The 57,671-nt window shown below is 65.9% G+C and carries 43 protein-coding genes (2 of these 43 cut by a window edge); 24 read left to right on the top strand and 19 right to left on the bottom strand.

Features of this window, described 5'->3' with window-relative positions:
• A protein-coding gene (gene aceB / locus ASF61_RS10665; protein ID WP_056155075.1) for a malate synthase A crosses the window boundary here: on the bottom strand, nt 1–1,572 show its 5' portion. It extends 24 nt beyond the left edge of the window; only the first 1,572 of its 1,596 coding nucleotides appear in the window; it begins with the start codon at nt 1,570–1,572; the stop codon falls past the left edge of the window.
• 177 nt (nt 1,573–1,749) lie between these two features.
• Between aceB and ASF61_RS10660 the strand changes: the two genes are divergently transcribed.
• Nucleotides 1,750–2,661, top strand: a complete 912-nt coding sequence (locus tag ASF61_RS10660) for a LysR family transcriptional regulator (RefSeq protein ID WP_056155072.1) — start codon at nt 1,750–1,752, stop codon at nt 2,659–2,661.
• Between the two features lie 112 nt (nt 2,662–2,773).
• Here the strand turns inward: ASF61_RS10660 and ASF61_RS10655 are convergent, their stop codons facing one another.
• The 3 genes from ASF61_RS10655 to upp all read right to left on the bottom strand — a co-directional run bounded on the left by ASF61_RS10655 (nt 2,774) and on the right by upp (nt 4,328).
• Nucleotides 2,774–2,977 carry a cold-shock protein gene (locus ASF61_RS10655; RefSeq protein WP_008448165.1) on the bottom strand — a complete coding sequence of 68 codons (204 nt, stop codon included), beginning with the start codon at nt 2,975–2,977 and terminating at the stop codon, nt 2,774–2,776.
• Nucleotides 2,978–3,306: 329 nt separating this feature from the next.
• Nucleotides 3,307–3,675, bottom strand: a complete 369-nt coding sequence (locus ASF61_RS10650) for an Hpt domain-containing protein (protein WP_056155071.1) — start codon at nt 3,673–3,675, stop codon at nt 3,307–3,309.
• Between the two features lie 2 nt (nt 3,676–3,677).
• Entirely contained in the window at nt 3,678–4,328 is a 651-nt protein-coding gene (gene upp, locus ASF61_RS10645) for a uracil phosphoribosyltransferase (protein ID WP_056155068.1), read from the bottom strand.
• Between the two features lie 257 nt (nt 4,329–4,585).
• Here upp and ASF61_RS10640 point away from each other — a divergent pair, with 257 nt between their 5' ends.
• Nucleotides 4,586–6,346, top strand: a complete 1,761-nt coding sequence (locus ASF61_RS10640; RefSeq protein WP_229205791.1) for a bifunctional diguanylate cyclase/phosphodiesterase — start codon at nt 4,586–4,588, stop codon at nt 6,344–6,346.
• Nucleotides 6,343–7,920, top strand: coding sequence for an HDOD domain-containing protein (locus ASF61_RS10635; protein WP_082491437.1), 1,578 nt, complete (start codon nt 6,343–6,345; stop codon nt 7,918–7,920). Before ASF61_RS10640 ends, ASF61_RS10635 begins: the two co-directional genes overlap by 4 nt.
• A gap of 39 nt (nt 7,921–7,959) precedes the next feature.
• On the opposite strand, the gene aroC is transcribed toward ASF61_RS10635, so the two are convergent.
• Nucleotides 7,960–9,057, bottom strand: coding sequence for a chorismate synthase (aroC, locus tag ASF61_RS10630; protein WP_056155062.1), 1,098 nt, complete (start codon nt 9,055–9,057; stop codon nt 7,960–7,962).
• 209 nt (nt 9,058–9,266) lie between these two features.
• On the opposite strand from aroC, the gene ASF61_RS10625 reads away from it, so the two are divergent.
• A complete protein-coding gene (locus ASF61_RS10625) occupies nt 9,267–11,552 on the top strand; it encodes a bifunctional diguanylate cyclase/phosphodiesterase (protein WP_056155060.1) in 2,286 nt (761 codons plus the stop codon).
• Nucleotides 11,553–11,708: 156 nt separating this feature from the next.
• Here ASF61_RS10625 and ASF61_RS10620 read toward each other — a convergent pair whose 3' ends face one another.
• Both ASF61_RS10620 and ASF61_RS10615 read right to left on the bottom strand, forming a co-directional pair.
• Nucleotides 11,709–12,167: a CBS domain-containing protein gene (locus tag ASF61_RS10620; RefSeq protein ID WP_056155057.1), complete on the bottom strand. Its 459-nt coding sequence runs from the start codon at nt 12,165–12,167 to the stop codon at nt 11,709–11,711.
• 195 nt (nt 12,168–12,362) lie between these two features.
• Nucleotides 12,363–13,748, bottom strand: coding sequence for a YihY family inner membrane protein (locus ASF61_RS10615; protein WP_056155054.1), 1,386 nt, complete (start codon nt 13,746–13,748; stop codon nt 12,363–12,365).
• Nucleotides 13,749–13,860: 112 nt separating this feature from the next.
• Here ASF61_RS10615 and wrbA point away from each other — a divergent pair, with 112 nt between their 5' ends.
• From wrbA to ASF61_RS10560, 11 genes are all read left to right on the top strand, one after another.
• Nucleotides 13,861–14,484, top strand: a complete 624-nt coding sequence (wrbA, locus tag ASF61_RS10610) for an NAD(P)H:quinone oxidoreductase (RefSeq protein ID WP_156369522.1) — start codon at nt 13,861–13,863, stop codon at nt 14,482–14,484.
• Nucleotides 14,485–14,507: 23 nt separating this feature from the next.
• Nucleotides 14,508–14,915, top strand: coding sequence for a DUF2069 domain-containing protein (locus tag ASF61_RS10605; protein ID WP_056155048.1), 408 nt, complete (start codon nt 14,508–14,510; stop codon nt 14,913–14,915).
• Nucleotides 14,912–16,330, top strand: coding sequence for an FAD-binding oxidoreductase (locus ASF61_RS10600; protein WP_056155046.1), 1,419 nt, complete (start codon nt 14,912–14,914; stop codon nt 16,328–16,330). Before ASF61_RS10605 ends, ASF61_RS10600 begins: the two co-directional genes overlap by 4 nt.
• A 23-nt stretch (nt 16,331–16,353) precedes the next feature.
• Nucleotides 16,354–16,857, top strand: coding sequence for a DUF4124 domain-containing protein (locus ASF61_RS10595; protein ID WP_156369521.1), 504 nt, complete (start codon nt 16,354–16,356; stop codon nt 16,855–16,857).
• Nucleotides 16,857–19,430, top strand: coding sequence for an FtsX-like permease family protein (locus ASF61_RS10590; RefSeq protein ID WP_056155043.1), 2,574 nt, complete (start codon nt 16,857–16,859; stop codon nt 19,428–19,430). Before ASF61_RS10595 ends, ASF61_RS10590 begins: the two co-directional genes overlap by 1 nt.
• On the top strand, nt 19,430–20,521 hold the full coding sequence (locus ASF61_RS10585; protein ID WP_056155040.1) for a lipocalin-like domain-containing protein: 1,092 nt from the start codon (nt 19,430–19,432) through the stop codon (nt 20,519–20,521). Before ASF61_RS10590 ends, ASF61_RS10585 begins: the two co-directional genes overlap by 1 nt.
• Nucleotides 20,522–20,547: 26 nt before the next feature.
• Nucleotides 20,548–22,470 (top strand): ABC transporter transmembrane domain-containing protein, encoded by a 1,923-nt coding sequence (locus ASF61_RS10580; RefSeq protein WP_082491434.1) that lies wholly within the window; start codon nt 20,548–20,550, stop codon nt 22,468–22,470.
• A 24-nt stretch (nt 22,471–22,494) separates the two neighbouring features.
• On the top strand, nt 22,495–23,583 hold the full coding sequence (locus ASF61_RS10575; protein ID WP_056155039.1) for a low specificity L-threonine aldolase: 1,089 nt from the start codon (nt 22,495–22,497) through the stop codon (nt 23,581–23,583).
• A gap of 98 nt (nt 23,584–23,681) precedes the next feature.
• Complete coding sequence (locus ASF61_RS10570; RefSeq protein ID WP_056155485.1) at nt 23,682–25,235, top strand: DEAD/DEAH box helicase; 1,554 nt, start codon at nt 23,682–23,684, stop codon at nt 25,233–25,235.
• Between the two features lie 65 nt (nt 25,236–25,300).
• On the top strand, nt 25,301–26,272 hold the full coding sequence (locus ASF61_RS10565) for a thymidylate synthase (RefSeq protein ID WP_056155036.1): 972 nt from the start codon (nt 25,301–25,303) through the stop codon (nt 26,270–26,272).
• Nucleotides 26,269–26,985, top strand: a complete 717-nt coding sequence (locus tag ASF61_RS10560) for an alpha/beta fold hydrolase (protein WP_056155033.1) — start codon at nt 26,269–26,271, stop codon at nt 26,983–26,985. The genes ASF61_RS10565 and ASF61_RS10560 overlap by 4 nt, the downstream gene beginning before the upstream one ends.
• Nucleotides 26,986–27,031: 46 nt before the next feature.
• On the opposite strand, the gene ASF61_RS10555 is transcribed toward ASF61_RS10560, so the two are convergent.
• Nucleotides 27,032–29,923: an insulinase family protein gene (locus ASF61_RS10555; RefSeq protein ID WP_056155030.1), complete on the bottom strand. Its 2,892-nt coding sequence runs from the start codon at nt 29,921–29,923 to the stop codon at nt 27,032–27,034.
• A gap of 281 nt (nt 29,924–30,204) precedes the next feature.
• On the opposite strand from ASF61_RS10555, the gene ASF61_RS10550 reads away from it, so the two are divergent.
• The 4 genes from ASF61_RS10550 to ASF61_RS10535 all read left to right on the top strand — a co-directional run bounded on the left by ASF61_RS10550 (nt 30,205) and on the right by ASF61_RS10535 (nt 35,504).
• The gene (locus ASF61_RS10550; RefSeq protein WP_056155025.1) at nt 30,205–30,690 is read left to right on the top strand and encodes a dihydrofolate reductase; all 486 of its coding nucleotides are present in this window, start codon (nt 30,205–30,207) and stop codon (nt 30,688–30,690) included.
• A gap of 236 nt (nt 30,691–30,926) precedes the next feature.
• A complete protein-coding gene (locus ASF61_RS10545) occupies nt 30,927–33,179 on the top strand; it encodes an arginine/lysine/ornithine decarboxylase (RefSeq protein ID WP_056155022.1) in 2,253 nt (750 codons plus the stop codon).
• Between the two features lie 170 nt (nt 33,180–33,349).
• Complete coding sequence (locus ASF61_RS10540) at nt 33,350–35,224, top strand: P-loop NTPase fold protein (protein ID WP_056155017.1); 1,875 nt, start codon at nt 33,350–33,352, stop codon at nt 35,222–35,224.
• A gap of 91 nt (nt 35,225–35,315) precedes the next feature.
• On the top strand, nt 35,316–35,504 hold the full coding sequence (locus ASF61_RS10535; protein ID WP_056155014.1) for a YqaE/Pmp3 family membrane protein: 189 nt from the start codon (nt 35,316–35,318) through the stop codon (nt 35,502–35,504).
• 21 nt (nt 35,505–35,525) lie between these two features.
• Here the strand turns inward: ASF61_RS10535 and ASF61_RS10530 are convergent, their stop codons facing one another.
• Nucleotides 35,526–36,167 carry an intradiol ring-cleavage dioxygenase gene (locus ASF61_RS10530; protein WP_229205790.1) on the bottom strand — a complete coding sequence of 214 codons (642 nt, stop codon included), beginning with the start codon at nt 36,165–36,167 and terminating at the stop codon, nt 35,526–35,528.
• A 79-nt stretch (nt 36,168–36,246) separates the two neighbouring features.
• Here ASF61_RS10530 and ASF61_RS10525 point away from each other — a divergent pair, with 79 nt between their 5' ends.
• Genes ASF61_RS10525 through ASF61_RS10515 form a run of 3 tightly spaced genes read left to right on the top strand, consistent with a single transcriptional unit; the run spans nt 36,247 to nt 39,708 of the window.
• Nucleotides 36,247–36,939, top strand: a complete 693-nt coding sequence (locus ASF61_RS10525; RefSeq protein ID WP_056155011.1) for a response regulator transcription factor — start codon at nt 36,247–36,249, stop codon at nt 36,937–36,939.
• A gap of 3 nt (nt 36,940–36,942) precedes the next feature.
• A complete protein-coding gene (locus tag ASF61_RS10520; RefSeq protein WP_056155007.1) occupies nt 36,943–38,469 on the top strand; it encodes a cell wall metabolism sensor histidine kinase WalK in 1,527 nt (508 codons plus the stop codon).
• A 3-nt stretch (nt 38,470–38,472) separates the two neighbouring features.
• Nucleotides 38,473–39,708: a PrpF domain-containing protein gene (locus ASF61_RS10515; protein WP_056155004.1), complete on the top strand. Its 1,236-nt coding sequence runs from the start codon at nt 38,473–38,475 to the stop codon at nt 39,706–39,708.
• Here ASF61_RS10515 and ASF61_RS10510 read toward each other — a convergent pair.
• The 10 genes from ASF61_RS10510 to ASF61_RS10460 form a co-directional block, all read right to left on the bottom strand.
• A complete protein-coding gene (locus ASF61_RS10510; protein ID WP_056155001.1) occupies nt 39,669–40,043 on the bottom strand; it encodes a FlxA-like family protein in 375 nt (124 codons plus the stop codon). The genes ASF61_RS10515 and ASF61_RS10510 overlap by 40 nt on opposite strands.
• A gap of 108 nt (nt 40,044–40,151) precedes the next feature.
• A complete protein-coding gene (gene dcd / locus ASF61_RS10505; protein ID WP_056155482.1) occupies nt 40,152–40,718 on the bottom strand; it encodes a dCTP deaminase in 567 nt (188 codons plus the stop codon).
• A 54-nt stretch (nt 40,719–40,772) separates the two neighbouring features.
• On the bottom strand, nt 40,773–41,591 hold the full coding sequence (locus tag ASF61_RS10500) for an alpha/beta fold hydrolase (RefSeq protein WP_056154998.1): 819 nt from the start codon (nt 41,589–41,591) through the stop codon (nt 40,773–40,775).
• 77 nt (nt 41,592–41,668) lie between these two features.
• Nucleotides 41,669–44,824 (bottom strand): DNA internalization-related competence protein ComEC/Rec2, encoded by a 3,156-nt coding sequence (locus ASF61_RS23995; RefSeq protein WP_229205789.1) that lies wholly within the window; start codon nt 44,822–44,824, stop codon nt 41,669–41,671.
• A gap of 251 nt (nt 44,825–45,075) precedes the next feature.
• Nucleotides 45,076–45,876, bottom strand: coding sequence for a TatD family hydrolase (locus ASF61_RS10485; protein ID WP_056154994.1), 801 nt, complete (start codon nt 45,874–45,876; stop codon nt 45,076–45,078).
• A 23-nt stretch (nt 45,877–45,899) separates the two neighbouring features.
• Nucleotides 45,900–46,607, bottom strand: a complete 708-nt coding sequence (gene lolD, locus ASF61_RS10480) for a lipoprotein-releasing ABC transporter ATP-binding protein LolD (RefSeq protein WP_056154991.1) — start codon at nt 46,605–46,607, stop codon at nt 45,900–45,902.
• Nucleotides 46,600–47,865: a lipoprotein-releasing ABC transporter permease subunit gene (locus ASF61_RS10475; RefSeq protein WP_056154989.1), complete on the bottom strand. Its 1,266-nt coding sequence runs from the start codon at nt 47,863–47,865 to the stop codon at nt 46,600–46,602. The genes lolD and ASF61_RS10475 overlap by 8 nt, the downstream gene beginning before the upstream one ends.
• A 15-nt stretch (nt 47,866–47,880) precedes the next feature.
• Nucleotides 47,881–49,155: a lipoprotein-releasing ABC transporter permease subunit gene (locus ASF61_RS10470; protein ID WP_373994538.1), complete on the bottom strand. Its 1,275-nt coding sequence runs from the start codon at nt 49,153–49,155 to the stop codon at nt 47,881–47,883.
• Between the two features lie 76 nt (nt 49,156–49,231).
• A complete protein-coding gene (locus tag ASF61_RS10465) occupies nt 49,232–49,978 on the bottom strand; it encodes a PEP-CTERM sorting domain-containing protein (RefSeq protein ID WP_056154986.1) in 747 nt (248 codons plus the stop codon).
• Between the two features lie 65 nt (nt 49,979–50,043).
• Nucleotides 50,044–54,855, bottom strand: a complete 4,812-nt coding sequence (locus ASF61_RS10460) for an SdrD B-like domain-containing protein (RefSeq protein WP_056154983.1) — start codon at nt 54,853–54,855, stop codon at nt 50,044–50,046.
• Between the two features lie 345 nt (nt 54,856–55,200).
• Between ASF61_RS10460 and ASF61_RS10455 the strand changes: the two genes are divergently transcribed.
• Nucleotides 55,201–56,271 (top strand): hypothetical protein, encoded by a 1,071-nt coding sequence (locus tag ASF61_RS10455; RefSeq protein ID WP_056154980.1) that lies wholly within the window; start codon nt 55,201–55,203, stop codon nt 56,269–56,271.
• 1 nt (nt 56,272) lies between these two features.
• On the top strand, nt 56,273–57,671 hold the 5' portion of the coding sequence (recJ, locus tag ASF61_RS10450; protein ID WP_056154976.1) for a single-stranded-DNA-specific exonuclease RecJ. The gene runs 296 nt beyond the window's last position; only the first 1,399 of its 1,695 coding nucleotides appear in the window; the start codon lies at nt 56,273–56,275; its stop codon lies beyond the right edge, outside the window.

The raw sequence follows: 57,671 nt of genomic DNA, 5'->3' as shown, positions 1-57,671 counted from the left end.
GGTCAGGAATTCGGCGAAGTCGGTCGAGGTCGACATCTGCTCGAAGATCTGTGCAGCACGCGGATAGGTCGGGCCATCGCCGCCCGGTGCATCGCGCTGGACCTTGGCCAGCTCTTCCGGAATCATTGCCCGCACCATGTCGGCCGTGACCTTGCGGCCATCTTCCAGCACGCCCTTGTCCGACCGTATCCACTGCCACACCTGCGAACGGCTGATTTCCGCCGTGGCGGCATCTTCCATCAGGTTGTGGATCGGCACACAGCCGTTGCCGGCCAGCCAGCTGCCCAGGTAGTGGATGCCGACATTGATGTTGTAGCGCAGGCCAGCTTCGGTAATCGGCGCTTCCGGCTTGAAGTCGAGCAGTTGATCGCGCGTGACCTCGACATCGGGGCGCTGCTTGTCGATCTGGTTCGGTTTGTCGCCCAGCACCTTGGTGAATTCCGTCATGGCCAGCGCCACCAGGCCCGGGTGGGCCACCCAGCCGCCGTCGTAGCCGTCGGTGGCGTCGCGCGCCTTGTCGTTGCGCACGCCGCCCATGGCGACTTCGTTCTTCTCCGGGTCGTTCTTGATCGGAATCAGCGCAGCCATGCCACCGATGGCCGGGGCCTGGCGCTTGTGGCAGGTTTTCAGCAGCAGCAGCGCATAGGCGCGCATGAACGGAGCGGTCATCGTCACCTTGGCGCGGTCGGCCAGGCAGAACTCCTTGTCCAGCTTGAACTTCTTGATGCACGAGAAGATGTAATCCCAGCGCCCGGCGTTCAGTCCCGCGCTGTGGTCGCGCAATTCGTACAGGATCTCGTCCATCTCGAACGCGGCCAGGATGGTCTCGATCAGCACGGTGGCCTTGATCGTGCCTTGCGGCAGTCCCAGCGCGGTTTGCGTCATCACGAAGATGTCGTTCCACAGGCGCGCTTCCAGGTGCGACTCCATTTTCGGCAAATAAAAATACGGACCGGCGCCACGCGCCAATTGCTCCTTGGCGTTGTGGACCATGAACAGCGCAAAGTCGAAGATGCCGCCCGAGATGCGCTTGCCATCGACCAGCACATGTTTTTCATCGAGATGCCAGCCCCGTGGCCGTACCACCAGGGTCGCGATCTTGTCGTTGAGCTTGTAGGACTTGCCGTTCTGCTCAAGCGCTATCGTGCGGCGCACCGCGTCCTTCATGTTGATCTGGCCGGTGATCTGGTTATCCCAGTTCGGCGTGTTGGAATCCTCGAAGTCGGTCATATAGCTGTCGGCGCCCGAATTGAGGGCGTTGATCACCATCTTGCGCTCGACCGGACCGGTGATTTCCACCCGGCGGCAGGCCAGCGCGGGCGGTATCGGTGCGATGGTCCAGTCGCCATTACGAATGTGCGCGGTTTCCGGCAGAAAGTCGGGACGCTCGCCGGCGTCGAGCCGCTGTGCGCGTTCCACCCGCACTGCCAGCAGTTGCTGACGGCGCGCCTCGAACTCGCGGCTGAGCTTGACCACGAGGTCCAATGCCTCGGTGGTGAGAATGGTCCCGTAACCGGGCTTGATGTCACCGGTAATTTCCATGCCCTGGGGCAGACTGATGGACAGCGTCATATGCAGATCTCCGAAAGTTGATTTATGTGCCAGATTATAAGCATCTCCTCCCGGCGCACGCGCTGCCAACTTCAGCGCACGCCGCAGGATTTTTTCCAGTATATTCACTATTTTTTATGCAAACCGCACTAAATATCATTTCATCCATGCGTTTTTGTCACAGATAGAAGGATCACGATGGGGCAGTTCAGACAAATCTCGACCTTCGTCGAGGTCGTGGCGAAAGGCAGCCTGTCGGCCGCCGCCCGGGCAGAAGGCATTGCGCCGGCCATGATCGGCCGCCGGCTCGATGCGCTCGAGGCAAGGCTTGGTGTCAAGCTGCTGCAGCGGACCACGCGCAAGCTCGCGCTCACCGACGAGGGTGCGGCATTCCTGGAAGACTGCCAGCGCATCCTGGCCGAGCTCGAAGCGGCGGAAGCGGCTGTGACCGAGCGCAGCGCACATGCCACCGGTCACCTGATGATTTCGGCGCCTGCCGGCTTCGGCCGCCAGCACGTGGCGCCCTTGTTACCGTCGTTTCTGGCCGAGCACCGGGACTTGACGGCTACCCTGAATATGACCGATCGCGTCACCGACCTGATCGGCGAAGGCATCGATGTGGCGATCCGCATCGCCAGCCTGGCCGATTCCAACCTGGTCAGCGTCAAGCTGGCCGACAACGAACGGGTGGTGGTGGCCGCGCCCGCCTACCTCAAGCGTCACGGCACGCCGGAAACGCTGGCCGACCTGGCGCGCCACAACTGCCTGGCCATCAGCAGCGAGGGCAGCCAGCGCGGCTGGACCTTCCGCGAGCATGGCAAGAACGTGGTGGTGAAAGTGTCAGGCAATATGGGCTGCAACGACGGCCAGGTATTGCACGACTGGGCGCTCGCCGGCAAGGGACTGGCATGGCGCTCGATGTGGGAGGTGGGCAGCGAGATCGAGTCAGGCAAACTATGCACGGTGCTGTCGGCCTTTGCCGCGCCAGGTAACGATATCCACGCCGTATTTGCCCAGCGCCGCCACCTGCCGCTGCGCGTGCGGGCGTTCGTGGATTTCCTGCGGCGGGCGTACGCCCAGCCCGATTACTGGCGCCGCAAGCCGGCGTAAGCACGCAGGACTCCGCTTACGGCACGGCCCCGCCTGGACGGATCCGCAAAGCTGCAGACGAAAAAAAATCCTCGGAAGCCGAGGATTTCTTTATGTCGTTAGATCCAGCGTATTACAGAGGCTGAATGTTCGAAGCTTGCTTGCCCTTAGGACCAGCGGTCACTTCAAAAGAAACGCGTTGGTTCTCTTGCAGCGACTTGAAGCCTGCCGACTGAATCGCCGAGAAGTGAGCGAACAGATCTTCGCCGCCTTCGTCAGGGGTGATAAAGCCGAAACCCTTCGAATCATTGAACCATTTTACGATACCAGTTGCCATTACAATTCCTATTTCAGTTAAGTTGGGCTTGCGCCCGTGATATCGTTTGAGGCAAGAAAGACATACAAACTGCAGTACTCTTGAATCTAAACGATTCCGTATTATACCCATTTACTAGAGAAAAGCACGTGTTCACAAAAATAAATGCAAACCTGCGGATTTTTTGGTAGGAAAAACTGAAAACGCGGAAATCATGCTTCCGTTGCCTCAGCTTACACCCCAATCTGCCGCCGGTTTGATCAATCGCATGAAGCGCAACTGCCCCGGTCAATGTGTACATGTCATTATAGACAACAAGATCATAACCTATTTGAGGTAAATCAAGCGCGCTAATTGCTCGTATCGAATTCGATGGCGCCAGGGTCGCGCGCGGCCCAGGCCAACAGCCGTTCCACCTGCGCCGGCACCGGCGCCCAGCCGCTACCTTGCTTCATCACGGCGCGCACCTGCTGCTCGATGCGGCGCGCCTCCTGGCCCAGGGTCGCGTAACCGAACGTGCCGGCCGAGCCGGCCACACCGTGCAGCAGTTCGTGCAACTGGTGCAGCGGTTCTGCGCCTGGCTGTCCATCCTCGATGCTGGCGTTGCAGGCGGCCAGCGCTTGCGCAATCTTGTCCATCGTGGAGGGCACGGTGGCAGCAAACTTGGCGTTCAGCGCTGCCAGCCGCGCGCGGAAATCGGGATCGGTCGAGGCAGTCATCGTTACTTGGTGCCGAAGATACGGTCGCCGGCATCGCCGAGGCCCGGCACGATGTAGGCGTGATCGTCGAGGTGCGAGTCGAGCGCGGCGCAGTACACTTTCACGCCCGGATGCGACCGCTGGAATACGTCGATGCCTTCCGGCGCTGCCACCAGGGCCAGGAAGATGATCTGCTCATCGGTTACGCCGCGTTTTTTGAGTACATCGACGGCGTGGACTGCCGAGTTACCAGTAGCCACCATCGGATCGCACAGGATGAATGTGCGCTCCACGGTATCGGGCAGGCGCACCATGTATTCGACCGGCTGATGCGTGGCCGGATCGCGGAACACGCCAATGTGCCCTACCCGCGCCGACGGCACCAGGTCCAGCAGCCCGTCGCTCATCCCGATGCCGGCGCGCAGGATCGGCACGATGGCCAGCTTGCGGCCGGCGATCACCGGCGCATCGATGGTCATCAGCGGCGTTTCGACGGTGCGGGTCGTGAGCGGCAGGTCGCGCGTGATCTCGTAGCCCATCAGCAGCGTGATTTCCTTGAGCAGGTCGCGGAAGGTGCGGGTGGACGTGTCCTTGGCGCGCATGTGGCTGAGCTTATGCTGGATCAGCGGATGGTCGGTGATGAACAGGTTCGGGAAGCGCGGATCTTGTTTCATTGAGGTGTCGGATAAATGTTCGTCGTGCGCGTGATTATACGTGCCGCACTGGGGCCACGGCGATGCGCGACGCAGCGCCGGCAGAAAACATTGTTTGTGTTATTTTGGATATTTCTCAATAGAAATTACCAGAACTCCATAGAATGTTGCTTATTTTCATGCCTATCGCCGTGCAGAAATGTTAGAGTGCCCCCTGGATTGCAAGATCAGCATATCCGAATGTCACACCTCAACCTTCGACAGCACAGATTTTCGCAATGCAACAGCATCCTTCCTCTCAGCCGCCGCACGATATGCTCCAGGAGCTGGACCATCTCATGGAGGAAGCGGGGGACGTCGTGTTCCGGCTTAACGGCGCCGGCACCCTCACCTTCGCCAGCAGGCGGGCGACCGCGTTGATCGGTCGCCTGGCGCCGTTGCCCGGCTTGCCGCTGGCGCGCCTGGTGTGCGACGACGACCAGGCGGCGCTGTCCGCAGCGCTGTCTGCGACGCTGGCCACGCGCCTGCCGCAGACGGTGCAGGTGCGCATCAGGGCGCCGGAAACCGACGTCTGGCACGCCTTGCGCATCACCTGCCTGACGCCGTCCGCTCTGGCGCAAGCGCCGGCGATGCTGGTGGTGGGCCGCGACCTGTCGGAGCAGCAGGCAACCGAAGAACGCTTGCGCCATCTGGCCACGCACGACGCCCTCACCGGCCTGCCCAACCGCCTGCTGCTGTCGGACCGTATCCGCATGGTGATCGCCAATGCGCGCCGCTCGGGCCAGGGCTTCGCGGTCGCCACCATCGGCCTTGACGGATTCAAGAAAGTCAACGACGGCCTCGGTCACCCGGCTGGCGACGCGCTGCTGCAGATGGCCGCCGCCCGCTTGCGCAAGACCCTGCGCGACAGCGACACGCTGGCGCGCGTGGGCGGCGACGAGTTTGTCGCCATCCTGACCGGCACCCACGCCGAAGCCCAGATCAAGCTGGTTGCCGGACGGCTGATCGCCGCCCTGCAGTCGCCGTTCGAGATCGACAAGCACACCATTTATGTCGGCGCGTCGGTGGGCGTATCGGTCTACCCGGAGCACGCGGAAGACGAAGTGCGGCTGGTGGCGCTGGCCGACGCTGCCATGTCGCGCGCCAAGCAAACCGGCAAGGCCCGCTGCGTGATCTACAGCCCGACGCAGGCCGGACCGCAGCAGCACGACATCTCGCTCGAGGCGGCAATGTTCCAGGCCGTGCGCGAAGGCGAGTTCCTGCTGTACTACCAGCCCATCGTCGACGCCCCCGGCTGCGAGATCCAGGGGTTCGAGACGCTGATGCGCTGGAAGCACCCCACGCTGGGCATGGTGCCGCCGGTGCGCTTCATTCCGATCGCCGAAGCCAATGGCCTGATCAACCTGCTGGGCGCCTGGGCGCTGAAGGCGGCCTGCGTGCAGCTGCGCCAGTTCGAGGAAGTGGCAAAACGCAGCCTCTACATCTCGGTCAACATCAGCCCGCGCCAGTTCCGCAACGATAAGTTTCTTGGCGTGCTGGACGAAGCCCTGGCCTTTTCCGGCCTGCCCGGCGAACGGCTGATACTCGAAATCACGGAAGGTACGCTGATGGTCGATCCCGTGCATGCGGAAACGATACTGTCGAGGATGGCCGAGCGCGGCGCCCGCATCGCCATCGACGATTTCGGCACCGGCTACTCGTCGCTGGCCTACCTCAAGCGCTTTCCGATTTCCGTGCTCAAGATCGACCGCGCCTTCATCCGCGACCTGCCGGCGTCGCAGAAGGATGGCGCCATCTGCAGCACGGTACTCGACCTGGCGCGTCACCTCGACCTGTCGGTGGTGGCCGAAGGCGTGGAAACTGCCGAGCAGCTGGGCTGGCTCGAACAGCGCGGCTGCCAGTACATCCAGGGTTACCTGACCGGCAAGCCGATGCCGGCCAATGTCGCCCTGGCCGCGCTGCGCGACAGCATGCACGCCAAGCTGGTGCCGCACGATATCCCGACTGTCAGCACGGCGTCGCAGCAGGTGGCGCCATGAGCATGGCGCCAATCATCGCCGCCATCGGTGACCAGGGCGAGCAGACGCTGGCGCAGCTGTGGGAATGCACGCGCCGGCGCGGTGACATGCCCGGCTTTGCCAAGGCCATCACGGCCATCCTCGGCGCCATGCGCGGCGAGGACGACCAGGCCTTCAATATGACCAACACGGTGCTGTCCGACCCGGTCCTGACCAACAAGGTGCTGCGGCTGGCCAACAGCAGCATGTATTCGGCCTTCGGCCAGCACGTCGATACGGTGTCCAAGGCCGTGGTGGTGCTCGGGACCGACGCCATCGGTCACCTGGCGCTGGGCCTCAAGCTGATCGAGGAAATCGCCGCCGACACGGCAGCCGGCGACGCCTCGGTCGCCCATATCGAGATGGAAAAGGCGGTCCTGGCAGGCATGGTCGCGCAGCAGATTGCCGCCGCAGCGCACAACCCGCGCGGCGAGGAAGCGGTGGTGTGCGCGATGCTGCACACGCTGGGACGCATGATGCTCACCTTTTACATGCCCGAGCGCTGGCTGGCGCTGCAGCGCCGCGCCGACGACGAAGGCTCGAGCATCGAAGCGGTGGCGCCGGCCATGCTGGGCCTGAGCATCGAGCAGCTCGGCCATGCCGCCGCGCTGCACTGGCGGCTGCCCGCGCGCCTGGTGAACGGCATGCGCCGCATCGAGCCGGCTGCGCACGCCGATCAGGCCGGGATGGCCGACGTGGCAGAGATGGCCGACGTTGCGGAGATGTCCGAGGTGGCCGAGCCGGCCGACTGGGTAGCGGGCATGTCGACCATGGCCGCCCGGTGCGCCGAATCGCTGTGGCACGACGACGCGGCCGGCGCGGCGCAGGTGCAAACACTGATCGCGCAGTACGCGCCGATGCTGGGCATGGCGCCGGACAGCCTGACGGCCGCCGTCGAACAGGCGCGCACGCTGGCGGCCATCGATCTGACCATCGCTCCGCTCTCGCGTCCGGAAGAGCGGCAGGCGCGCGCGCAGGCGCAAAGTCGCCAGCGCGCAGCCGGCAACAAGATCCTGCTGGCCGGGCTGGCCGACATGCGCGACATGCTGGAGACGGCCAGTCCCGGCCAGATGGTGCAGGTCGCGCTGGAGACCTTGTACAAGGGGCTGGAATTTTCGCGCGCCATCGCCTTCGTGCGCAACCGCCGCGATAACCGGTACGCGGCGCGCATCTGCTTTGGCGACGACAGCGGCGAGCTGCTGGCGGCAATGAGTTTCGACGACGCCTACGAACCGAACGTCTTCCACGCCGCCCTCAATAGCGACCGCGTGATCTTCATCGAAAATGCGCGCGACGCCAAGTTTGCCGCCAAGCTGCCGCTGTGGTGGAAAACCTCGCTGGCGCAAGCCCACAGCTTCGTCATCATCCCGCTCTCTTACAACGGCCAGGCCACCGGCTTCCTGTACGGCGACTGGGACGACACCTTCCCGCCGATCCAGCTCAGTCCCACCGAGTTCGCGCTGCTCAACGACCTGCGCATGATGGTGGTGCGGGCGGCCGAGCGCCGCCACCGGCAGGAGAGCGCCACCACGGTCGCCGGCGCTGCGCGCAGCTGACAGCCGCCGCGCTGCCCGCGCCGGGCAAGACGAAACGCGTCAGCGCGCGATATCGGGGGTGGATACCTTGACGTCGCCGCACTGGGCGCGGTGCATCAGCGCGTGGTCGATCAGCACCAGCGCCAGCATGGCTTCGGCGATCGGCGTGGCGCGGATGCCCACGCACGGATCGTGGCGGCCGAAGGTCTCCACCAGCTGCGGCTGCCCTGCCTTGTCGATCGACTGGCGCGGCGTCCGGATCGACGACGTCGGCTTGATGGCGATCGATACCGTGATGTCCTGGCCGGTCGAGATGCCGCCCAGCACGCCGCCCGCGTTATTGCCGATAAACCCCTGCGGCGTCAGCTCGTCGCCGTGCTGCGTGCCCTTCTGCGCCACCGAGGCGAAGCCGGCGCCGATTTCCACACCCTTGACGGCGTTAATTCCCATCATCGCGTACGCGATGTCGGCGTCGAGCTTGTCGTAAATCGGCTGGCCCAGGCCCACCGGCACATTGCGCGCCACCACGTCGATGCGGGCGCCGATCGAGTCGCCAGCCTTGCGCAGCGCGTCCATGGTCGCTTCCATCTGCGCGATCAGGGCGGCGTCCGCGCTGGCGGCAAAAAACGGGTTGTCGTGCACATGGGCCCAGTCCTGGAACGGAACCACAATATCACCCAGCTGGCTCATGCAACCGGCGAACGTGGTGCCGTACTGCTGCTGCAACCACTTCTTGGCCACGGCGGCTGCACCGACGATGGGCGCGGTCAGGCGCGCAGACGAGCGGCCGCCGCCGCGCGGATCGCGCACGCCATACTTGTGCCAGTAGGTGTAGTCGGCATGACCGGGACGGAAGCTCTCGGCGATATTGCCGTAGTCCTTGCTGCGCTGGTCTTCGTTACGGATCAGCAGCGCGATCGGCGTGCCGGTCGTCACGCCCTGGTACACGCCCGACAGGATTTCCACCGTATCCGATTCCTGACGCTGCGTAACGTGGCGCGACGTGCCCGGTTTGCGGCGGTCCAGTTCGGGCTGGATATCGGCTTCCGACAAGGCCAGGCCCGGCGGACAGCCATCGATGACGCAACCGATCGCCGGCCCGTGCGATTCGCCGAAGGTCGTTACAGAAAACAATTTGCCAAATGTATTACCGGACATAGGAAGAGAATCTTTGGAAATAGTAAGAAAGTTCCACATTCTAACAGCCCGGCAAGGCGCTGCGTGGCCGCAGTCATTGTTGCAATGATGCCGCTCGCGGGTCCCCGCAGGCGCAGTGCCGGGTCGATAATGGGGAAATTCGAGTTGTTTTAAACAATAGGCTATATACTTACTCAAGAGAAAACCGAGCAATCCTGGAGACGCGACACATGCCCCAACCGATCACCCCTCCTGGCCAGCGCGACATCGCGGCAACGGCCAAGGATGATCAAGACGACCTGGTATTCCTCGACGAGCAGCCTGCGGAACCGACCGATGCCAGCGCCACCGGCGTCTGGCGGGTGATGATCGTCGATGATGACGAAGATGTCCATTCGACCACCACTTTTGCTCTCGGCAATCTCGACATGCAGGGCCGGCCGCTGGAATTCCTGCACGCGTATTCGGCCGCCCAGGCCCGCGACCTGCTGCGCAGCGAAGACGACATCGCCGTCATCCTGCTCGACGTGGTGATGGAGCAGGACGACGCCGGCCTGCACCTGGTGCGCCACATCCGCGAAACGCTCAAGCTGGCCGACGTGCGCATCATCCTGCGCACCGGCCAGCCCGGCTACGCGCCCGAGATCGACGCCATCCGCGATTTCGACATCAACGACTACAAGACCAAGTCCGAGCTCACCCGCATCAAGCTGTACACGACCGTGACGTCGGCCATCCGCTCTTACGAACAGATCCGCAAGATCGACGACAGCCGGCGCGGCCTGAACCAGATCGTGCACGCCAGCACCGAGCTGATGGCGCTGCACGGCGTGCAGGACTTCGCCACCGGCGTGCTGGCCCAGATCGGCGACCTGCTCGGCATTGCCGCCAGCGGCGTCTTGTGCGTCAAGGACTGCCCCGGCGACGGCGACTGCGACGAGCTGATGGTGATGGCCGCCTGCGGCCGGTACGCCCATCTTGGCCGCAACGCGCTGCAGCAGCACGCGCCGCTGGCCGACAGCCGCCTGCGCGCGCTGATGGAACAGGCGATGGCGCAGCAGCGCAATGTCTATGCGGCGGACGCCATCACGCTCTACTTTGCCGGCAAGGCCAGCCGCGATTTCGTGGCCTGCCTCGATGTCGCGCAAGCGCCCACCGACATCGACGAACGCCTGCTCGACGTCTTTTGCGGCAACGTGGCTGTCGGACTGGACAACGTGGAACTGGTCAGCCACCTGCACGACGCGGCGTTCTACGACCAGTTGTCGAAACTACCCAACCGAACCCGGTTGCTGGAAATGCTCGAGGAACGGCTGGCCGCTGCAGCCCAGCCGGGGCACGACCAGGCCACGCTGGCGCTGGTCGATCTCGACCACTTCGCCGAGACCAATGACGCGCTGGGCCATCAGTTCGGCGATCTGCTGCTGGTATCGGTGGCCAACCGGCTGCAGGCCGAACTGGGACGACAGGTAACGGCGGCGCGCATCGGCGGCGATATCTTCGCGCTGCTGGGCGACTCCAGCGTGGTGACGCCGGCCGTGCTGCTGGCGATGTTCCAGCGGCCGTTCCGCATCGACGGCCAGGACGTGCAGATCTCGGCCACGCTGGGCCTGGTGCGCCTGGACGACCACGAAGGCACCGGCGGCGATGCGCTGAAGGACGCCGACATCGCCCTGAAACGCGCCAAGTCGCAGCAGCGCGCCGGCTACTGCTATTTTTCTCGCGCGATGGGCGTGGAAATCCGCGAACGGGTGCGCATGATGCACGCGCTGCGCACGGCCTTCGGCCAGCGCCAGCTGTTCGTCATGTACCAGCCGCAGATCGACCTGGAAACCCGCCGTCCGGTGGGCGCCGAAGCGCTGCTGCGCTGGCAGACCGAAGACGGCAAGTTCGTCTCGCCCGACCGCTTCATTCCGATTGCCGAGTATTCCGGCCTGATCATCGACCTCGGCGAATGGGTGCTGCGCACCGCGTGCCGCGAACTGGTGGCCGTGCGCGCTGCCGGCCACCTCGACTTCGTCATGTCGGTCAATGTCTCGCAGGTGCAGTTCCGCCATCCGCATTTCCTCGACATGCTGCGCCGCGCGCTCGAGGAAACCGGCGCACCGCCGCGCAACATCGAACTGGAGATCACCGAATCGATGGCGATGGAAGAGCCGGACCTGCTGATCGAGATGCTGGACCAGATCAAGGAAACCGGGGTATCGATTGCGATCGACGATTTCGGCACCGGCTTTTCGTCGCTGTCCTATTTGCAGCGCCTGCAGGTGGACAGGCTCAAGATCGACCGCACGTTCGTGACCGAAATTACCGGCTCGGCGCGCGGGAGCAGCATCGCCGAGATGGTGATACAGCTGGGACGCAACCTGGGATTGACGGTGATTGCCGAAGGCGTGGAAGACGAACGCCAGGCGCACATTTTGCACGCCCTGGGCTGCCCGCTGGCGCAAGGCTTTCTGTTCGCGCGCCCGATGAAGGCGGACGCGCTGGCGGACTGGCTCAATGGTGGCCGCTGACGCTGGCAGCCGCCGGATCCGGCACGCAAGCAAACGCGCTACACCGTCGCGCGCGATGCGCCATCGCCGTCACTAGCGCAGTCTCAACGCCGTCCGAGCGGCACGGCGGCGGCGCGCGCGGGCCGCGCAGCAGCCTGTGCGCGCCGCTGCCCTCTTTCAATCAGGGTGGTTTTCGGCCTGGTCGCCAGGCCAGTCACGGATGTACGCCTTGAGCATGCGGTTCTCGAAGCTTTGCGCTTCCAGCACCGCGCGCGCCACGTCGTAAAACGAGATCACGCCCAGGATGGTCTTGGCATTCATCACCGGCAGATAGCGCGCGTGCTTTTCCAGCATGATGCGGCGCACTTCATTGACCTCGGTATCGGGCGTGACCGTGATCGGGTAGTCGTCCATGTGCTTGCGCACGGTGCCGCCGCCGATATTGCCGGCATTGTCGTGCAGCGCGCGCAGCACTTCACGGAACGTCAGCATGCCGACCAGGTCGCCGAATTCCATGACGACCAGTGAGCCGATGTCCTTTTCCGCCATGATGTCGGCTGCTTCGGCCAGGGGTTGATCGGGCGAGATGGTGTAAAGGATGCTGCCTTTGACCTGCAGGATTTCGGAGACTTTCATGTTTGACCGTCCTGTCCGCTGAGAGGCTTCGTGGGTTGAAGATGTCATTGTTTATTGTAATGATTAAGCTGTAAGAAATGTAGCTTATGCCAGTCGAAAAATCCAGCGCCGCGCCCCGGCACTGCGCACGATTTTGCTGCGCACGGGCAGACTATTTATGCTGCGTCGCAGCGAAGCAGGCCCGCAGAAGCTGGCTCAGCGGCAATCGACGGGACCGAAATGGTCGGCGACGCTTTTGCCGAGGCCGGTTTCGACAGCACTTTCCACCACGCGCGCCAGCTGGGCCGCTTCGCGCGCGGCCTGCCGGTCGCGCTCGTCGCCATCGCCGATCTGGTCGTCGATCACGCCGGCATTGACGGCCATGCCGCCGAACACGAACAGGCGGTAGACTTCGGCCAGCGTAAGCTTGTCGACATTGGCCAAGAGCACCCAGTGGTCGCTGCCGTCGGACACCCGCTTGCCCCATTGCACGCGGCGTGGCGCCGGCACCTGGACCCGCCCCACCCAGCCTTCGGCCAGCATTTTTTCCAGCAGCGTATCCATCTCGTCGAAGCCGAGGCGGGTACGGCTGCGGATGGCGCCGGCGCTGACCAGCGCGGTATCGCCGCACTTGCAGGCCAGATACAGCACCTTCAGGATCGCCATCGCATCGACGAATTCGCCGCCGGGCTTGGCTTCGTGCCACCAGCGCTCGTACTTGACCACCGGCAGCGCCGCCACCAGCAAGGCGCCGACCAGCGTGATTACCCACGACACATAGATCCATACCAGGAACAGCGGCAAGGCCGCCAGCGCGCCATAAATCTTGGAATACGTGGGGAACTGGGTAATGAAGATGGCAAAGCCGCGCTTGGCCAGTTCGAACGCCACCCCGGCCACCAGCCCGCCCCAGGCCGCGTCGTGCCAGTCGACGTCGCGATTGGGCACGGCCACGTACAGCAAGGTGAAGCTGACCGTGGTCACGGCCAGCGAGGCAAACGTGTACACGATGGCGCCCAGCACCGGTATCTTGTCGAACAGGTCGGACGTGGCCATGAACACGGTGGACGACAGCGTGAGCGAGACCCCGATCAGCAGCGGCCCCAGCGTGATGATGGCCCAGTAGACGAGTATGCGACGGGTCCAGCTGCGCTCTCCGCGCACGCGCCAGATGCGGTTGAACACGCGCTCGATCAGGTTCATCATCGCGATCGACGTGAAGATCAGCGCCACCGCACCGACCGCCGACAGCCGCGTCGCCTTCGACGCAAACATGGTCAGGTAGTTGAGGATGGTGGCCGAAATCGTCTTCGGCATCACGCTCTGCACGAAATACGCTTCCAGCGACGCGCGGAAGGTATTGAACATGGGGAAGGTCGTGAAGATGGCCAGCGCGATCGTCAGCAGCGGCACCAGCGCGAACACGGTGGTGAAGGTCAGGCTGCCGGCCACCTGCGGCAGGCTCTCCTCGCGCAGGCGGCGGTGGGCGAACAGCACCAGGTCGCGCACCTCGGACCACGACAGGGCGCGCACGGTCTCGACGCCATTGCGGCAACTGCGCAGCAGATACAGGAAAATCGGTTGTATATATTTTTGGAACATGAGCGATAATCGGATTTCAGGCACTGCCGGGCGGTCGATGTGGTCGGTGCAAGGGATACTCATACCGATACTCACACCGCCAGCGCCCGCTTAACCCCCTATAATAACCGCGATGACTGCACCGAATCTGATTATTCTTGTCCTGTACTACTCGCGTCACGGCGCTACACGCAAACTGGCCGAGCTGATCGCCCAGGGCATCGAGAGCGTACCGGGCTGCGATGCGTGCCTGCGCACCGTGCCGGCCGTCTCCACCGTCACCGAGGCGACCGCGCCCGACGTCCCGTCCGACGGCGCGCCGTATGTCGAGGCGGACGACCTGCAAGCGTGCGCCGGCATCGCGGTGGGCTCGCCGACCCGCTTCGGCAACATGGCCGCGTCGATGAAGTATTTTTGGGACGGCACCTCGAGCGCGTGGCTGTCCGGCGCCCTGGCCGGCAAGCCGGCCTGCGTGTTCACGTCCACCGGCAGCCTGCACGGCGGCCAGGAATCGACGCTGCTGACCATGATGGTGCCGCTGCTCCACCACGGCCTAGTGGTGCTGGGCCTGCCCTACACCAATGCCGAGCTGATGACCACCGCCAGCGGCGGCACCCCGTACGGCGCCAGCCACTGGGCCGGGCTCGATGGCGCGCGCCCGATCACCGACGACGAAAAGCGGCTGGCCATCGCCCAGGGCCGCCGCCTGGCCGAAACCGCCGTCAGGCTGGCCGCCCCCCTGCCACTGCGCGCCTAGCCGACCGTGACACGGAGATCGCCATGCACACCACCATGCACAAGTATTTCCACTGGGGCGCCGTCGGCAGCCTGGTGCTGCTGATCGCCTGGTGCGTGCTGTGGGAAATGGCGATCGCACCGCTGAAACCGGGCGGCTCCTGGCTGGTGCTCAAGGCCGCGCCGCTGCTGCTGCCGCTGTACGGCGTCTGGAAGCGCGACCTGTACACGCTGCAGTGGACCTCGATGATGATCCTGCTGTACTTCACCGAGGGCGTGGTGCGCGGCTGGAGCGACACCGACCGCGACACTGCCTGGCTCGGCTGGGGCGAGGCCATCATCGTCTGCGTGTATTTCGTCTGCGCACTGCTGTACCTGCATCCGTACAAGCGCGCCGCCAAGAAGCTGGCCAGGGAACTGCTCGACAAGGTAAAGGTCAACAAGGTCAAATGACGGATACCGCCGGCGCCTTCCTCGACCAGTGCCGCGCCATCGTCGGCGCGCCCCACGTGCTCGAACTCGACACCGACAAGGCCGCGTTCCTGACCGACCAGCGCGCGCGCCACACGGGCCGGGCGCTGGCCGTGCTGCGACCGGCCACCACCGCGCAGGTGGCGGCGCTGGTGCGCGCCTGCGCCCGCTCGCGCGTGCCGATCGTGCCGCAAGGCGGCAATACCGGCCTGGTACTGGGCAGCGTGCCGGACACCGGCGGCCGCGCCGTCCTGCTGTCGCTGGCGCGCCTGAACGCCGTGCGCCAGGTCGATCCGGTCAACCGCACCATGATTGTCGATGCCGGCTGCATCCTGCACGACGTGCAGCAGGCCGCTGCCGCGCACGGCTGCCTGTTCCCGCTGTCGCTGGCAGCCGAAGGCAGCTGCACGATCGGCGGCAACCTGGCCACCAATGCCGGCGGCACGGCGGTGCTCCGTTACGGCAACACGCGCGAGCTGTGCATGGGCCTGGAAGTGGTGACGCCGCAGGGCGAGATCTGGAACGGCTTGCGCGGCCTGCGCAAGGACAATACCGGCTACGACCTGCGCGACCTGTACATCGGCGCCGAAGGGACGCTGGGCGTGATCACCGGCGCTGTCCTCAAGCTGTATCCGCAGCCGAAGGCGGCGATCACCGCGCTGGCGGCCATGCCCTCCCCGGCCCATGCGCTGCGGCTGCTGAGCCTGATGCAAGACTACTGCGGCGCCAGCCTGACCGGTTTCGAGCTGATGTCGCGCTACTGCCTGCAGCTGGTGGCGCAGCAATTCCCGCAACTGCCGCAACCGTTTGCACCGCCGCCCCCGCAATCGGTGCTGCTGGAACTGTCGAGCAGCGAATCCGAGCAGCACGCCGTCGGCCTGCTGGAACGGGCCATCGGCGCGGCGCTGGACGGCGGCGTCATCGACGACGCCGTGGTGGCCACGTCGATCGCTCAGTCCACCGGCCTGTGGCAGCTGCGCGAACATATTCCGCTGGCCCAGGCCAGGGCCGGAAAGAACATCAAGCACGATATCGCGCTGCCCGTCTCGCGCATCGCCGATTTCATCGCTGCCACCGGGCCCAGGCTCGAGGCGGCCTTCCCCGGCTGCCAGCTCGTGTGCTTCGGCCACGTCGGCGACGGCAACCTGCACTACAACGTGGCGCCGCCCGCGGGCGTACCGCACGAACAGTTCCTGCACCGGCAGGACGAGGTCAACCGCGTGGTGTACGACAGCGTGGAAGCGTTCGGCGGCTCGATCTCGGCCGAGCACGGCATCGGCGCACTCAAGCGCGACGCGCTGGTGCGCCACAAGTCGGCGGTGGAACTGGACCTGATGCGGACCATCAAGGCTGCGCTCGACCCGCTCGGTATCATGAATCCCGGTAAAATTTTATGAACGGGACCATCATGACTTTCTGCATGTTCACTTCTCCGTCCTCCAGTCGCCCCGCCCACGTCCGCTCGCATCGCAGCGGACCATCGGGTCTACTCTCGACCGCGCTGCTTGTCGCCAGCGCGCTGCCGCTGGCCCCGGCTGCTGCGCAGGACATCCACAAGTGCCTGGTCGATGGCAAGCTCAGCTACAGCGACCGGCCCTGCCCGCAGTCGGCGACATCGGCCAGCACCCTGGCGCGCCAGGCGGCGCCGCCCGCCGACCCGGCAGCAGCGGCCAGCCTGACCCGCATGCGCAAGGAAGCGCTGGCGCTCGAGAAATCGCGCCTGGCGCGCGAGGACCAGCAAGCGAAGCAGGACGCCAAAGTCGCGCAGGCAGCCGCGGTCCGCCAGCGCCGCTGCGACAAGCTGCGCCTGCAGCGCCAGTGGGCCGACGACGACGCCCGCCGCGCCAGCGGCAGCAACAGCGACGCCGCCCGCACCAGGGCGCGCCGCGCTGCCGACCTGCTGGCCCTGGAGTGCGGACGCTGATGACGACCATGGCGCCGGGACGCTTGCGAAGCTGGCTGCTGCTCGGCGAGTGGCGCGCGCACCCGGTGCGCACGCTGGTGGCGGTGGCGGCAATCGCCATCGGCATCTCGCTCGGCTTTGCCATCCACCTGATCAACGCGGCCGCCTTCAACGAGTTCTCGTCCGCCATCAAGGGCCTGTCGGGCGTGGCCGACGTGCAGGTGCGCGGCACCGAACCGCTGTTCGACGAAGCCGTCTACCCGCTGCTGGCAACGCTGCCCGGCGTGGCGGTCGCCTCGCCCGTGCTCGAGCTGGAAGCCTCGGTGCCCGGCCAGCGCACTGCGCTCAAGATCATCGGCATCGACGTCTTCCGGGCCGGCTTCGTCACCCCCGACCTGGTTGGCGCGCCGGACGAGGCGCATTTGCAGGACACGCTGGCCGACGACGCGATTTTCCTGTCGCCGTCCGCCGGCCAGTGGCTGGCGGCAAAAGCGGCCGAACCATTGCGCTTCCAGCTCGGCGTGGGCACAGTGGCGCTGCGGTATGCGGGGCCGCTGCAACGCGCGCGCGCGGGCCAGCGGCTGGGCGTGATGGATATCGGCGCCGCCCAGTGGCGCTTCGACCGGCTGGGCAAGCTGTCGCGCGTGGATCTCAAGCTGCGCGACGGCGTCAACCGCGACACATTCAAGCAGATGCTGCAGCAGCAGCTGCAGCGCGACTATCCGGGCCGTTTCCTGGTCAACCAGCCCAACGACGAAGACCAGAGCAGCCGCAACGAGGGCATGAGCCGCGCCTACCGCGTCAACCTGACCGTGCTGGCGCTGGTGGCGCTGTTTACGGGGGCCTTCCTGGTATTCTCCACCCAGGCCCTGTCGGTGATCCGGCGCCGCAGCCAGTTCGCACTGCTGCGCGTGCTGGGCATGGAGCGGCGGACGCTGCTGCGCCAGATCCTGCTCGAAGGGCTGTGCCTGGGCATGCTGGGATCGGCGATCGGTATCGCTGCCGGCTACGGTCTGGCCGCCGCCGCGCTGCATTTCATGGGCGCCGATCTGGGCGCCGGCTTTTTCTCGGGCGTGCGCCCCACCGTGCACTTCACACCGGTAGCTGCCGGCGTGTATTTTGCGCTCGGCGTCACCGTCGCCCTGCTCGGCTGCGCGGCCCCGGCGTGGGACGCGGCGCGCGCCAAGCCGGCCGTGGCGCTCAAGTCCGGCACCGAGGAGGCGGCCATTTCGCGCCTGGCGACCGTGTGGCCGCCGCTGGCCGGCATCGCGCTGGCCGCACTGCTGTCGCAGGCGCCGCCCGTCTTCGAACTGCCGATCTTCGGCTACCTGTCGATCGCCTTGCTGCTGGTGGCGGTGATCGCGCTGATGCCGCGCCTGGCGGGCGCCGTGTTCCGCGCCGCGCACCGGCGCTGGAATACGCTGGTCGCCGGCCGACCCGGCGCCTCACCGGTGCTGACGCTGACGCTGGCGCGGCTGGCCAATGCATCGAGCCAGGCCGGCATTGCACTCGGCGGGGTGCTGTCGAGCTTTAGCCTGATGGTGGCGATGGCCATCATGGTGACCAGCTTCCGGGTGTCGCTCGACGACTGGATGCGCCACATCCTGCCGGCCGACATCTATGTCAGCACCGTCAGCGGCGGCGCCACGGCCGGCTTGCGCCCGGCCGAGCAGGCAGCGATCGCCGCCCTGCCCAGGGTGGACGGCACCGACTTCCTGCGCGTGCAGCCGATCGCGCTGGCGGCAGGCCGCCCGGCAGTGGCGCTGATCGCCCGCAACGTCGATGCTGCCGATCCGGGCAAGGTGCTGGCCCTGGTCGGTGCAAGCCGCGCACCTGGCGCCGGCGAGCCGCCGCCCGTGTGGATCTCGGAAGCGATGGTCGATCTGTACGGCATGCAGGCAGGCAGCCGGATCGCGCTGCCGCTGGCAGGACGCCAGCACGCGTTCACGGTCGCCGGCGTCTGGCGCGACTATGCCCGGCCCACCGGCTCGATCCAGATGCGCCTGAGCGACTATCGCGCCATCACCGGCGACCAGGACACCAGCAGCGTCGCGCTGTGGCTCAAGGATGGCAGCGCCGGCCTGGCGGCCGCCCAACGGGCCCTGAAAGCGCTGCCGTTCGCCGCCACGCTCGATATCAGCACGCCGTCGGACATCCGCGACATGTCGATGAAGATCTTCGACCGCAGCTTTGCCATCACCTATCTGCTCGAGGCGATCGCCATCGTCATCGGCCTGTTCGGCGTGGCTGCCACGTTTTCGGCGCAGACGCTGGCGCGGTCCCGGGAATTCGGCATGCTGCGCCACGTGGGCGTCACGCAACGCCAGATCCTCGCCATCCTGGCCATCGAGGGCGGTGCGCTGACGGCGCTCGGCATCGTCACCGGTTTCGTGCTCGGCTGGGTGATCAGCCTGATCCTGGTGTTCGTGGTCAATCCGCAGTCGTTCCACTGGACCATGCAGCTGCACCTGCCCTGGGGCCTGGTGGCGGCGGTGGCAGCGCTGCTGCTGGCTGCGGCGGCCCTGACCGCGCTGCTGGCAGGACGCCAATCATTGTCGGGCGGTCCGATCCGCGCCGTGCGGGAGGACTGGTGATGACCATTGTACGAATGCTGCTGACCGCGCTGGTCCTGCTGTTCACCGGCGCCGGAATAGCCATGGCAGCCGCGCCGCAATTTGCGCCGGTCACACCGCTGGCGCCCGGCGCCACGCTGCGCTTCCCGGCCGATTTTGGCGCCCATCCCGACTACAAGACCGAGTGGTGGTACGTCACCGGCTGGGTCGATACGGCGGACGGCAAGTCGCTCGGCTACCAGGTCACCTTCTTCCGCAGCGCCAGCGATCACGACCGCGCCAATCCGAGCCGGTTCGCGCCCAAGCAGCTGATCATCGGCCATGCGGCGCTGTCGGACGCCGCCAACGGCAAGCTCCTGCACGACCAGCGCAGCGCGCGCGAGGGACTGGGCCTGGCCTACGCCAGAGTCGGCGAGACCGACGTCAAACTGGACGACTGGCGCATGGCGCGCCGGCCCGACGGCAGCTACGCGGTGCACGTGGACGCCGCGCAATTCAGCCTGGAACTGACGCTGGCGCCATCGCAGCCGGTGCTGGTGCAGGGCGTCGGCGGTTTTTCGCGCAAGGGGCGTCTGCCCGCGCAGGCCAGCTACTACTACAGCGAGCCGCAGCTGCGCACCACCGGCACCATCACCCGGGCCGGCAAACAGGTCGCCGTGCAAGGTCGTTCCTGGCTCGACCACGAATGGTCGTCGCAGGTGCTGGACGCCGAGGCGGCTGGCTGGGAATGGATAGGCGCCAACCTCGACGACGGCGGCGCCCTGATGGCTTTCCAGATCCGCAGCAAGACAGGTGATAAACTATGGGCCCACGCGACATGGCGCGACGCTTCCGGTAAGATCACGCAGTTTGCGCCGGAACAGGTGGCATTCACGACCCTGCGACGCTGGCGTTCGCCCCGGACCAGGGCCGAATATCCGGTGGCCTTGCGCCTGACCACGGGCGCCACCATCTGGCAGGTGGACCCGCTGCAGGACGACCAGGAACTCGACTCGCGCCGCTCGACCGGCGCCGTGTACTGGGAAGGTGCGGTGACGCTGCGCCGCGACGGCCGGCGCGTGGGCCGCGCCTACCTCGAACTGACGGGCTATGTCCGCGCCATGAAATTGTAGTAGTTGAGATAACCGATAAGCCACACATGACCAACAGCACCGCAGCCGGCAAAAATGCCGGCACAAATGTCGGCACGCATGCCAGCCTGAGCGCCAGCAGCAGCGCTAGCAGTACCCTCGGCAGCACGCCTGCTGCGCCATCGACCGCGCGCGTGGCCGAAAAAGGCAGCCTCGCCACCCTGCGCGGCCTGCTGCCGTTCCTGGCGCCGTACAAGCGGCGCTTTGCCATGGCCGGTCTGGCGCTGCTGGTGGCGGCCGCGGCCACGCTGGCCATTCCGGCCGCGTTCAAGCAGATGATCGACCTCGGTTTCGGCGCCGCCGCCGGCGCCGGTAGCGTCGGCGACAAGAGCATCAAGCACGTGGACCTGGTGTTCCTGGCGCTGTTCGGCCTGGCCACGGTGCTGGCCCTGGCCACGGCTGCGCGCTTTTACACGGTGTCGTGGCTGGGCGAGCGCGTGACCACCGACATCCGCGACGCCGTGTACCGCCACGTGGTCACCCAGAGCCCCGAATTTTTCGAGACCACGCAGACCGGCGAAGTCCTCTCGCGCATTACCACCGACACCACGCTGATCCAGGCCGTGGTGGGCACCAGCATCTCGATGGCGCTGCGCAATTCGCTGCTGTTCATCGGCGGCCTGGTGATGCTGTTCGTGACCAGTCCCAAGCTGTCGGCCATCATCATCGGCCTGCTGGTGCTGACGGTCCTGCCGATCATCATCTTCGGCCGCCGCGTGCGCAAGCTGTCGCGCGATTCGCAGGACCGCGTGGCAGACGCCTCGGCCATGGCCGGCGAAATCCTCAACGCCATGCCCACCGTGCAGGCGTTCACCCACGAGCAGATCGAATCGCGCCGCTTTACCGCCTCGGTCGAAGGCGCCTTCCAGACCGCCATGCGCCGCATCCGCGCGCGCGCCATGCTGACCATGATCGCCATCGTGCTGGTGTTCGGCGCCATCGTGTTCGTGCTGTGGCTGGGCGCGCACGCCGTGCTTAACGGCGAGATGACGGGCGGCGACCTCGGTCAGTTCATCCTGTACGCCTCGATCGTGGCCGGCGCCATTGGCGCGCTGTCGGAAGTCATGGGCGACGCCCAGCGCGCCGCCGGCGCCACCGAACGCCTGCTCGAGCTGATGGCCGTCAAGTCGGCGATCGAGGGGCCGGCGACCCCGCTGGCGCTGCCGCCGCGCGCCGCCAACGGCGCATCGCTGAGCCTGGAAGATGTCACCTTCCTGTATCCTTCGCGCCCCGAGTCGGCAGCGCTGACCAGCCTCTCGCTCGATATCCGTCCCGGCGAGACGGTGGCCGTGGTCGGACCGTCGGGCGCCGGCAAGACCACGCTGTTCCAGCTGTTCCTGCGCTTCTACGATCCGCAGCATGGGGCCATCAAGCTCGATGGCGTCGACATCCGCCAGCTCGACCTGCACACGCTGCGCGGCGCCATCGGCATCGTGCCGCAGGACACGGTGATCTTCTCGGCCAACGCCATGGAAAACATCCGCTACGGCCGCGCCGATGCCAGCGACGCCGACGTCATCGCCGCCGCAAAGATGGCGGCCGCCCACGAATTCATCGAGCGCCTGCCGCAGGGTTACCAGTCCTTCCTGGGCGAGCGCGGCGTCCGCCTGTCCGGCGGCCAGCGCCAGCGCATTGCCATCGCGCGCGCCCTGCTGAAAAACCCGCCGCTGCTGCTGCTCGACGAAGCCACCAGTGCGCTCGATGCGGAATCGGAGCGGCTGGTGCAAAGCGCGCTGGAAGCGGCCATGGTCGGCCGCACCACCGTCATCATCGCCCACCGCCTGGCGACCGTGCAGCGTGCAGACCGCATCATCGTCATGGAAGACGGCAGGATCGTCGAAACCGGCACCCACGCCGCGCTGGTGGCGCTGGGTGGCATCTACGCCAACCTGGCGGCGCTGCAGTTCCACAGCGGACTTGCCGCCCACTGAAACACGCGGACGTGAGGGGCCACCATGAACGACACGGCACTGCGCCAAACCTGCCACACGATACTGCCCGGCCACCGGCAGCCGACACCGGCGCAGCTGTTTGCCGCCATGTCCGACTGGTGCCAGGCCAACAACGTCACCCACGATGTGTATGGTTGCGGCGCGCTGATCGAGGACTTCGAATCCAGGGTAGCAGCCCTGCTGGGGTACCCGTCCGCGCTGTTCTGCATCACCGGGACCATGGTGCAGGCGACTGCGCTGCGCCTGGCCTGCATGGAACGCGGCAGCCAGATGGTGGCGCTGCACCCGACCGCCCACATCCTTCGCCACGAGCGCGGCAACCACCAGTTGTTCGATCATTTCAAGGCATTGCCGCTGGGCGACCCGCAGCGTCCCTGGGGCGTGGCGGACCTGCAAGCGGTACCCGACAAGCTGGGCGCGGTGCTGCTGGAACTGCCGATGCGCGAACTTGGCGGCCAGTGCCCGTCCTGGGACGAACTGGCTGCCATCAAGGATGACTGCCGCACCCGCGGCATCCACCTGCACATGGACGGCGCGCGCCTGTGGGAGACGGCGGCCGGGTATGGCCGCGACGTGGCGCAGATTGCCGCCGGTTTCGACACCGTCTACGTGTCGCTGTACAAGGGCATCGGCGGCATGGGCGGCGCCATGCTCGCCGGCGACACCGTCTTCATCGACCGCGCCCGTGAATGGTTCCGGCGCCAGGGCGGCAATGTGTACCAGCGCACGCCGTACGTGGTGGCAGCGGCGATGCAGTTCGACGCGCGCCTGGCCGCCATGCCCGACTACTTCCGTCGTACGCAATGGTTGTACCAGCAGCTTGCCAATTACCCGCTGCTGACGCCCAACCCGGCCCGCCCGCAAGCCAATATGCTCCACCTGCATTTGCCGGTGGGGCGCGACCAGGCGCTCGGGATCCGCAACCGCATCGCCGGCGAGCATGGCGTGTGGCTGTTCAACGGCGCCCAGCACGCGGCGCTGCCGGAGCACTGCTACGTGGAGCTGTACGTGGGCGACAACCTGCTGCACCTGCCCGACGACCGCGTGCACGAGATCCTCGGGCTGTGGTCGGCCGCGCTGGCCGGCCACTGAACGCCGGCAGCCCAAGCCCGGGCGCTGCATCTCGCTATCGCGCAAAGCAGGCGAACCGGCTACACTGCGCGCTGTTGAACGATATCACCGCACACATCATGACTTTCCAAGCACTGGGCCTGATCGCCCCCCTCCTGCAGACGCTCGATACCCTGGGCTACCGGCAGCCGACGCCGGTCCAGCAGCAGGCGATACCTGCCGTGCTGGCAGGTCGCGACCTGATGGCCGCCGCGCAGACCGGCACCGGCAAGACCGCCGGCTTTGCCCTGCCCATCCTGCAGCAATTGCTGCTGGCAGGCGAAAACGCCCCGGGCGCCGCACGCTGCCTGGTGCTGGCGCCCACGCGCGAGCTGGCCGAACAGGTGTTCGAGAGCTTCCGCACCTACGGCGCCAGGCTGCCGCTGCGCGCGGCCGTGGCCTACGGCGGCGTGCCGATTGCGCCGCAGATTGCCCGGCTGCGCAAGGGCGTGGACGTGCTGGTGGCCACGCCGGGCCGGCTGATCGATCTGCTCGACCAGGGCGCGGTGAGCTTCGCGCAGCTGCAAACGCTGGTGCTGGACGAGGCGGACCGCATGCTCGATCTCGGTTTCGAGCGCGATCTCGACATCCTGCTGGCCGCGCTGCCCCGTCAGCGCCAGACCCTGCTGTTCTCGGCCACGTTCTCCGACCGGGTCCGCCAGCTGACCAGGGGCATGCTCAAGGATCCGGTATCGGTGCAGGTGGAAACGAGCAATGCGAGCGCCAGGACGGTGCGCCAGTGGCTGATCCCGACGGACAAGCGGCGCAAGCCGGAACTGCTGCTGCACCTGCTCGACAAGTTCGGCTGGCGCCAGGTGCTGGTCTTCGTCAAGACCCGCAAGGGCGCCGAGCAGCTGGTCAAGACCCTGCACGCGCACGGCATCACGGCCGATACCATCCACGGCGACAAGACCCAGCCGGCGCGCCTGAAGGCGCTGGCGCGCTTCAAGAAGGCCGAGGTGCAGCTGCTCGTGGCAACCGACGTCGCCGCGCGCGGCCTCGACATCGAGGCGCTGCCGCAGGTGGTCAACTTCGACCTGCCGTCGGTGGCTGAAGACTACATCCACCGCATCGGCCGCACCGGTCGCGCGGGCCTCGACGGCGAGGCAATCTCGCTGGTGTGCGCCGACGAGGCGGACATGCTCAAGGCGATCGAAACGCTGACGCGCCAGGTCATCGCGCGCTTCGAGGAACCGGGCTTCGAAGCCGACCACCGCGTGCCGGAAACGGCGCCTGCCGCAGCCGCTGCGGCGGCAGCGAAAAAGGCGGCGGCCGCGGCGCCGGGCAAGAAGAAGCGGCCGTTCACGGGACCGGCGGGCGGCAAGGCGGCGCGCGCCCCTGCTGGTTCGCCCGCTGGCGGGCAGAAACCTGTCAGCACTTCGACTGGCAAGGCTGGCGCCCCGGGCGCCAACGCCAGGACCGCAGCGGGCAGCGGTACGCCTGCGCCGCGTCATCCGTCTGCACCCGCGCAGGCGGGGACCAAACCTGGCGCCCGGTCGGCCGCCAGGTCTGCCGCGCCGCAAGGCGCCATCGTCGTCACCGCGGGCCGCGGCGCCAAATCGCTGGCGCGCGCCGCGGGCAAGGTGACGGCGCAGGCGGGCAATCGGAAAACCAGGTCGGGTCCGCGCTCCTGATAGAATGGCAGGTTTTGTGCCCCGCGTGACAGGCGCGGGATCGCAGCACCCTGTTGGAGAGTTAATTGAAGCAATACCTGGACCTGATCCAAACCATCCTCGATACCGGCAGCTGGCAGGACAACCGCACCGGCATCCGCACCTTGAGCGTGCCCGGCGCCATGATGCGCTTCGATTTGCGTGAAGGTTTCCCTGCCGTGACCACCAAGCGCCTGGCGTTCAAGTCGGTGATCGGCGAGCTGTGCGCGTTCATGCGCGCGTCGCGCAACGCGGCCGAGTTCCGCGCGCTGGGCTGCAAGGTCTGGGACCAGAACGCCAATGAAAACCAGCAGTGGCTGGCCAACCCGTACCGCCTCGGCGAAGACGATCTCGGTCCCGTGTACGGCGTGCAGTGGCGCCAGTGGCCCGGCTTCAAGCTGCTCGGCATGGACCAGCATGCACAGATCGCCGATGCCCAGAGCAAGGGCTTCCGCCTGATCTCGCAGTTCGACGACCACGGCGAGACCAAGGTGCTGCTGCATAAATCGATCGATCAGCTGCGCGAGTGTCTCGATACCATCGTCAACAATCCGGGCAGCCGCCGCATCCTGTTCCATGGCTGGAACCCAGCGGTGCTGGACGCAGTGGCCCTGCCGGCATGTCACCTGCTGTACCAGTTCATCCCGAATCCGACCACGCGCGAACTGTCGATGTGCCTGTACGTGCGCTCGAACGACCTCGGTCTCGGCACGCCGTTCAACCTGGCCGAAGGCGCGGCGCTGATGCACCTGGTGGGGCGCCTGACCGGCTACACCCCGCGCTGGTTCAGCTACTTCATCGGCGACGCACATATCTATGAAAACCACCTGGACATGGTGAAGGAGCAGCTCACGCGTGCGCCGTTCCCGGCGCCGCACCTGCGCATCGCTGACCGCGTGCCCGATTTCGCCAAGACCGGCAAGTACGAGCCGCAATGGCTGGAACAGGTCGAGCCGTCCGACTTCTCGCTCGAAAACTACCAGCACCACGCGCCGATCACCGCGCCGATGGCGGTATGACAGACCAGCCCACGCGGCTCGACCTGATCCCCGGCACGCTGTGCGACGAGCGGATGTGGGCACGCGTGGCGCCGCTGCTCGGCGACTTCGCGCTGCACCACGTGCCGCTGCCGCAGGCACGCACGCGCGCGCAGATGCACGAACTGATCGCCAGCCACAGCGCATCGAAGACCAACCTGGTCGGCTTTTCGCTGGGCGCCTACCTGGCCGTCGAATACGCGGTCGCCCATCCGGAACGGATCGGGACGCTGGTGCTGATCGCCAACTCCTGCAAGGGCTTGCCGCCGGCAGAGATCGCGGCGCGCCAGCGCATCGTCACCATCCTGGAAAAAAACGTTTATACCGGCATGACGCGCCAGCGCCTGCGCGAGCTGCTGCATCCCGATCACGTGACCGACACGGCGATCACCGGTCCGATCGAACAGATGGCCGTCGATCTGGGCAAGGAAGTGCTGCTGGCCCAGTTCGTCACCACCATCGACCGCGTCGACTACATGGACCGGCTGCACACGCTGCCGTTTCCGGTGCTGATCGTGGGCGCCGAAGGCGACCAGCTGGTGCCGGTAGCGGACCTGCGTGCCATGGCCGCGCGACTGCCCGATGCCACCCTGGCGCTGATTGCGGAGCCGACCGGCCACATGATACCGCTGGAGGCGCCGGCACCGCTGGCCGCGCTGCTGCACCAGTTCTACAGCAAATTATCAGCACCATGAAAAAAGCCTGCGATTAACGCAGGCTTTTTGGTATGTCGCTTCCCTGTCAGGCCTGTTTGGCCAGGCCCAGCAAGTCCACGACCTTGAGCCCTGCGACGTCCTTGGTGACGTCGCCGACAAACGCCGCGCGGCTAGGCTTGCCGTCCTTGAGCCAGGTGCGCACGGCTGCGCGGATCTGCTCCAGGGTGCAGGTGAGCACCTCGGTGCGGAAGCGCTGGCGCAGCGCCTGGTCGATGCCACGGCGCTTGAGCGCCCAGGCATGCAGCACCTGGTCGTACGGCGCATTGGGCTTGTCCATGCCCTTGATCACGCAGATGATCGCCTCTTCCAGCATCTCCTGCGAGAACTCGCCGGTGAGCACCTCGTCGATCGCGCTGTCGAAATCGGCGTAGGTGTCGGCCAGGCGCGGGTCGCGGTACGACGCCATCAGGAAGGTGCCGGTGCCGCCGTTGTAGCCGGCGTTGCCGCCGTAGGCGCCGCCCTTCTCGCGCAGCGCCACGTGCAGCAGCTGGTTGGTCATCAGTTCGGCGGCCACCGCCAGCGCGGCGGCGCCGTCTTCCTGCATCATCGGCGCGCGGTACGACACCACGCAGTGGTTGACCTGGCTGACCGCGTGCAGGCCGGCGTTTTCCGGCGCAATGGCGTCGAGTCGCGGCGCCACGGCCGGCAAGGCAGCCTGCGAGGCCGGCAGCGCGAGCAGGCGCCCCAGCGCCGCACCATCGTCGCCGGCGCCGGCTGCGAGCACGGTCGGCGTGATGGCGATCACGCGCCGGTGCAGCGCATCAAGGCGGCCCGAAATCTGCGCCAGGCCTTCCGGCGTCTTGCTCAGTTCCAGCAACTCGCCCTGGAACGCCAGGCTGGCGGCGCCGCTGACGATATCCTCGAAGCGGCGCAGCGCGGACAACGGCGCGGCAGCAGTCAGCATGGCGTAGCGGTTGCCGGATTGCGCCAGGCCGTTCATGCGATCCTGCACCTGGCTGTCGATCAGGAAAGCCAGCCGTTCGTGCTCGTCGAAGCGCGCTTCGGCCAGGCTGCGCGATACCAGCTCGGCGATGTTGGCGTGCTCCTCGCGCAGGCCGCTGGCCGAGAACCACAGTTCCACGCTCAGGTCGCCGCCCGGGTGCTGGGTGCCGTCGAGATTGAGGTCGTACGACGGCGCCATGCGCTGGCGCCAGGCATCCGCCTGTTCGTAATCCATGTCGCCCACGCCGAGCTGGGTGACCAGGTCCACCCACAGGCGCAGCCACGGCCAGTCCTCGGCCGCAAAGCCGGACACGTCGTAGCCCACCCGCACGTACGACAGGCCATTGGAAGCGATCTCGAACGGCAGCACGATGGCGTGGCCGGCGTCGGCCAGCGGCGCGGGCATCGGCAACGCCGGCCGCGGTTCGGCGCTGACGTCGGACGGGCGGATACGGGGCAGCACATCGGAATTCGACGGCAGCTGCTGGTGCGCCTCGAGCTGTGCCGACTCCTGCTCGATGCGGTCGCGCTCGGCGTCGGTCAGCGCGCGGCTGCGTTCCGCCAGCGCTGCTTCCTCGATGGCGTCGCGCTTCTTGAAGTATTCGGCGTCCGGCACCACGCGCGTGGTCAGGCGGGTCGGGTTGTCGAGCAGCTGGCGTACCAGCCCCTTGAACCACGCCGGATCGGCGATCGCCTGTTCCAGCTTGGCCAGATGGGCCTCGTTGTCGAAGGCGAGGAAGACGTCGCCGTCGCGCATGGCGATCGGCAGCGCATTGAGCAGGCGCGACAGGGCGTTGGGCATGCGGCCCGATGCCGTATCGCGCTGGCTGTACCGCACGTCCCGCAGCGCAGCCTGCAGCGACTCGGTCGGGACGCCCTCCTCGGCCGCACGCTCGAGCGCGGCCCAGATGCGGGCGCGCGCTTCCTCGATCTGCGGCTCGGTCAGGCCTTCCATGCCGAGGTGGAAAATCATCTGGCGCGGGCCGTTGTCCTGGCCATTGAGCGCGGACGGGCGGCCGTAACCGGCCGATTCCATCGCCTTCATGACCGGCGACGACGAGTCGCCCAGCAGGCCGGACGACAGCAGATAGGTGTTGTAGAAGGTGTCGATATCGGACGATTCGCCCATCAGCCAGGTGATCTGCACGCCGTGCTCGTCGGGCTTGGCCGTTTGCGACGGAATCCGTACCTCGTTCGATTTCGGCGCGGTCCAGGTGGCGGCCAGTTCCGGCAGCATGCGCGCGGCAGGCGCCGGCGGCAGCTTGGACAGCACCTTGTCTTCGATCTGCTGCTGGACCTCTACGGCGCTGATGTCGCCGGCGGTCATGAACACGGCCTGCGACGGATGGTAATGGCTGGCGTGGAAGTCCTTGAGCATCTGGTGCGTCAGTTCCGGAATCACCAGCGGATCGCCGCCCGACTCGACTTCGTACGTGGTGCCGGCCAGCAGCGTGTGCTCGATGCCGCTGTACAGGGCGCGGACCGGATCGTTGAACGCGCCCTTCATCTCGTTGAACACCACGCCCTGGTAACCGAGCTTGCCGTCCTTGAGCACATAGCGCCAGCCTTCCTGCAGGAAGTTCAGGTAGTCGAGGTTGGGGAAGAAGGTGGCGTCCAGATAGACGTCAAGCAGGTTGTAGAAATCCTTGCTGTCGGTGCTGGAGAACGGGTAGACGGTGCGGTCGGCATAGGTGAACGCGTTCATGAACGTAGCGGTCGAACGGCGCAGCATCGAAAAGAACGGGTCGCGCACCGGGTAGCGCTGCGAACCGCACAGCGACAGGTGCTCGAGGATGTGGGCACGGCCGTCGCTGACATCGGGCACGGTGGGAAACGCCACCAGGAATACCTTTTCGGCCTGGTCGCTGGCGAGGTGGATATGGCGCGCACCGGTACGCGGCGAGATGTATTCTTCTACGGTGGCTTGCAGCGCTGGGATCACGCGGCTGCCGATTTTTTCAAAAGTCGTCGTCATAGGTACTCGGTTGGGCTTTACGTTGGGCTGAAAGCCGGATGTCGGAGGGTTTTACCCCGGATTTCACATGCTGGTTTCACGTGCTTCATAGTGTAACGCAGATCGGCAATCTCGTCGGGCGAGGCGCTCAGCCGGGCAACCCGATGCACCGACACTGCGGGCTCGCTGCGCGGTTTGCCGCACCGGCACTGCGCATCTGGTGCCGATAGCCGCATAGTCAAGCGGATTTCCGCGATAATGTCGGCCAGTGCAACCGAACCAGTTAATTGAAGAATAACGCCATGAGCAATCTCGTCATCATCGTCGCCACCGACCAGCAGCGCGGCATCGGCATCCGCAACACGCTGCCGTGGAAGCTGCCCGAGGACCTCGCGCATTTCAAGCGGCTCACCACCGGCCACCCGATCATCATGGGCCGCAAGACGTTCGAGTCGATCGGCCGCCCGCTGCCCAATCGGCGCAACATCGTCGTCACCCGCAACGCCGACTGGCACCACGACGGCGTGGAGACGGCCGGTTCGCTGACGGCTGCCCTGGCATTGCTCGATGGCGCAGACGGCTACGTGATCGGCGGCGCCGAGATCTACGCCCAGTCGATGGCGCTGGCGACCACCCTGGTTGTCACCGAAATCGGCCAGACCTACGACTGCGACGCCTTTTTCCCGGCGATCGACGCTGCCACCTGGGAGGAATGCGCACGCGAGGCCCATGTATCGGCCAGCTCCGGCCTGCCCTATGCGTTTGTGACCTACCGCCGGCGCGGTTGAACGGGACATCGGCGGTTTTGCCTCATAATGAGGCAGCGTCTGTAACAATGCGGTCACACCGGTGCGGCATTCTGCGCGGGTCCGGCCGGTTTTGGTTATGATCTTTTTTCCCCGCAGCGGCTGCATTTCTGCGAGAATCCCGTTCTTATTTTTTTGGCGACGCTGTGCTGCAGCGGTCGCGCCCTGGGCCGCCCTCCACACAAGTACCGGGGCGGCTTGCTTTTTTGGAGACATGCATGAAATTTCGTTTCCCCATCGTCATCATCGACGAGGATTTCCGTTCCGAGAACACGTCCGGCCTGGGCATTCGCGCCCTGGCCGATGCGATGGAAAAAGAAGGCATGGAAGTGGTGGGCGTGACCAGCTACGGCGACCTGTCGCAGTTCGCCCAGCAGCAGTCGCGCGCGTCCGCTTTCGTGCTGTCGATCGATGACGAGGAATTCGGCGCCGGCTCCACCGAGGAAACCGACGCCGCGCTCAAGTCGCTGCGCGCGTTTGTCGAAGAGATCCGCCATAAAAACGCCGACATCCCGATCTACCTGTACGGCGAAACCCGCACCTCGCGCCACATCCCCAACGACATCCTGCGCGAACTGCACGGCTTCATCCACATGTTCGAGGATACGCCGGAATTCGTGGCGCGCCACATCATCCGCGAAGCGAAGTCCTACCTCGACGGCCTGGCGCCGCCATTCTTCCGCGCGCTAGTCGAATACGCCAACGACGGCTCGTACTCGTGGCACTGCCCCGGCCACTCGGGCGGCGTGGCGTTCCTGAAGTCGCCGATCGGCCAGATGTTCCACCAGTTCTTCGGCGAGAACATGCTGCGCGCCGACGTCTGCAACGCGGTCGAGGAGCTGGGCCAGCTGCTCGACCATACCGGCCCCGTCGCCAAGTCCGAGCGCAACGCCGCGCGCATCTTCAACGCCGACCACTGCTATTTCGTCACCAACGGCACCTCGACCTCGAACAAGATGGTGTGGCACTCGACCGTGGCGCCGGGCGACATCGTGGTGGTGGACCGCAACTGCCACAAGTCGATCCTGCACTCGATCATCATGTGCGGTGCGATTCCCGTGTTCCTGATGCCGACCCGTAACCACCTGGGCATCATCGGCCCGATCCCGCTGGCCGAGTTCTCGATGGAGAGCATCCGCCGCAAGATCGAAGCCAACCCGTTCGCGCGCGAAGCCGTGAACAAGAAGCCGCGCATCCTGACCATCACGCAATCGACCTACGACGGCGTGGTGTACAACGTCGAGACGCTGCGCGAGCTGCTCGACGGCCAGATCGACACGCTGCACTTCGACGAAGCATGGCTGCCGCACGCCACCTTCCACGACTTCTACAAGAACATGCACGCGATCGGCAAGGACCGTCCGCGCGCCAAGGAATCGATGATCTTCTCGACCCAGTCGACCCACAAGCTGCTGGCCGGCCTGTCGCAGGCGTCGCAGGTGCTGGTGCGCGAGTCGGAATCGGTCAAGCTGGACCGCGACGCCTTCAACGAGGCCTACCTGATGCACACGTCCACCTCGCCGCAGTATTCGATCATCGCCTCGTGCGATGTCGCCGCCGCCATGATGGAAGCGCCGGGCGGCACCGCGCTGGTCGAGGAATCGATCCTCGAGGCGCTCGACTTCCGCCGCGCCATGAAGAAGATCGATGCCGAATGGGGCAAGGACTGGTGGTTCAAGGTGTGGGGCCCGCAGGAGTTCGCCGAAGAAGGCATCGGTTCGCGCGAAGACTGGGTGATCAAGGCGGAAGACGACTGGCACGGCTTCGGCGACCTGGCGCCCAACTTCAACATGCTCGACCCGATCAAGGCCACCATCGTCAACCCGGGCCTGTCGCTGGACGGCCAGTTTGCCGATTCCGGCATCCCGGCGTCGATCGTCACCAAGTACCTGGCCGAACACGGCGTGATCGTCGAGAAGTGCGGTCTGTACTCGTTCTTCATCATGTTCACCATCGGCATTACCAAGGGCCGCTGGAACACGCTGCTGACGGCGCTCCAGCAGTTCAAGGACGACTACGACAAGAACCAGCCGATGTGGCGCATCCTGCCCGAGTTTGCGGCGGCCAATCCGACCTACGAATCGATGGGCCTGCGCGACCTGTGCCAGCAGATCCACGATTTCTACAAGGCTTACGACGTGGCGCGCCTGACCACCGAGATGTACCTGTCGGACATGATCCCGGCCATGAAGCCGTCGGACGCCTTTGCCAAGATGGCGCACCGCGAAATCGAGCGCGTGGCGATCGAAGACCTGGAAGGCCGCATCACGTCGATCCTGCTGACGCCTTACCCGCCGGGCATTCCGCTGCTGATCCCGGGCGAGCGCTTCAACAAGACCATCGTCGACTACCTGCGCTTCGCGCGCGACTTCAACGAGCGCTTCCCCGGCTTCGAGACCGACGTGCACGGCCTGGTCAAGCGCGAGGTCGACGGCAAGCGCGGTTACTTCGTCGACTGCGTGAAGCAGTAAGCGCTCCGGCAGGCCGCATGCCGGGCAACTGCCGCACCTGATTGTCCTTCATGACTGGCAGCTTCGGCTGCCAGTTTGCTTTTATTGCAAGCCCAAACGTCTTCATGGTAAATTAATTTCCGCATAGAACTTTCTTTGCAAGCACATTCGCAAACTATTCCGGAGATAATATGCAGCCAGCGCACGACGATGCAATCGAAGTTTATTTGACTCAATACTGCACGCAGCCGGCCAGTCCCCATTACGCCGTGCTGATCGAAGGCGAGTGGGGTGCCGGCAAGACCTGGCGCATCAAGCAGTTCGCCCAGCGTCTTACCGAGCAGCACCAAAAGAAAACGCTGTATGTGTCGTTGTATGGTGTGAGCAGCATCAATGACATCGCCGAGCAGTTCTTCAGGCAACTCAATCCGCTGCTGGGCAGCACGGTGGTACAAACCTCGTGGGGGCTGGCCCGCAGCGCACTCAAAGGCACGTTCAAGATCGCCGATGATGCACTAGAGCTCGAGATGTCAGCACCTGATATCCAGAAGCGCCTGCGGACCCACAACGCCGTGCTCATCTTCGATGATCTCGAGCGCAGCACCATGCCAGTCGACGACGTGCTCGGCATTATCAACCAGCTGGTCGAGCACGATGACCACCGCGTGCTGATTCTGGCCAATCCCGACCAGGTGCCTGAACGCGGCACCACCATTCCCTTTGCCACACTCAAAGAAAAAGTCATCGGCCGCACGCTGCGACTCAGCCCGGACCCGCGCGGTGCGCTGCAGTCCTTTCTGAATGAACTGGGGGAAGTGGCTGGTAGCCAGCAGCTGGCAAAGCATCAAGAGACGGTATTGAGGGTGTTCGAACTCGCCGGCTACAGCAACCTGCGACAGCTGCGTCAGGCCATGCTCGACTTTTCGCGAGTGCGGGGCGCCCTCCAGCAAGCTGTTCCCTACCTTCAACTGCCGGAACCGTACGTCAGGCGGCTCGTCCATGAGGTGCTGGCGCTGAGCATCGAATTCCGCGCCGGCCAGCTGGAACTGGATGACCTCAGCACCCTGTGCGACTCGGCCGCGACTTTACCCTCTGTGGACAGCGAGCGGGCGCGCGGGGCCGGGGCAGCACGCCTGCGGCTGCACGGTCTCGATGACATCACCGCATACGGGCTGCCGCCAGCCCTTTACCGGGAATACTTCCAGTACGGCGAACTGCGACACGAAGCACTGCGCGAGGCCATCAGGCACAGCGCCTGGTTCGTCACAGAAGACGAGCCGGCCTGGCTACAGCTATGGCATTGGCAGCAGCTGTCCAATGCCAGGTTCAATGCCCTGGTCTATAAACTGCAAGAAGCTTACATGGACAGCGCATTCGACTCGCCCGGCGCATTTCTGCATGCCACCGGCTTGCTACTTCAGTTTATCGGTATGCGATTGCTGCAGATGCCGGACGACGCCGTGCAGGATCTGGGAAGCGAAGTGGTCAAGGCCAAGTGGGCAACTTCCGGGACACTGCATACTGCGCTGACTGCGGAAGACCGCGCCGCCATCGACGGCAATGGCGCGTTTGGCCTCGCTTACTGGTCACGTAGCCATCCCATCTTCCGCAAACTGCAATCGGACTTGCGCACGGCTGTGACGGCCACGCAGCAACAGCAATTCAAATACTGGTGGGAACTGTGGATGACCGAGCTGAGAACGGACCCGCAGCGCTGGGCAAGTCGCATCGCCTCCAGCGCGGGTGCGCAGGCACAGTTTGGCGCCATCCCGTTCACCGAGTATTTGCACGCTGACGAGTTTGCCAAACTTCTGGCTGGCAGCGACATGCCCGTGTTGCGCACCGTTCTACGGGCACTGCAGACAAGGTATGCGGGCGTGAGCCATCCTGCATTGGCCCAGGAGGCGGCATTCTGGGGCGCCCTGCTACCCAAGCTCGAGTATTACGCTGGCAATCGTGACGAAACTGAGGGCGTAACACTCGGGGCGGCTTATCTCACGCAACAAATCATACCGTTTATCGCTGCCCTGCCACCACGCCTGGAAAAACTGCGCAAGCAGCGCTGAACCAACCTCGGGCATATGGCTCCGTGCGCACAAAGTGGGGCACGGATTCATGCTAAATTGGCACAACCTTTACAACTATGAAAGAACTGCAATGCGTTTAATCATCGCCTTGATACTTCCGTGGCTGACATTCTTCACCATCGGCCGCCCCATGGCCGGCATCATCTGCCTGATTCTGCAAATCACCTTGATCGGCTGGCTGCCTGCCGCCATCTGGGCCGTGTATGCGCTGAGCCAGTACAAGACGGACCAGAAGATCCGTGACGCCATGGGCCGCTGAGCCCATTCTCCCTAGCGGGCCCTACCCCGCCACGCCCACGGTCAGCGTCGCCACATAGCCTTCGGTGACGTTGCCCGTGATGCTGGCCACCTGCAGCGTGGCGCCGTCGCTGAAGACGTTGTCGGTCGCCAGGCTGATTTGCGCCATGTTGCGCACGCTGGCGCTGTAGCCGGCGCTCGCATACACCGCATTGCTGGCTGCATCGGGAAACGCGAACTGCGAGGTCTTGATGCGGTTCGCGGCGCTGGTTGCACCGGCCAGCGTGCGGTACACCTCGAAGTGCACGTGCGGCACGCGCCCTGCGTAACAGCCCGGATAGATCGACGTGAACGCCACGTTGCCGCTGCTGTCGCTGACCTGCACGCCGCGCAGATAATTCTGCCCGGTGACGCCGCTCGAATACAGCGAGTAGTTGCCGTCACGGTCGCAGTGCCACAGATAGACGGCGACACCGTCGAGCGCTGCGCAGCTGCCGTTGACGTTCACCAGTTGCAGCTTGATGGTCAGCGGCACCCCTGCGGCGGTGCCGGTGGCGCCATTGAAACTGCTGCGGATATCGCTGCGCACTACGCCCGATTGGGTGAGCACGTTGACCACGCCGCTGGCATTGCTGTTGCTGCCATCGGCCGGGTAAGGTCCACCGGTTTCTGCAAAGTAACGCATTGTAAAAGCGGGTAAAACGCTGCTGGGACGCTGGCACCGCTGCTATCATGGACGGCATTCCTACAATGAATCGCTGCACATGAAGAGCAAAGTACTGCTGATAGACGACGACATCGAACTGGTAGGCATGTTCAAGGAATATCTGGAACAGGAAGGCTTCGAGGTCAAGGCCGTGCACGACGGCGAAGCCGGCACCATCGAGGCCAGCACCGGCGCCTATGCGATCGCCATCCTCGATGTGATGATGCCGCGCATGAACGGCCTGGAAACGCTGCGCCGCATCCGCACCGGCAGCCAGTTGCCGGTGCTGATGCTCACCGGGCGCGGCGACGACACCGACCGCATCGTCGGCCTGGAACTGGGCGCCGACGATTACGTCGCCAAGCCCTGCACCCCGCGCGAACTGACTGCCCGCATCCGCGCCATCCTGCGCCGCGCCCACAGCGTGCCGGCCGACAGCGGCAATGCATCGGCCATCGTGGTCGGTCAGCTCACCATGTGGCCCGAACAGCGGCGCGCCACCTGGGCTGGCGGCAAGCTGGAACTGACCAGCACCGAATTCAACCTGCTCGAAGTGCTGGCCCGGAACGCCGGCCGTCCGGTCAGCAAGAACACCTTGTCGGAGCAGGGCCTGGGCCGGCCGCTGGCCCGCTTCGACCGCAACATCGATGTTCACCTCTCGAGCCTGCGGCACAAGCTCGGCACCATCGCCGATGGCCGCTCCTGCCTGCAAACCGTGTACCGCCTCGGTTACCAGCTGATCAAGGAGTAGGCCGTGGGGCGTTTGTTCTGGAAGTTTTTTGTCTGCATCCTGCTGGCGCAGCTGGCGGCCACGGTCGGCATCGGCGGCGCCATCTGGCTCAAGAACCGCCGCCAGCAAACCGTGCAATCGGACATCGACACCAGCCCGCCGGCCGAAATGGCGATCGGTGCGGCCGCCGCCACGCTCGAATTCGGCGGCGCCAACGCCCTCAAGCGCATGCTGGAAAACATGGACCGGCGCCGCGTGTACGCCGTCAACGACGCCGGCCGCGAGCTGCTCGGCCGTATTGTCAGCGAATCGATGTTGCGCGAATCGCGCAACCTGCTGCGCGACGAAGACCGCCAGCGCGTGGTGCGCCACGTCTACGACCCGCAGGGCAACCGCTATCTGCTGTTCCTGCCCGCGTCCGAACGGCTGCGCGGCTACGACAAGGACCGTTCGCTGCTGGGCATTAACGACCGCGAGATGCGCATGTTCATGAGCCGGGAAGGCATGCCGGGCGCCCAGCCGCCGCCCTCGCCGCCACCGCCATCCGGCTGGAACCAGCCATCCGCAGCGCAGGGGCAAGCGACGCCGCAGCAGGGTGGCCCGGGGCGACCGAACGAATTCCGTGGACCGATGGGACCGCGCTTCCAGCCGATCACGCCGTGGGTGCCGCTGGTGGCAGCGGTGCTGGCCAGCCTGCTGTTCTCGTTCCTGCTGGCCTGGTATTTCTCACGGCCGATCCGGGCCTTGCGGCAAGCCTTCGACGCGGCGGCCGGCGGCGATTTGTCGCCGCGCTTCGCCAACGCCGCCGGCATGCGCGGCACCGAACTCAACGACCTGGGCCGCGACTTCGACCGCATGACTGCGCGCCTGCGCAGCCTGATCGACGGCCAGACCCGCCTGCTGCACGATGTCTCGCACGAATTGCGCTCGCCGCTGGCGCGGCTGCAGGCGGCCATCGGCCTGGCCCACCAGCAGCCCGACAAGATGGCCGCCTCGATGGAACGGGTCGAGCGCGAAAGCGTGCGGATGGACAAGCTGGTCGGCGAGCTGCTGACGCTGGCCCGGCTCGAAGCGGGCGCCATCAAGGCCAGCCAGGAAGACATCAGCATGGCCGACCTGCTCGACCAGATCGCCGACGATGCGCGCTTCGAGGCGACCAGCCAGCAACGCAGCGTCGCCCAGGAGGGCGAGGCCGATGTGATCGTGGTCGGCCAGACCGATCTGCTGGGGCGCGCGATCGAAAACGTCGTACGCAACGCCATCAAGCACAGTCCAGCCGGCGGCGAAGTGCTGCTGCAGGCGCAGGCGCTGCCGGACCAGGGCAAGCTGGCGATCCGCGTGCTGGACCGCGGTCCCGGCGTGGCGGCGGACGAACTCGACACCATCTTTCAACCATTTTCCCGCGCCAGCAGTGCCAGTACCGAAGGCCACGGTCTCGGCCTGGCCATCGCCCAGCACGTGATCGAAGCCCATGGCGGCGCCATCCGCGCCAGCAACCGCGAAGGCGGCGGGCTGAGCGTGGAAATCATCTTGCCGGTCAAGCGGCACTGAACCATGACACCATTGTTTGCACCACGGCTGCGCCACGGCGTACTGGAATTCCCGGTCCACCACATGCGCGGCGGCACCTCGACCGGCCTGGTCCTGTGGGACCGCTGGGCGCCGCAGGACCTGGCGCTGCGCGAGGAACTGCTGCGCCACCTGATGGGCGTGCCGCTGGGCGGACACAATGACCGCAACCGGCAGATCACCGGTCTCGGACGGGGCACGCCCACCAGCAACAAGGTGTTTTTTGCCGACATCGAGCGCAGCAGCGATGGCGATGTCCTGGTCAGCACCCTGGCGCAACTGGCCCACAATCACGATGCCATCGACTGGAGCGTCAACTGCGGCAATATGTCGGCCGCGCTGCAGTTGTGGGCGCTCGACAGCGCGATGGTGAGCAGTGCGGGCGATCTGCAGATCCGCAACACCAATACCGGCGTCACCACCGTCTCGCGCATGCACGCCGAGGCCGACGGCAGGTATCTGGCTGCCGCGATTCCCGGCGTCGATGGCGCCTACCCTGCCGTCGACCTGTTCATGCAGTCGCCGGTCGGCGCCAAGACCGGCCGCCTGCTGCCCACCGGCAGCGTGTGCGATGTGATCGACGGTTACACGGTATCGTGCGTCGATGTGGCCGTGCCGATGGTGATCTGCGATGCGGCCGAACTGGGCAAGTCGGCCCAGGCACCGATCGCCGAACTCGACGCCGATCCGGTCTTCAAGCAAACGCTGCGCAGCCTGTGGGTGGCGGCAGGCTTGCGCATGGGCCTGCGGCGGCGCGACGGCAGCCTGATGACGGGCGACGACCTGGCGCGCAGCGAGACCATTCCCAAGATCTGCATCGTCGGCCAGCCCGAGGCGGGCGGCAATATCGCGGTCCGTTATTTCACCCCGCAAGCGGGCCATGCGTCGATGGCGGTGTCCGGTGGCTGCTGCCTGGCGGCGGCCACGCTGATTCCCGGTTCGGTCGCGCAGCAGGCGGCGCGCGGCTTGCCGCCGATCGGCAGCGACTTTGCCGACGTCGCGGTGGGTATCGAAAATCCGGCCGGCATCCTCGACGCCACCGTGGTGGCGCGCATGGCGGGCGGCCTGCCCGAGATTGGCAGTGCAGCCTACCGCCGCAGCGCCCAGGTCCTGCTGCGCGGCCACGTGCCGCTGTACCGGGCCTCGGCCGCGCTGGTGGCGGCCGTGCTGGCACGCGCCGGTCAAGCGGTGGTGTCGATCACGGAACCGACGGTGTCGTAGCGCGAGCTTTTGCCGGTGTTGCCGGTGTTGCCGGCGCTGGCAGCGCTGGCGTCGGTGCCGGCTGCAGCCCCGGTCGTCTGCGCAGCAGCCTGCTGTTGCTGCGCCTTTTGCGCCGCCTGCGCTTGCAGCTGCGCGATCTGCTGTTCGATCGCATCGACCTGGGTCTGCAGCAGCTTGGCCTTGGACTGTCCCGTTTCCGAGGTATCCTTGTTCGCTTGCGCCAGATCCTTCTGCAACGATTGCAGCTGCTTTTGCAGGCTGGCGATGGTGCTGCTGTCCGACGAGGTGCTGCTTCCCGCAGCCGTGGCCGTGGCCGATCCCACTGCTGATACCATTGTTGACTCCCCTGAGATGATCGATACAGGAGTTAACGGCAACGCCGGCGCGGGCCGGAGCCCGCGCCATGTAAAGCGGTGTAAAGCGGCGTTAAGACGACAACGGTCTTACGCGCGTGGCAGCGTGACGCCGTGCTGTCCCTGGTATTTGCCGTTGCGGTCCTTGTAGGAGACATCGCATTCCTCGTCGCTTTCGAAGAACAGCACCTGGGCGCAGCCCTCGCCCGCATAGATCTTGGCCGGCAGCGGCGTGGTATTGGAAAACTCCAGCGTCACATAACCTTCCCATTCCGGTTCGAACGGGGTGACGTTGACGATGATGCCGCAGCGCGCATAGGTCGATTTGCCGAGGCAGACCGTCAGCACGCTGCGCGGAATGCGGAAGTACTCGACGGTGCGGGCCAGCGCGAACGAGTTGGGCGGAATGATGCAGACATCGCTCTTGATATCGACGAACGAATTCGAATCGAAATTCTTCGGATCGACGATGGTGCTGTTGATGTTGGTGAACACCTTGAATTCATCGGCGCAGCGGATGTCATAGCCATACGACGACGTGCCATAGGAGATGACCTTGCGCCCCTCTTCCATGCGGACCTGGTCCGGGAAAAACGGCTCGATCATGCCGTGCTGTTCCGCCATGCGGCGTATCCATTTATCGCTTTTAATCGTCATCGCAAAGTCATCCTGAATGCTGGAAAGGCGCAGCTGCGCCAAATGGACGAGATTTTACGCGAAAGCACCCGGTTTCAACACCTTTTCTAGCGCCGCGACCATCTCGACGATGGCGTCTGCCGCCAGCGCCGGCGACTCCATCGGAAACAGGTGGCCGCCCTCGACGATGCGGAACTGCGCGCCGACCAGCGCCCGGGTGTGCTGGTGGCCGGACTGCCTGGTTTCCCAGGAATCGGCGCCACCGATAAAGCCGATGGGCACAGGCGTCCCCCGGCGCAGCAGGCGGCCCAGGTGGTGCGGCAAGGTGGCATAGACGCGGGTCTCGACCTCGCGCGTGTAACGCAGCTGCACGCCGTCCGGGTGCGGTGTCAGGCCGCAGGCGATGTAATCGTCCAGCACGCCCGGCGCCCAGCGCGCGAACAGGTCCTTGCCGGCAAAATGCTGGTGCGCCGCTTGCGCGTCGGGCCACACGAAGCGGCGCCGCTTGGAGAACTTGGCCGGCGGCAGGTCGTACTCCTTCCCGACCAGCTTGATCAGGCGCCACACCAGCGCGCGCCATCCCGCCACCACCGGCGCATCGAGCATCACCACGCTCCGCACCAGTTCGGGCCGCTTATACGCCACCAGCAAACTGAGCATGCCACCGAGCGAATGGCCGACCAGGATCACCGGTTCCGTGTAGCGCGCCACCAGTTCGGCGATATATTCGTCCACCAGGTGCGGCCAGCAGTCGGACACCGGGTAATGCGGGTTGTGCGCATGCATGTCCAGCGCCCCGATGTCGAATTGCAGCGCCAGGCGTTCCAGCAGTTGGCGGTACACGCCGGCCGGGTAACTGTTGGCGTGGGCGAAATGGAGCTTGGGCTTGCTCACGGGCGATCTCCGTCGATGGTCATGATGTCAGCGGCCCATTGTAGCGGCATGTGATGATCCTGCGTGGTGGAAAGGTTCTAGTTTGACGATGCCGACGCGATGTCGTACCAGTAGCGGGGACTGGTCTGGCGGTAGGCATCGATCTGCACCGTCTGGCCGAAATGCAAGGTCAGCGCGCCGCTGCGGTCGGTGCGCAGCCGTTCGATCCCCAGCGCGCCGTAGCGCTCGTACACCTGCTGCTGCGGATGCCGGTAGCGGTTGCGGTGGCCGACCTGGAAGATGGCCGTGTGCGGGGCTACCGCCTGCAGGAAGGCGGGGGTCGAACTGGTGCCGCTGCCGTGGTGGGGCGCCAGCAGTATATCGGCGCGCAAGCCGGCGTCCATGCGCGCTACCAGCTGGGCTTCCTGCGCCGCTTCGATATCGCCGGCCAGCAGCAGCGACCTGGCGCCGGCCGTGACGCGCAGCACGCAGCTGCGCCCGTTGGACTTGAGGCCGGCGTCCGCGTGCTGCGCGGCCAGCGGGTGCAATATCTCGAACCTGACGCCGTCCCAGGTCCAGCCCTGGCCGGCCGCGCAGCGCAGGTGCCGGCGCGCCACACCGGCGACCGGGTGGCTGTCGCCCAGCGATGACAGCACCCAGCCCACGCCGATATTGTCCAGCACCGCCAGCGCGCCGCCGGCATGGTCGGCATCGCTGTGACTGACGACCATGCCATCGAGCTTGCCGATACCGCGCGTGCGCAGATACGGCACGATGACGCGGGCGCCGGCATTGCTGTCCGGGCCGTAGGCAGGCCCGGTGTCGTACAGCAGGCGGCGGCTGCTGGTCTCCACCAGCAGGGCCATGCCCTGCCCGACGTCGAACGCCGTGACCGTCATCCGCCCCGGATCCGGATGGTCGGGTTCTGCAGCCAGCAGCGGAATCCACGTAGCCAGTCCCAGCCAGCGCACCGGCCAGCCGCGCGGCGCCAGCAGCCACAAGGTGCCGAACATGGCCAGGCAGAACAGCCACAGCGGCGGGGCCGGCGCGGTCAGCACCGCGTGATCGATTCCGCTCAGCCAGGTCAGGCAGGCGGCCAGCCAGGCGATCAGGCCGTGGGCCAGCACCAGCAGCGGCGCACCGAACATGGCGGGCAACACGCTGCCGACCAGTGCCAGCGGCGTAATCACCAGGCTGATCAACGGAATCGCCACCGCGTTGGCGACCGGGCTGATGACGGACACCTGGGAGAACAGCAGCATCGTCAACGGCAGCAGTCCCAGCGTGACGGCGTATTGGGTATAAGCGCCCAGCCGCACTGCCTGCCACCATGGCTGCAGCCATGCCCGAAGCTGCCCGGCAGCACGCTGCAGGGGCCCCGCATGGGTAAGGTCTGGCGCTGTCGCTGTCGCTGTCGCACCCATGGCGTCGATAACTGGCGCACTGCCACGGGTCTCGCCCTGAACTTGCGGCAAACCTTGCATGGCGGGAGCACCTGGCATGCCGGCAGCAGTTTCATCCTGCACCTTCGGCGCCGCTTTCGGTGCCGTAGCGCCGGGCGCGCCCACAGAGGCTTCATCCTGCACTCCCGGCGCTGCTTTCGGTGCGGTAGCGCCGGGCGCGCCGGTAGCGGCCTGCCCGCGCAATCGCTGCGCCATGTGCAGTGCGGCGGCAGTCACAGTGCTGCACGGGCCAGCACTGCGGACTTTGGTTGGCATTGATTGCCCAGGTGGCAGGCGTGCAGGCCGAACGGCGATGCGCCCCGCCGTCGCATACACGATCACGGCCACCGCCCCGAACGACAGCCAGAATCCCGGCCACAGCACGGCCCAGGGATCGATCACCACCACCACGCCGAGCGCAGTACACAGGACGTGCGAGAAATCGGACAGCCGGTTGCACCACAGCGCCACCGCCACCACGGTCAGCATGTACAGCGTGCGTTGCGCCGGCACGCCGAAGCCGGCCAGCAGCACGTACAGCAGCGCGCTGACGGCGCCGACCAGCGCCGCCACCTTTTGCGCCGGCAGCAGCAGCGGCAGCTGCGCGCCGGTGAAAAACGAGTGCCGCCACAGCGTGAACGCCGCCAGCGCGAACAGCCCTGCCACCATGGTGATATGCAGGCCGCTGATGCTGACCAGGTGGCCAATGCCGGTGCGGTTGAACACCTGCCAGTCCGCCTGACCGATGCCGCGCTGGTCGCCGACCACCAGCGCGACGATCACGCCTGCATAGGGCTTGCCGTCGAGCGCCCTCTCGATCCGCGCCCGCAGCGCCGCCCGGCTGCGCTCGACCAGGTTGCCGGCGCTGACCACGAACGCATCGCGCCGGCGGTTGTCGTGGTCGGGGCGTACGTAGCCGGTGGCGCGTATCCCCTGCTCCAGCAGCCACACCTCGTAGTCAAAACCATGTGGATTGGCATTGCCGTGCGGACGTTGCAGGCGCACGGTCAGGCGCCAGCGTTCGCCGGGCTGCACATTGCCCACTGTGGACGATGCCGCGGAGCCTCCTGTTGCAGCGGGCCGGTCGCGAAAATCGCTGTACCACGAGAGCGCGATGCGCGGCGGCACCGGCACAGATGCCGATGCAGATGCCGAGCCGATGCCGGCGCCGGTGCGGTCCTCCACCCGCTCCACGGCAAAATTGAACCGCACTCCCTGCGGGAAACGATGCGGCAGATTGTCGATGGTGCCGACGACGATGAGATCGCGTCCCTCGTCGGCCTGCGCCAGCGACGGCGCCAGCGCGCGCTGGGCCAGCCAGGCGGCCCACAGGAAGCCGGCAACGAACCCCGCCAGGACGGCTGCCAGCTTGCCGGAAAATTCGGCCCAGCGGGACCAGCTCGCTGCCAGCTTGTCCGGAAGTCTGGCCCAGCAAGACCTGCCCGCTGCCAGCTTGTCCGGGATTTCGGCCCAGCGAGACCTGCCCGCTGCCAGCCTGTCCGGGATTTCGGCCCGGCGGGACCTGCCGGCTGCCAGCCTGTCCGGGATTTCGGCCCGGCGGGACCTGCCGGCTGTTAGCCTGCCCAGGAATCCGGCCCAGCGGAACCAGCCGGCCCAGCCGCTCCTGCCCCGCGCTGGCAGTGGTTGCAACAGCCGCACGCATAACGGCAGCAAGCTCGCCAGCGCGGGGCCTGCAACGAGGAGCGCAAGCAGACCGACCACCCCGGCAAGCAGGCAGGCAACGGTGGGCAAGGTAGCCTGCTGCTGGAGCAAGCCCGCACCAGCGACAAACCCGACGATCGCCGCTCTCATCGTACTTTCCTCGCGCAATCGAAGTTGGCGATCTGGCGCCTGCCATCAGGGCTTGCCATGATCGGCCCACCCGCAGAACGCACTGGTGGTGCGCCGTTGCGGTGGTCACAGGATGCAGACGTGCAGCCGTGCGGCCGAACCGCGCCGCCTCGCCGTAGCCATCATCGAACCACCATTATGCGTGCGGCCTGCCGCGATCACTGTGGCGCTGCTGTCAACGCTGGGCGCGGCGTGCTACGGCTTGATGCCGCTCAATCGGCTTTCAACTTCATCCTAGGCAAGATCGCTGTCGCAGCAGCCGTGCTGGCTTGCGCCACCTGGTCCACCGCAATGCCGCGCAACTGCGCCAGGACCTCGCCGATGCGCGCTATCTGGTCCGGGCTGTTCCTGCCCGGGTGTACCCACGCCGGCGAGATGTCGGGCGCATCGGTTTCCAGTACGATGGCGTCCAGCGGCAGCTCGGTGGCCAGGCGCCGGATCTGCAGCGCGCGGGTAAATGTCATGGCGCCGCCGAAACCGAGCTTGAAGCCGGCGTCGATATAGCCTTGCGCCTGTTGAAAGCTGCCGTTGAAGGCATGGGCGATGCCGCCGTTCGGCGTGATCTGGCGGATATGCTTGAGCACCACGTCCTGCGACTTGCGCACGTGGGTCAGGATCGGCAGGCCGAAGTCGCGCGCGATGCGCAGCTGTTCGCGGAAGAAGTGGACCTGCTTGTCGCGCATGGCCGGTTCGCACAGCATCGGAATGAAGAAATCGAGGCCGACCTCGCCGATGGCGACGAAGCGCGGATCGTCCATGGCGGCGGCCACCTGGTCGCGCATCGCGCGCAGGTCGTCCTCGTGCGCGTGCGGCACGAAGATCGGGTGGATGCCCAGTGCGTAACAGCCGTTGGGTATGCTGCCGGCCAGCCGGGCGACGCCGGCAAACGTGGCCACTTCCACGGCCGGAATCACGATCATGTCCACGCCCTGCGCCTTGGCCAGCGCGGCTTGCGCCACCGACTCGTCGCCGAATTCGCCGGCGTCCAGGTGGCAATGGGTATCGATCCACATGGGGGCTCCCGGTTCTGCGCTGGCTAGTCCTGCCAGGGCTTCAGGCCGTCTTCGGTCAGGCGCAGCACGCGGTCGCAGCGGCGCGCCAGCGCCACGTCGTGGGTGACGATGATGAAGGCGGTGCCCAGCGTTTGCGCCAGTTCCAGCATCAGGTCGAAGATCTGCTGGGCGGTGGCCTGGTCGAGATTGCCGGTCGGTTCGTCGGCCAGCACGCAGGCCGGCTGCGTGACCAGCGCGCGGGCCAGCGCCGTGCGCTGACGTTCGCCGCCCGACAGTTCGCCCGGCACATGGCTCACGCGCTTGGCCAGGTTGACGCGCGCGAGCATCTGCTGCGCCACGCTGCCCGCTTCGGCGCGCTTGACGCGGCGGATCAGCAGCGGCATCGCCACGTTGTCGAGCGCGGAGAATTCCGGCAGCAGGTGGTGGAACTGGTAGACGAAACCGAGCGACTTGTTGCGCAGGTCGCCGCGCGCGGTCTCGCTGAGGGTGGCGAAGTCCTGGCCCTGCAGGGTCACGGTGCCGGTAGTTGGGGTATCGAGACCGCCCAGCAGGTGCAGCAGCGTCGATTTGCCGGAACCCGAAGCGCCGACGATGGCTACCCGCTCGCCGCGCCGCACGTCGATGTCGATCCCGGCCAGCACCTGCACCGAGTAACTGCCCTGGGTGAAGGTCTTGCCGAGATTACGGCAGGAGAGCACCAGCGGTTGATCGGCATGATTCATGTTATTCATAGCGCAGCGCCTCCGCAGGTTTGACACGCGCGGCCCAGCGGCTCGGATAGAGCGTGGCCAGGAAGGCCAGCACCACGGCCAGCCCGCCGATCTTGAATACATCCGGCCAGCGCATGTCCGATGGCACGGTACTGTTACTGTAGATATCCTTGGACAAGAACTGCACTCCCAATAAATGTTCAATGAATGGCACGATGACGTCGATGTTGAGCGCCACCAGCACGCCGCCGGCCACGCCCAGCAGCGCGCCGAGGATGCCCACCAGCGCGCCCTGGATCACGAAGATTTTCGTGATCGATGCCGGCGACGCACCGAGCGTGCGCAGGATGGCGATGTCGGCCTGCTTGTCGGTCACCGTCATCACCAGCGTCGACACCAGGTTGAAGGCGGCCACCGCGATGATCAGCGCCAGGATGATCGACATCATGCGCTTTTCGATCTGCACCGCGGCAAACCAGGTGGCGTTCAGCTGCGACCAGTCGCGCACCGTGAGGTCGCCCGTCATGCTGCGCTTGAGTTCCTGCGCCACCTGCGGCGCGCGGTGCATGTCCACCAGCCGCAGGCGCAGCCCGGACGGGGCGTCGAGCCGCAGCATCTTCTCGGCGTCGGTCAGGTGCACAAAGGCCAGCGACGCGTCGAACTCGCTGTGCCCGGCCTCGAAGATGCCGACCACCGTGAACGAGCGCATGCGCGGCAGCACGCCGGCCGGCGTGGCCTGGCCCTGCGCCAACGCCAGCGTGACCTTGTCGCCGAGCTGGGCGTGCAGCGAGCGCGCCAGTTCCACCCCGAGCACGATATTGTAGGCGCCCGGCTGCAACTGGGCGAAGCTGCCGCGCCGGGTCTGGGCGGCCACCTCGGAGACGGCCGGTTCCAGCTCGGGCAGCACGCCGCGCACGATGGCGGGCCGCAGCAGGTCTTCGCGCACCAACATGCCCTGCATCTCGGCGAACGGTGCGGCGCCGGTCACTTCCGGGTTCTTGCGGGCCGCAGCGATCTGCTCGCGCCAGTTCGGCATCGAGCCATTGTTATCGAAGATCTCGACATGGGCCAGCACCGACAGCATGCGGCCGGTGACCTCTTTCTGGAAGCCGTTCATCACCGACAGCACGATGATCAGCGCCGCCACGCCGAGGCCGATGCCGGCCATCGAGATCAGCGAGATGAACGAGATAAAGCTATTGCGGCCGCTGCGCTTGCCGGCCCGCGTGTAGCGCAGGCCGACCAGCCACTCATATGGCAGATTTTTCATGATGCTCATGCGTTGACTCGTCGATTATTCATAGCGCAGCGCCTGCGCCGGTTTCACGCGCGCCGCGCGCCAGCTCGGGTACAGCGCGGCCACGAAGGCCAGCAGCACCGACACGGCGCCGATGCTCACCACATCGCCCCAGCGCAGGTCCGACGGCAAGGCGCTGATGAAGTAGATTTCCTTGGACAGGAATTTCATGCCCAGCAGCTGCTCGATGGCCGGCACGATCACGTCGACATTGAGTGCCAGCAGCGCCCCCAGCGCGACGCCGATGGCGGTGCCGGCAACGCCGACCAGCGCACCCTGGATCATGAAGATCTTCATGATGGAAAACGGCGAGGCGCCCAGCGTGCGCAGGATGGCGATGTCGGCCTGCTTGTCGGTCACGGTCATCACCAGCGTGGAGACCAGGTTGAACGCGGCCACCGCGACGATCATGGTCAGGATGATGAACATCATGTGCTTCTGGCTCTGCACGGCCGCAAACCAGGTGGAGTTGAGCATGGTCCAGTCGCGCACGTACAGCTGGCCGGGCAAGGACAGCTTGAGCGCGCGCGCCACCTGCGGCGCCTGCTGCATGTCGGCCACGCGCAGGCGCAACCCGGCCGGCGCATCGATCTTGAGGACGCGCTCGGCGTCGGCCAGGTGGACGAAGGCCAGGGTGGAATCGAACTGGTTATGGCCGGCCTCGAAAATGCCGACCACGTGGAAGGTATGCATGCGCGGCATCACGCCGGCGCTGGTGGGCTGGCCGTCGGACAGCGCCAGCGTCACCTTCTGGCCCGGCTTGACGTCGAGCAGGCGCGCCAGCTCGATGCCGAGCACGATGTTGTCGCTGCCCGGCTGCAGCGCGCTGAAACTGCCCTCGCGCATCTGCTGGAGGACGTCGGACACCTGCGCCTCCATCTCGGGCAACACGCCGCGCACGATGGCCGGTTTCAGCACATCGCCGCGCACCAGCATGCCCTGGGCTTCGGCAAACGGCGCCACGCCGGTCACTTCGGGGTTCTTGCGGGCTGCCAGCGCCTGCTCGCGCCAGTCCGGCATCTGGCCGCGCAGGTCGAACAGTTCGACGTGGGCCAGCACCGACAACATGCGGTTGGTGACCTCTTTTTCGAAGCCGTTCATGACCGACAGCACGACGATCAGGGCAGCGACGCCGAGCGCGATGCCGGCCATCGAGATCAGGGCGATAAACGAGATAAAACGGTTGCGGCCGCCGCGCTTGCCGGCCCGCGTATAACGCAGACCGACCAGCCATTCATACGGCAAACTGCTGACGACACGGATAAAACTCATAAAAAACGGTCACGCGTGGTGGGTTGAGGCCGCAGTGTGCCACAACTTGGCGATTTCGCCGACCGCTTAGCGTACGTCAGGCGAATTTTTCCTGGCCCAGGCCCGCATGCTTGCGGCGACGACGGCCCATCACGCCCAGCAAACCCAGGCCCATCCCCATCATGACCCAAGTGCCGACTTCCGGTACCGGCGACACGCCCAGCATCTCCTGCGACACCTGCTGGCCGTCCATGCCGGTGTAGCTGGTGTAGGTGTACAGGTTTTTCAGCTGGTAGCCGGCCAGGTTGTCGATCAGCTGCTGGGCCGCTTCCACGTTGGCGTCGTTGCCACGGGTGTAGTACTGCAGGCCGGTGGTGTCGAACAGCTTGCCGTCGTCGTTGTGCAGTTCCCACAGCGCCAGCTGGAACGCCACCTGGGCGTCGCTGCTGGTACCCTTGCCGACGCTCTTGACGGTGTTGGCATACGCCGTTTCATACAGCGCCTTGACCTTGTCGCTGACGACCACGTTCTGGTGCGCCGTGTACACGGCGTTTTGCAGCGCGTCGATGGCCGGTGCGAAGCAGTACACGTAGAACTGGTTGGCATAGCTGTCGTTGCTGGTCATCTGGGTCAGCGCCACGCCCTGGGCGTGGAAGCTGCCGAGCGGCGGCTCCTTGAAGAACTTGGCGCCGGCATCGACCACCAGGCCGCCATCGACGGCATTCTGGTTGTAGGTCACGACGCCTGCTGGGGCAGGCGCTGCCTGGCTGGCGCCCGGGAAGGCGATGGCGATGGCGGCGGCGATGGCGGACGATTTCAGGACGTTTTGCAGGGTGATGGTCATTGTTGTTCTCTTGTGGTGAAGTGGATAGTCGGGTAATGGCAAGTTCAAATCGTGGTAGGGGTCGGTCACGCCGCGAACAGCGGGCAATGCGGCGCGCTCTGGCCCACCAGCTGCACCTGGCCCGCGTCGGCAAGCAGCTGGTCGATGCTCGGCGCCGTCACGCCGGCGGCGGCAGCGTCGCTGGCGGCGACGTTGAAGTACACGTCGGTCATGGCCGCGCTGTGACCATTGGCCAGGGTCACGGTGCTGCTTTCCATGTGCAGGTTGTTGTTGGCGTCGAGGAAAGCCAGGTCGGTGTGGGCCAGTTTCAGGCTGACCACGCCGGCCTGGGCCAGCGACACCAGTTCGCCGGCGTCGGTCTTGCCGTTGCTGTTGGCGTCCTGCCAGATCAGCAGGCTGGCAAAATCGGCATCCAGGCTATCGACCACGCCGTCGCCGTTGCTGTCATAGCTGGCCAGCTTGGCGAAACCGTCGCCCTTGCCCATGCCGCCGAACAGTTCGCCGATATCGTCGATCTGGCCGTTGTGGTTGCTGTCGATGGCCAGGAAGCCGTCGCCCTTGGACAGCCAGCCGGTCTGGATCGCCTTGCCGGTGCCAAGCAGATCGAAGGAACCGGTCATGTCCTGGCGGGCGATGGTGTGGATGCCATCGCCGTTGAGGTCGATCGCGATCGGCGTGATCGCGGCATCCCAGCTCATGTCGTTCTTGCCGGACGTGAGCGTGATGGTGTCGGTCTTGGTGACGTTGTTGAACATCTTGCCGTCGCCGGCCACGTCGGAATCGATGGTGTCGTCGGTGCCGGTGTTCTTGACGCCCCATTTCCAGTCGCTGAGATTGACGCCCTTGAACTGGACGTCGGTCTTGTCGAACTGCACGTAATACTTGCCCGGGGTCAGGTTGACAAACTTGTAGTTGCCATTGGCATCGGTCTTGACCGACGCGCCCAGCTGCTTCTTGGTGGCAGCGTCGTACAGCGACACGGTGATGCCGCCGATACCTTCCTCACCGGCATCCTGCACGCCGTTGTGGTTGCTGTCGCGCCAGACCTTGTCGCCGATGCTGGCCTTGCGGTAAATCCCGGCGTCCTCGGTGGTGATGTTCTGACCGGTGCCCAGCACGATGGTGCCGGTGCGGCCGGTATTGCCGTTCACGTTCGTGATGTCGGAATCGGTGGCGTCGCTGCCCATGCCGGACTTGGTGAAGTACCAGCCGGCGCCGTTGGTCACTTCGACCTTGTAGTTGCCGGCAGTGAGGCCGCCAAACAGGTACTGGCCGCCGTCGTGGGTCACCGTGGTGGCCTTCAGTACGTTGTTGGCATCGTACAGCTTGACGGTCACGCCATCGACGCCTTTTTCGCCGGCATCCTGCACGCCGTTGTAGTTGCTGTCTTCCCAGACGCGGTCGCCGATGCTGGACGCCTTGATCAGGCCGGCGTCATGGGTCCGGTCGATCACGCCGGACGCAAGCGAGAACTGCGCCACCAGGCCATTGGCATCGGCATCGGAATCGAAGCTGTCGTAGTAGCCCTGGTTCTGTTTGGTGAACAGGTAGCCGTCCGGTGCGTCGAACTTGACCGAGTATTTGCCGGGGCCGACGTCATTGAACAGGTACTGGCCATAGGCGTCGGTGACCTGGGTGGCCACCGCCTTGCCCGCTTCGTCGAGCAGCGTCACCTTGACGCCGCCCATGCCGCTCTCGTAGCTTTGCTGGATGCCGTCGCCGTTGGCGTCGTGCCACACGCGGTCGCCGATGGCGCCGGTCTGGAACACGCCGGCGTCCATATTGGTGACGTTCTGGCCGGCGGCCACCGTGACGGTGCCGAGGTTGCCGCTGGCATTGGCGTTGCTGTCGAGCGCATCATTGCTGCCGGCGAACTGCTTGGTGACGACGTAGCCGTTCGGCAGTTTCATGGCCACGCTGTAGGTGCCCGCCTCGACCGCGAATTTGTAGTTGCCGTTGTAATCGGTGGTGGTGGTCTTGACGACCTTGCCGCTGCTGTCGCGCAGCTCCATGGTCACGCCGGACTTGCCGCTCTCGCCGCTGTCCTGGATGCCGTTACCGTTTTTGTCGAACCAGACGCGGTCGCCGATGGTGGCGGCTGCCACCACGCCGGCGTCGATGCTCTTGTTCACCTCGCCCGACGCCAGTGTGAAGCTTTGCGTCAGGCCGCCCGCGTCGGCGTCGGAATCGACAGCCGCGTTGCTGCCGGCATGGGCGCCGGTAAAGCTCATCCCTTCCGGCAGCGTGCTCTTGTCGAACTGCACGCTGTAGGTGCCGGGCTTGAGGTTGCCGAACTGGTAGTTGCCATTGGCGTCAGTCAGGACCGAGGCGCCCACCTGCTTGCCGCTGGCGTCGAGCAGCGTCACCTTGACATTGCCGATGCCCGCTTCGCCGCTGTCCTGGATGCCGTTGCCGTTCTTGTCGAACCACACGCGGTCGCCGACGCTGGCGGTCTTGTACAGGCCGGCATCGACGGTGTTGTTGGTCTCGCCGTTGGCCAGCGTGATCTTGCCGCTCTGGCCGGTGCTGCCGACGTTGCTGTCGAGGCTGGTGTCACTGCCGGCATTGGCGGCGGTGAAGACATACCCCTTGGGCGCGGTGACGGCCACCGTGTAGGTGCCGGCGTCGGCCGTGAAGCTGTATTTGCCGTCGGCGCCGGTGGTGGTGGTCTGCACCACCTTGCCGCTGCTGTCTTTCAATTGCACGGTGGCGCCGGTGATGCCGGTTTCGCCGGCGTCCTGCACGCCGTTGGCGTTGCTGTCTTCCCAGACGCGGTCGCCGAGCGTGGCTTTCTGCGCCACCAGGCCGGCGCGCACGGTCACGTCGTCGCCGGAGGCGAGCGTGACCTGGCCGGTGGTCCCGGTGTCGACACTGGCGTCGGAGCCGCCGCTGCCGGGGGCGCCGGTGCTGGCCGTGGTCAGCGCATAGCCGGCCGGCAGCGTCGCCTTGTCGAACTGCACGCTGTAGGTGCCCGGCTGGAGGCCGGTGAACTGGTAGTGGCCATTGGCGTCGGTGGTGGCGACGGCGCCAGGCACGGCGTTGCCGCTGGCGTCGAGCAGGGTCACGCGCACGCCGGCGGCGCCGGTCTCGCCGTCGCTGACCAGGCCGTCGCGGTTCTTGTCGAACCAGACGAATTCGCTCAGCGACGCCGGACGGTACAGGCCGGCATCGATATCGAGGTTGTTCTGGCCCGGGGCCAGCACCACCGTGGCCTGGCCGCTGGCGCCGACATCGCTGTCGAGCGCACCGTTGGCGCCCTGGCCGGCAGCGGTGAACACATAGCCGGCCGGTGGCGCCACCGCCACCGTGTAGGTGCCGGGATCGACGGTGAAGCCGTACTGGCCGCCGTCGTGGGTGGTCACGCTGGCCACCACGTTGCCGCCCGCGTCCTTCAGGTTGACCACCACGCCGTCGATGCCCGCTTCGCCGGCATCCTGCACGCCGTTGCCGTTGCGGTCTTCCCACACGCGGTCGCCGAGCGTGCTTTGCTCGATGACGATGCCGGCGTCGAGGTGGGTCACATTGCTGCCCGAGGCCAGCACCACTTGCGCGGTGGCGCCGGTATCGACGTTGGCGTCCGAGTCGAGCGTGCCGTCGGCGCCCTGGCCCTGGGCCGTGAACAGGTAATGGGCCGGCAGCGTGGTCTTGTCGAACTGCACGCTGTAAGCGCCCGGCTTGAGGTTGCTGAACTGGTAGTGACCGTCGGCGTCGGTGGTAGCGACGGCGCCGGCAACGGCGTTGCCGCTGGCGTCGAGCAGGGTCACGCGCACGCCGGCCACGCCGCGCTCGCCGCTGTCCTGCACGCCGTTGCGGTTGCTGTCGTACCAGACCGTGTCGCCGAGCGTGGCTGGACGGTACAGGCCGGCATCGACATCGTTATTGGTCGTGTTGGCGGCCAGCGTGATTGCGCCGGTATGACCGCTGGCGTCGATATCGCTGTCGTGCGCGCCGTCGGCGCCCTGCGCCTGCGCCGTCACGGCGTAGCCGGCCGGGGCCTTGACGGTGACCGAATAGGTGCCGGCCGTCACGTCGAAGTGGTAGTTGCCGCTGGCGTCGGTGGTGGTGGTGGCGACCAGGTCGCCGTTGGCAGCTTTCAGTTGCACTTCCACGCCGGCCAGGCCCGCTTCGCCGGCATCCTGGACGCCGTTACCATTGGCATCTTCCCACACCAGGTCGCCCAGGTGGGCAGGCGGCACCTTGAAGGTCAGATAATTCGGGGTTGCGCTGGTGTCGGCTGCGCCGCAGCCGACCACGCCGCCGGCGTCGCGTACCTTGAAACCGACTTCGAAGGTGCCGGCCGTGCTCTGGCTCGGCTCAAAGCTCAGCTTGCCAGCATCGATGTCGGCAGCAGAAATCTCGGTGTTGACGGTGACCGCCACGCCATTGAGCTTGAGTATCCCCGCGCTCGGCAGCGCGGTGATGATCACCGACTGGAAGGCGTCGTGCTCGACGGGATCGACGAAGCCGAAATCGGCCTGGCTCAGGGCCACCGGACCGCCATCGTGCAGATCGAAGGTCTTGTCGGCGCCGGTGGGGGCGTCGTTGACCGGATCGACGATCACGCGCAGGCTCAGGGTGATCGAATTACCCTTGCTGCCCTGGTCGAGCACCAGCTCGTAGGTGCCGAATTCACCGTTGTAATTGGGCGCCCACTTGCCTGGACGTACGTACACGGTATCGGCGTCCACCTTGCCGAACAGCGCCGTGTCCTTGTTGCTGACCGTGCCGTCGGGCAGCACTACCGACAGAGCGTTGATTTTCAGGGTGTTACCGGGATTGGGCGTGTAGCCCGCGCTGGCCAGGATGTCGCGGATGTCGAAGTTACCTTCGGTATCTTCGCAAATGTGAATAGTGGTTGCAATATTGATCGAGCTCATGCTTCGCTTTCTTCAGTTCTTTTTTTCGACAGTATTTTCGACAACAGGCCGGCGCAGCGAAACGCGAATCGGGGGTTGCAGCGGCGGTGAGGGATGTGGCGGTTACTGCGCAAGCGTCACGGGGCTCGGTGACAACTTGCTTTCATGACTTGCTTTCATTTTTGTTGTCGAGATTATAGCCAAAATTTACTTTAGATAACTATTATTTTCAATCTGACAGGCGTTTGTGCATAAAATAATACAGTTTTCCTTAAAGCAACTATTCGGATGTCGCGCGATCCGGCTTGCGCTGGCGGTTTTTGAAACGCCTGCTCGTCCTTGGCCACAATCGCCTACAATCTCGGGATGACCGATATCACCCTCGCACTACCGTTCGCGCTGCCACCGGCGGACATGGCGCCGCACCTGTTGCGCGCGTTGCAAGTTCCGGCGCTTGCCGCCCTGCTCGGCCGCCACAGCCGCCAGCAATTCCACAGTGCCAGTGAGCACAGCCGCGTGCTGCCGCATGAAGCGTGGCTGGCCCGCACCCTGCACCTGGCGCCGGCGCCGGTCACCGGCCAGACCGCCGCACCGCTGGCGCTGGCCTGCATGCGCGGCTGCGGCCTGCAGGCGCAGGCGGCCGAAGGTCACTGGCTGATCCTGCAGCCGGCGCACATCCAGGTCTCGAGCACCCACCCGTCGCTGGCCGATCCGCGCGCGCTGCAGCTCGACGAGGCCGACGCCCGCGCCCTGTTCGACGCCGCCCGGCCGTTCTTCGAAGAGCTGGGCAAGCCGCTGCTGTTCGGCGCGCCGGGCCTGTGGTTCGTGCGTGCCGACGACTGGCGCGACCTGTCCACCGCCTCGCCCGACACGGCGGTCAACCAGAATCTCGGCGACTGGCTGCCCGAGGGCGAGCGCGCACGCGACTTCCGGCGCCTGCAAAATGAAATCCAGATGCTGTGGCATGCCCATCCCGTCAATGCCGCGCGCGAGGCGCGCGGGCTACCGGCCGTCAATTCGTACTGGTGCTGGGGCGGCGCTTCAGCCACGCCTGCCACGCCGGCATCTTCAGCCAGGCCAGCGGCGCCCGTGCTGGCCGTGAGCGGCGCGCCGTCGTGGTTGCAGGCGCTGGCCGCACCGGCATGGCGTCAGGCCACCGTGGACCAGCTGATTGCTGGCCCGCAGCATGGCGTCGCCATGGTCGCCGACCTGATCGCACCGGGCCAGGCCAGCGCCTGGGCCGAATGGATCGCCGCCCTGCAGCAGATCGACCGCGACTGGTGCGCGCCGCTGCTGGCAGCGCTGATGGCAGGCCAGCTGGGCCGCGTCACGCTGATGCTCAGCCACCGCGAAGGCTGGCTCGAGGTCTCGACCACCAAAATGGCGCAGCGCAAATTCTGGCGCCAGCCCAACCTGAATCTGTTGAAACAACGCTGACATGACCCGTATCGCCATCCGTCCCATCCCTTTCCGCGAATCCGAGGTGCTGCGCCAGGAAGGCGTGCACCCGGTGCTGGCCCGCCTGTACGCGGCGCGCGGCCTGACCGACGCCAGAGACCTGTCGAGCGAGCTGTCGGCCATGATTCCGCCGTCGGGGCTGATGAACATCGGCGCTGCCGCCGTGTTCCTGGCCGACGCCATCGCCGCCGGCAAGCGCATGGTCATCGTGGCCGATTACGACTGCGACGGCGCCACTGCCTGCGCCGTGGCGCTGCGCGGCCTGCGCCAGATGGGCGCCGTGATCGACTACATCGTGCCCAACCGCTTCGAATACGGCTACGGCCTGACGCCCGAGATCGTGGCGCTGACGGCGCGCGAAAAGCAGCCCGACATCATCATCACCGTCGATAACGGCATCGCCAGCATCGACGGCGTGGCCGAAGCGAACCGGCGCGGCATCGAGGTGGTGGTGACCGACCACCACCTGCCGGCCGCCACCCTGCCCGCCGCGCGCGTGATCGTCAATCCGAACCAGCCCGAGTGCGGTTTCCCCAGCAAGCACATCGCCGGCGTGGGCGTGGTGTTCTACGTGCTGCTGGCCTTGCGCGCCGAGCTGCGCGACCGTGGCGTGTTCGATACCAAGACCCAGCCCAGGCTGCAGGAACTGCTCGACCTGGTGGCGCTGGGCACGGTGGCCGACGTGGTGCGGCTCGATCCCAACAACCGCATCCTGGTCGCGCAAGGCCTGAAACGGATGCGCGCCGGCCAGATGCACCCAGGCATTGCAGCGCTGTTCCGCGTGGCCGGCCGCAACCCGCGCACGGCCTCGCCGTTCGATCTCGGCTTCGCGCTCGGTCCGCGCCTGAATGCTGCGGGCCGCCTGGAAGACATGTCGCTCGGCATCGAGTGCCTGGTGACCGACGACGACGACCGCGCCTGGGAACTGGCCCAGCAACTCAACAGCATCAACCTCAAGCGGCGCGAGATCGAGGCCGACATGCAGGACACCGCGCTGCTGCACCTCGACACCTTCGAGCCGGCCAGCAGCAGCACCATCTGCGTGTTCGACGACAGCTGGCACCAGGGCGTGATCGGCATTGTCGCCTCGCGCCTGAAGGAAAAATTCTTCCGCCCGACGATTACCTTCGCGCCGGCCGGCGACGGCTGGCTCAAGGGCTCGGGCCGCTCGATCCCCGGCTTCCACCTGCGCGATGCGCTCGACCTCGTGTACAAGAAGGCGCCCAGCCTGATCGACAAGTTCGGCGGCCATGCGATGGCTGCCGGCCTGACCCTGCGCGCCGACGCCTTCGAAGCGTTCTCGATCGCCTTCGAGGAAGTCGGGCGCGCCTGGCTGACCGAGCAGCAGCTCGAACGCGTGATCGAAACCGACGGCCCGC

The sequence above is a fragment of the Duganella sp. Leaf126 genome (assembly GCF_001423125.1).
GTDB lineage: Bacteria > Pseudomonadota > Gammaproteobacteria > Burkholderiales > Burkholderiaceae_D > Rugamonas.
The sequence above is the reverse complement of the archived record's forward strand: the minus strand, read 5'-3'. Positions and strand labels throughout refer to the sequence as shown.

Bases quoted from the DNA above. Each gene is read 5' to 3' on its own strand.
- ASF61_RS10660 (WP_056155072.1), top strand. From the start codon at position 1,750: ATGGGGCAGTTCAGACAAATCTCGACCTTCGTCGAGGTCGTGGCGAAA.
- ASF61_RS10655 (WP_008448165.1), bottom strand. From the start codon at position 2,977: ATGGCAACTGGTATCGTAAAATGGTTCAATGATTCGAAGGGTTTCGGC.
- ASF61_RS10650 (WP_056155071.1), bottom strand. From the start codon at position 3,675: ATGACTGCCTCGACCGATCCCGATTTCCGCGCGCGGCTGGCAGCGCTG.
- upp (WP_056155068.1), bottom strand. From the start codon at position 4,328: ATGAAACAAGATCCGCGCTTCCCGAACCTGTTCATCACCGACCATCCG.
- ASF61_RS10640 (WP_229205791.1), top strand. From the start codon at position 4,586: ATGCAACAGCATCCTTCCTCTCAGCCGCCGCACGATATGCTCCAGGAG.
- ASF61_RS10635 (WP_082491437.1), top strand. From the start codon at position 6,343: ATGAGCATGGCGCCAATCATCGCCGCCATCGGTGACCAGGGCGAGCAG.
- aroC (WP_056155062.1), bottom strand. From the start codon at position 9,057: ATGTCCGGTAATACATTTGGCAAATTGTTTTCTGTAACGACCTTCGGC.
- ASF61_RS10625 (WP_056155060.1), top strand. From the start codon at position 9,267: ATGCCCCAACCGATCACCCCTCCTGGCCAGCGCGACATCGCGGCAACG.
- ASF61_RS10620 (WP_056155057.1), bottom strand. From the start codon at position 12,167: ATGAAAGTCTCCGAAATCCTGCAGGTCAAAGGCAGCATCCTTTACACC.
- ASF61_RS10615 (WP_056155054.1), bottom strand. From the start codon at position 13,748: ATGTTCCAAAAATATATACAACCGATTTTCCTGTATCTGCTGCGCAGT.
- wrbA (WP_156369522.1), top strand. From the start codon at position 13,861: ATGACTGCACCGAATCTGATTATTCTTGTCCTGTACTACTCGCGTCAC.
- ASF61_RS10605 (WP_056155048.1), top strand. From the start codon at position 14,508: ATGCACACCACCATGCACAAGTATTTCCACTGGGGCGCCGTCGGCAGC.
- ASF61_RS10600 (WP_056155046.1), top strand. From the start codon at position 14,912: ATGACGGATACCGCCGGCGCCTTCCTCGACCAGTGCCGCGCCATCGTC.
- ASF61_RS10595 (WP_156369521.1), top strand. From the start codon at position 16,354: ATGTTCACTTCTCCGTCCTCCAGTCGCCCCGCCCACGTCCGCTCGCAT.
- ASF61_RS10590 (WP_056155043.1), top strand. From the start codon at position 16,857: ATGACGACCATGGCGCCGGGACGCTTGCGAAGCTGGCTGCTGCTCGGC.
- ASF61_RS10585 (WP_056155040.1), top strand. From the start codon at position 19,430: ATGACCATTGTACGAATGCTGCTGACCGCGCTGGTCCTGCTGTTCACC.
- ASF61_RS10580 (WP_082491434.1), top strand. From the start codon at position 20,548: ATGACCAACAGCACCGCAGCCGGCAAAAATGCCGGCACAAATGTCGGC.
- ASF61_RS10575 (WP_056155039.1), top strand. From the start codon at position 22,495: ATGAACGACACGGCACTGCGCCAAACCTGCCACACGATACTGCCCGGC.
- ASF61_RS10570 (WP_056155485.1), top strand. From the start codon at position 23,682: ATGACTTTCCAAGCACTGGGCCTGATCGCCCCCCTCCTGCAGACGCTC.
- ASF61_RS10560 (WP_056155033.1), top strand. From the start codon at position 26,269: ATGACAGACCAGCCCACGCGGCTCGACCTGATCCCCGGCACGCTGTGC.
- ASF61_RS10555 (WP_056155030.1), bottom strand. From the start codon at position 29,923: ATGACGACGACTTTTGAAAAAATCGGCAGCCGCGTGATCCCAGCGCTG.
- ASF61_RS10550 (WP_056155025.1), top strand. From the start codon at position 30,205: ATGAGCAATCTCGTCATCATCGTCGCCACCGACCAGCAGCGCGGCATC.
- ASF61_RS10545 (WP_056155022.1), top strand. From the start codon at position 30,927: ATGAAATTTCGTTTCCCCATCGTCATCATCGACGAGGATTTCCGTTCC.
- ASF61_RS10540 (WP_056155017.1), top strand. From the start codon at position 33,350: ATGCAGCCAGCGCACGACGATGCAATCGAAGTTTATTTGACTCAATAC.
- ASF61_RS10535 (WP_056155014.1), top strand. From the start codon at position 35,316: ATGCGTTTAATCATCGCCTTGATACTTCCGTGGCTGACATTCTTCACC.
- ASF61_RS10530 (WP_229205790.1), bottom strand. From the start codon at position 36,167: ATGCGTTACTTTGCAGAAACCGGTGGACCTTACCCGGCCGATGGCAGC.
- ASF61_RS10525 (WP_056155011.1), top strand. From the start codon at position 36,247: ATGAAGAGCAAAGTACTGCTGATAGACGACGACATCGAACTGGTAGGC.
- ASF61_RS10515 (WP_056155004.1), top strand. From the start codon at position 38,473: ATGACACCATTGTTTGCACCACGGCTGCGCCACGGCGTACTGGAATTC.
- ASF61_RS10510 (WP_056155001.1), bottom strand. From the start codon at position 40,043: ATGGTATCAGCAGTGGGATCGGCCACGGCCACGGCTGCGGGAAGCAGC.
- dcd (WP_056155482.1), bottom strand. From the start codon at position 40,718: ATGACGATTAAAAGCGATAAATGGATACGCCGCATGGCGGAACAGCAC.
- ASF61_RS23995 (WP_229205789.1), bottom strand. From the start codon at position 44,824: ATGAGAGCGGCGATCGTCGGGTTTGTCGCTGGTGCGGGCTTGCTCCAG.
- ASF61_RS10485 (WP_056154994.1), bottom strand. From the start codon at position 45,876: ATGTGGATCGATACCCATTGCCACCTGGACGCCGGCGAATTCGGCGAC.
- lolD (WP_056154991.1), bottom strand. From the start codon at position 46,607: ATGAATAACATGAATCATGCCGATCAACCGCTGGTGCTCTCCTGCCGT.
- ASF61_RS10475 (WP_056154989.1), bottom strand. From the start codon at position 47,865: ATGAGCATCATGAAAAATCTGCCATATGAGTGGCTGGTCGGCCTGCGC.
- ASF61_RS10470 (WP_373994538.1), bottom strand. From the start codon at position 49,155: ATGAGTTTTATCCGTGTCGTCAGCAGTTTGCCGTATGAATGGCTGGTC.
- ASF61_RS10465 (WP_056154986.1), bottom strand. From the start codon at position 49,978: ATGACCATCACCCTGCAAAACGTCCTGAAATCGTCCGCCATCGCCGCC.
- ASF61_RS10460 (WP_056154983.1), bottom strand. From the start codon at position 54,855: ATGAGCTCGATCAATATTGCAACCACTATTCACATTTGCGAAGATACC.
- ASF61_RS10455 (WP_056154980.1), top strand. From the start codon at position 55,201: ATGACCGATATCACCCTCGCACTACCGTTCGCGCTGCCACCGGCGGAC.